General features: G+C 56.8%; 50 protein-coding genes and 1 pseudogene. 21 read left to right on the top strand and 30 right to left on the bottom strand.

Annotation, left to right across the window (positions count from 1 at the left end; translation table 11 throughout):
• The 3 genes and pseudogenes from WCG50_RS04670 to WCG50_RS04660 all read right to left on the bottom strand — a co-directional run.
• Positions 1-539, bottom strand: a pseudogene (locus tag WCG50_RS04670) (amino acid ABC transporter permease); the annotation flags it as partial.
• 14 nt (positions 540-553) lie between these two features.
• Positions 554-1,729 carry an ABC transporter permease subunit gene (locus WCG50_RS04665; protein ID WP_336898407.1) on the bottom strand — a complete coding sequence of 392 codons (1,176 nt, stop codon included), beginning with the start codon at positions 1,727-1,729 and terminating at the stop codon, positions 554-556.
• A gap of 126 nt (positions 1,730-1,855) precedes the next feature.
• Positions 1,856-2,887, bottom strand: a complete 1,032-nt coding sequence (locus WCG50_RS04660) for an amino acid ABC transporter substrate-binding protein (protein ID WP_336898406.1) — start codon at positions 2,885-2,887, stop codon at positions 1,856-1,858.
• Between the two features lie 362 nt (positions 2,888-3,249).
• On the opposite strand from WCG50_RS04660, the gene WCG50_RS04655 reads away from it, so the two are divergent.
• Positions 3,250-4,461 carry a serine hydrolase domain-containing protein gene (locus WCG50_RS04655; RefSeq protein WP_336898405.1) on the top strand — a complete coding sequence of 404 codons (1,212 nt, stop codon included), beginning with the start codon at positions 3,250-3,252 and terminating at the stop codon, positions 4,459-4,461.
• 64 nt (positions 4,462-4,525) lie between these two features.
• On the opposite strand, the gene WCG50_RS04650 is transcribed toward WCG50_RS04655, so the two are convergent.
• Entirely contained in the window at positions 4,526-5,044 is a 519-nt protein-coding gene (locus WCG50_RS04650; RefSeq protein WP_336898404.1) for a hemerythrin domain-containing protein, read from the bottom strand.
• A gap of 128 nt (positions 5,045-5,172) precedes the next feature.
• Here WCG50_RS04650 and WCG50_RS04645 point away from each other — a divergent pair, with 128 nt between their 5' ends.
• Complete coding sequence (locus tag WCG50_RS04645) at positions 5,173-5,922, top strand: 2OG-Fe dioxygenase family protein (protein ID WP_336898403.1); 750 nt, start codon at positions 5,173-5,175, stop codon at positions 5,920-5,922.
• Positions 5,923-5,997: 75 nt separating this feature from the next.
• On the top strand, positions 5,998-6,435 hold the full coding sequence (locus tag WCG50_RS04640) for a universal stress protein (RefSeq protein WP_336898402.1): 438 nt from the start codon (positions 5,998-6,000) through the stop codon (positions 6,433-6,435).
• A gap of 82 nt (positions 6,436-6,517) precedes the next feature.
• On the opposite strand, the gene WCG50_RS04635 is transcribed toward WCG50_RS04640, so the two are convergent.
• From WCG50_RS04635 to WCG50_RS04620, 4 genes are all read right to left on the bottom strand, one after another.
• Positions 6,518-6,871, bottom strand: a complete 354-nt coding sequence (locus WCG50_RS04635) for a hypothetical protein (protein ID WP_336898401.1) — start codon at positions 6,869-6,871, stop codon at positions 6,518-6,520.
• Between the two features lie 255 nt (positions 6,872-7,126).
• Complete coding sequence (locus tag WCG50_RS04630; protein ID WP_336898400.1) at positions 7,127-7,462, bottom strand: hypothetical protein; 336 nt, start codon at positions 7,460-7,462, stop codon at positions 7,127-7,129.
• Positions 7,463-7,510: 48 nt separating this feature from the next.
• Positions 7,511-7,774 carry a TIGR02450 family Trp-rich protein gene (locus tag WCG50_RS04625; protein ID WP_336898399.1) on the bottom strand — a complete coding sequence of 88 codons (264 nt, stop codon included), beginning with the start codon at positions 7,772-7,774 and terminating at the stop codon, positions 7,511-7,513.
• A gap of 28 nt (positions 7,775-7,802) precedes the next feature.
• Positions 7,803-8,162, bottom strand: coding sequence for a DUF2237 domain-containing protein (locus WCG50_RS04620; protein WP_336898398.1), 360 nt, complete (start codon positions 8,160-8,162; stop codon positions 7,803-7,805).
• Between the two features lie 323 nt (positions 8,163-8,485).
• On the opposite strand from WCG50_RS04620, the gene WCG50_RS04615 reads away from it, so the two are divergent.
• The 3 genes from WCG50_RS04615 to WCG50_RS04605 are packed head-to-tail and all read left to right on the top strand — an operon-like array spanning position 8,486 to position 10,088.
• A complete protein-coding gene (locus tag WCG50_RS04615) occupies positions 8,486-9,163 on the top strand; it encodes a cupin domain-containing protein (protein ID WP_336898397.1) in 678 nt (225 codons plus the stop codon).
• Between the two features lie 3 nt (positions 9,164-9,166).
• The gene (locus WCG50_RS04610) at positions 9,167-9,412 is read left to right on the top strand and encodes a hypothetical protein (protein ID WP_336898396.1); all 246 of its coding nucleotides are present in this window, start codon (positions 9,167-9,169) and stop codon (positions 9,410-9,412) included.
• A gap of 43 nt (positions 9,413-9,455) precedes the next feature.
• A complete protein-coding gene (locus WCG50_RS04605) occupies positions 9,456-10,088 on the top strand; it encodes a heme-binding protein (protein ID WP_336898395.1) in 633 nt (210 codons plus the stop codon).
• Between the two features lie 65 nt (positions 10,089-10,153).
• Here WCG50_RS04605 and WCG50_RS04600 read toward each other — a convergent pair whose 3' ends face one another.
• On the bottom strand, positions 10,154-10,624 hold the full coding sequence (locus WCG50_RS04600) for a pyridoxamine 5'-phosphate oxidase family protein (RefSeq protein ID WP_336898394.1): 471 nt from the start codon (positions 10,622-10,624) through the stop codon (positions 10,154-10,156).
• A 573-nt stretch (positions 10,625-11,197) separates the two neighbouring features.
• The gene (locus WCG50_RS04595; RefSeq protein ID WP_336898393.1) at positions 11,198-14,101 is read right to left on the bottom strand and encodes an adenosylcobalamin-dependent ribonucleoside-diphosphate reductase; all 2,904 of its coding nucleotides are present in this window, start codon (positions 14,099-14,101) and stop codon (positions 11,198-11,200) included.
• Positions 14,102-14,438: 337 nt separating this feature from the next.
• Here WCG50_RS04595 and WCG50_RS04590 point away from each other — a divergent pair, with 337 nt between their 5' ends.
• From WCG50_RS04590 to WCG50_RS04575, 4 genes are all read left to right on the top strand, one after another.
• Complete coding sequence (locus WCG50_RS04590; protein ID WP_336898392.1) at positions 14,439-15,092, top strand: c-type cytochrome; 654 nt, start codon at positions 14,439-14,441, stop codon at positions 15,090-15,092.
• Between the two features lie 110 nt (positions 15,093-15,202).
• Complete coding sequence (locus tag WCG50_RS04585; protein WP_336898391.1) at positions 15,203-15,658, top strand: DUF411 domain-containing protein; 456 nt, start codon at positions 15,203-15,205, stop codon at positions 15,656-15,658.
• 179 nt (positions 15,659-15,837) lie between these two features.
• Entirely contained in the window at positions 15,838-16,344 is a 507-nt protein-coding gene (locus WCG50_RS04580; RefSeq protein WP_336898390.1) for an ankyrin repeat domain-containing protein, read from the top strand.
• Positions 16,344-16,883, top strand: coding sequence for a DUF411 domain-containing protein (locus WCG50_RS04575; RefSeq protein WP_336898389.1), 540 nt, complete (start codon positions 16,344-16,346; stop codon positions 16,881-16,883). Before WCG50_RS04580 ends, WCG50_RS04575 begins: the two co-directional genes overlap by 1 nt.
• A 15-nt stretch (positions 16,884-16,898) precedes the next feature.
• Here the strand turns inward: WCG50_RS04575 and WCG50_RS04570 are convergent, their stop codons facing one another.
• From WCG50_RS04570 to nosZ, 18 genes are all read right to left on the bottom strand, one after another.
• A complete protein-coding gene (locus WCG50_RS04570) occupies positions 16,899-18,197 on the bottom strand; it encodes an FAD-dependent oxidoreductase (protein WP_336898388.1) in 1,299 nt (432 codons plus the stop codon).
• The gene (locus WCG50_RS04565; protein WP_336898387.1) at positions 18,194-18,844 is read right to left on the bottom strand and encodes an SCO family protein; all 651 of its coding nucleotides are present in this window, start codon (positions 18,842-18,844) and stop codon (positions 18,194-18,196) included. The genes WCG50_RS04570 and WCG50_RS04565 overlap by 4 nt, the downstream gene beginning before the upstream one ends.
• A gap of 1 nt (position 18,845) precedes the next feature.
• Complete coding sequence (locus WCG50_RS04560) at positions 18,846-19,235, bottom strand: hypothetical protein (RefSeq protein ID WP_336898386.1); 390 nt, start codon at positions 19,233-19,235, stop codon at positions 18,846-18,848.
• Positions 19,236-19,259: 24 nt separating this feature from the next.
• Positions 19,260-20,471, bottom strand: coding sequence for a nitrous oxide reductase family maturation protein NosD (nosD, locus tag WCG50_RS04555; protein ID WP_336898385.1), 1,212 nt, complete (start codon positions 20,469-20,471; stop codon positions 19,260-19,262).
• A complete protein-coding gene (locus WCG50_RS04550) occupies positions 20,471-21,361 on the bottom strand; it encodes a bile acid:sodium symporter family protein (RefSeq protein ID WP_336898384.1) in 891 nt (296 codons plus the stop codon). The genes nosD (WCG50_RS04555) and WCG50_RS04550 overlap by 1 nt, the downstream gene beginning before the upstream one ends.
• The gene (locus tag WCG50_RS04545; protein WP_336898383.1) at positions 21,358-22,245 is read right to left on the bottom strand and encodes a 1,4-dihydroxy-2-naphthoate polyprenyltransferase; all 888 of its coding nucleotides are present in this window, start codon (positions 22,243-22,245) and stop codon (positions 21,358-21,360) included. The genes WCG50_RS04550 and WCG50_RS04545 overlap by 4 nt, the downstream gene beginning before the upstream one ends.
• A 16-nt stretch (positions 22,246-22,261) precedes the next feature.
• Entirely contained in the window at positions 22,262-22,999 is a 738-nt protein-coding gene (locus WCG50_RS04540) for a class I SAM-dependent methyltransferase (RefSeq protein WP_336898382.1), read from the bottom strand.
• A 4-nt stretch (positions 23,000-23,003) separates the two neighbouring features.
• Positions 23,004-23,546 (bottom strand): TlpA disulfide reductase family protein, encoded by a 543-nt coding sequence (locus tag WCG50_RS04535; RefSeq protein WP_336898381.1) that lies wholly within the window; start codon positions 23,544-23,546, stop codon positions 23,004-23,006.
• The gene (locus WCG50_RS04530) at positions 23,546-24,373 is read right to left on the bottom strand and encodes an ABC transporter permease subunit (RefSeq protein WP_336898380.1); all 828 of its coding nucleotides are present in this window, start codon (positions 24,371-24,373) and stop codon (positions 23,546-23,548) included. The genes WCG50_RS04535 and WCG50_RS04530 overlap by 1 nt, the downstream gene beginning before the upstream one ends.
• 13 nt (positions 24,374-24,386) lie before the next feature.
• Positions 24,387-24,893, bottom strand: a complete 507-nt coding sequence (locus WCG50_RS04525; RefSeq protein WP_336898379.1) for a nitrous oxide reductase accessory protein NosL — start codon at positions 24,891-24,893, stop codon at positions 24,387-24,389.
• On the bottom strand, positions 24,890-25,750 hold the full coding sequence (locus WCG50_RS04520) for an ABC transporter ATP-binding protein (protein ID WP_336898378.1): 861 nt from the start codon (positions 25,748-25,750) through the stop codon (positions 24,890-24,892). Before WCG50_RS04520 ends, WCG50_RS04525 begins: the two co-directional genes overlap by 4 nt.
• A gap of 51 nt (positions 25,751-25,801) precedes the next feature.
• Entirely contained in the window at positions 25,802-26,791 is a 990-nt protein-coding gene (locus WCG50_RS04515) for a NapH/MauN family ferredoxin-type protein (RefSeq protein ID WP_336898377.1), read from the bottom strand.
• Entirely contained in the window at positions 26,788-27,642 is an 855-nt protein-coding gene (locus tag WCG50_RS04510) for a 4Fe-4S dicluster domain-containing protein (RefSeq protein ID WP_336898376.1), read from the bottom strand. The genes WCG50_RS04515 and WCG50_RS04510 overlap by 4 nt, the downstream gene beginning before the upstream one ends.
• Entirely contained in the window at positions 27,639-29,015 is a 1,377-nt protein-coding gene (nosD, locus tag WCG50_RS04505) for a nitrous oxide reductase family maturation protein NosD (RefSeq protein ID WP_336898375.1), read from the bottom strand. The genes WCG50_RS04510 and nosD (WCG50_RS04505) overlap by 4 nt, the downstream gene beginning before the upstream one ends.
• Positions 29,016-29,020: 5 nt before the next feature.
• Positions 29,021-30,004 carry a hypothetical protein gene (locus WCG50_RS04500; RefSeq protein WP_336898374.1) on the bottom strand — a complete coding sequence of 328 codons (984 nt, stop codon included), beginning with the start codon at positions 30,002-30,004 and terminating at the stop codon, positions 29,021-29,023.
• 2 nt (positions 30,005-30,006) lie between these two features.
• Entirely contained in the window at positions 30,007-30,756 is a 750-nt protein-coding gene (locus WCG50_RS04495; RefSeq protein WP_336898373.1) for a c-type cytochrome, read from the bottom strand.
• A 37-nt stretch (positions 30,757-30,793) separates the two neighbouring features.
• The gene (locus WCG50_RS04490; RefSeq protein WP_336898372.1) at positions 30,794-31,123 is read right to left on the bottom strand and encodes a c-type cytochrome; all 330 of its coding nucleotides are present in this window, start codon (positions 31,121-31,123) and stop codon (positions 30,794-30,796) included.
• A gap of 75 nt (positions 31,124-31,198) precedes the next feature.
• Complete coding sequence (gene nosZ, locus WCG50_RS04485; RefSeq protein ID WP_336898371.1) at positions 31,199-33,487, bottom strand: Sec-dependent nitrous-oxide reductase; 2,289 nt, start codon at positions 33,485-33,487, stop codon at positions 31,199-31,201.
• A 379-nt stretch (positions 33,488-33,866) separates the two neighbouring features.
• On the opposite strand from nosZ, the gene WCG50_RS04480 reads away from it, so the two are divergent.
• From WCG50_RS04480 to WCG50_RS04470, 3 genes are all read left to right on the top strand, one after another.
• Entirely contained in the window at positions 33,867-35,504 is a 1,638-nt protein-coding gene (locus tag WCG50_RS04480; protein ID WP_336898409.1) for a cytochrome D1 domain-containing protein, read from the top strand.
• Positions 35,505-35,568: 64 nt separating this feature from the next.
• Positions 35,569-36,153 carry a NapC/NirT family cytochrome c gene (locus WCG50_RS04475; protein WP_336898370.1) on the top strand — a complete coding sequence of 195 codons (585 nt, stop codon included), beginning with the start codon at positions 35,569-35,571 and terminating at the stop codon, positions 36,151-36,153.
• A 36-nt stretch (positions 36,154-36,189) separates the two neighbouring features.
• Positions 36,190-37,017 carry an ethylbenzene dehydrogenase-related protein gene (locus WCG50_RS04470; RefSeq protein WP_336898369.1) on the top strand — a complete coding sequence of 276 codons (828 nt, stop codon included), beginning with the start codon at positions 36,190-36,192 and terminating at the stop codon, positions 37,015-37,017.
• A gap of 91 nt (positions 37,018-37,108) precedes the next feature.
• On the opposite strand, the gene cobA is transcribed toward WCG50_RS04470, so the two are convergent.
• The gene (gene cobA, locus WCG50_RS04465) at positions 37,109-37,912 is read right to left on the bottom strand and encodes a uroporphyrinogen-III C-methyltransferase (RefSeq protein WP_336898368.1); all 804 of its coding nucleotides are present in this window, start codon (positions 37,910-37,912) and stop codon (positions 37,109-37,111) included.
• A 219-nt stretch (positions 37,913-38,131) separates the two neighbouring features.
• Here cobA and WCG50_RS04460 point away from each other — a divergent pair, with 219 nt between their 5' ends.
• The 8 genes from WCG50_RS04460 (at position 38,132) to WCG50_RS04425 (ending at position 45,093) form a co-directional block, all read left to right on the top strand.
• A complete protein-coding gene (locus tag WCG50_RS04460; RefSeq protein ID WP_336898367.1) occupies positions 38,132-38,509 on the top strand; it encodes a cytochrome c in 378 nt (125 codons plus the stop codon).
• Complete coding sequence (locus WCG50_RS04455) at positions 38,496-39,680, top strand: cytochrome D1 domain-containing protein (protein WP_336898366.1); 1,185 nt, start codon at positions 38,496-38,498, stop codon at positions 39,678-39,680. The genes WCG50_RS04460 and WCG50_RS04455 overlap by 14 nt, the downstream gene beginning before the upstream one ends.
• Complete coding sequence (locus WCG50_RS04450) at positions 39,586-40,713, top strand: Lrp/AsnC family transcriptional regulator (RefSeq protein ID WP_336898365.1); 1,128 nt, start codon at positions 39,586-39,588, stop codon at positions 40,711-40,713. The genes WCG50_RS04455 and WCG50_RS04450 overlap by 95 nt, the downstream gene beginning before the upstream one ends.
• On the top strand, positions 40,700-41,143 hold the full coding sequence (locus WCG50_RS04445; protein ID WP_336898364.1) for an Lrp/AsnC family transcriptional regulator: 444 nt from the start codon (positions 40,700-40,702) through the stop codon (positions 41,141-41,143). The genes WCG50_RS04450 and WCG50_RS04445 overlap by 14 nt, the downstream gene beginning before the upstream one ends.
• Complete coding sequence (locus WCG50_RS04440; protein WP_336898363.1) at positions 41,140-41,649, top strand: Lrp/AsnC family transcriptional regulator; 510 nt, start codon at positions 41,140-41,142, stop codon at positions 41,647-41,649. Before WCG50_RS04445 ends, WCG50_RS04440 begins: the two co-directional genes overlap by 4 nt.
• A 10-nt stretch (positions 41,650-41,659) precedes the next feature.
• Positions 41,660-42,868, top strand: coding sequence for a heme d1 biosynthesis radical SAM protein NirJ (gene nirJ, locus WCG50_RS04435; RefSeq protein ID WP_336898362.1), 1,209 nt, complete (start codon positions 41,660-41,662; stop codon positions 42,866-42,868).
• The gene (locus WCG50_RS04430) at positions 42,865-44,448 is read left to right on the top strand and encodes a cytochrome D1 domain-containing protein (protein WP_336898361.1); all 1,584 of its coding nucleotides are present in this window, start codon (positions 42,865-42,867) and stop codon (positions 44,446-44,448) included. The genes nirJ and WCG50_RS04430 overlap by 4 nt, the downstream gene beginning before the upstream one ends.
• A gap of 225 nt (positions 44,449-44,673) precedes the next feature.
• The gene (locus tag WCG50_RS04425) at positions 44,674-45,093 is read left to right on the top strand and encodes a BLUF domain-containing protein (protein ID WP_336898360.1); all 420 of its coding nucleotides are present in this window, start codon (positions 44,674-44,676) and stop codon (positions 45,091-45,093) included.
• A 123-nt stretch (positions 45,094-45,216) separates the two neighbouring features.
• Here WCG50_RS04425 and WCG50_RS04420 read toward each other — a convergent pair whose 3' ends face one another.
• A complete protein-coding gene (locus tag WCG50_RS04420) occupies positions 45,217-45,840 on the bottom strand; it encodes an FMN-binding negative transcriptional regulator (RefSeq protein WP_336898408.1) in 624 nt (207 codons plus the stop codon).
• Positions 45,841-45,850: the final 10 nt, after the last annotated feature.

The raw sequence follows: 45,850 nt of genomic DNA, 5'->3' as shown, positions 1-45,850 counted from the left end.
ACCACCAGTGCAATCGGAAACGCCATGATCATTGACAGGGACGCCAGCAAAATCGTCAGCGGCAAACCGCCCCAGCGGTCGGTTTCGATCTTGCTCAAGCCCAGCACAGTGCCATACATCAGCATGAACACCGCGTACAGCACGACCACCCACAGCAGGGCCAGCCAGGGCCGCCAGAAGGCGCGGGTGCAACTCGACACCAGCAGCGCCAACATCAGGCCGGTAGCAACCAGCGGTCGCCATTGTTCCTCGAAAGGATAGCGGCCGAACAGGATGATGCGGTATTTTTCGGCCACAACGCCCCAGCAGGCGCCTACGCCTTCAACCCGGCAGGCATCGAAATTGGGTAACCAGGCGGCCCGGAAGAGGGCCCAGCTGAGAAATTGGGGGATCGTGTAGAGCAGGAATCCGCCAATCATCAGCGTCATCAACGACGTCATCAGGTCGCCAAAAAGATTGGTGCGGATCCAGGCCACCAGGCCCGACGTTTGTGTCGGGGCCGGGCGTGCAGCGATAGGTTTGAAGGTTTGTGCTGTCATGGGTGATGCTCGGGTCAGCGTTCTTGAATGGCAGAACGGGTGTTGTACCAATTCATCAGCAAGGAGGTGGTGAGTGAGGTGCTCAGGTACACCAGCATGACGATGGCAATGCATTCCACCGCCCGCCCGGTTTGGTTCAGGGCTGTGTTGGCAATCGACACCACGTCAGGGTAACCAATGGCCACTGCCAGCGATGAGTTTTTAGTCAGGTTTAAAAACTGGTTGGTCATGGGCGGGATGATGACCCGAAGTGCCTGCGGGAGCATCACCAGTCGCATCGACTGGCCTGGGTTCAGGCCCAGCGCGGCGGCGGCTTCGCCCTGACCACGCGCGACGGATTGGATGCCGGAGCGCACCACCTCGGCCACAAAAGCGGCGGTGTAGATGGTGAGACCCAACAGCACCGAAAGAAATTCCGGTGTCAGTGAACCGCCTTTTTCGATCGCAAACTCGCCCTTGATGGGGGAGTCAAACGCCATCGGCGCGCCGCCAGACACCCAACCCAACAGGCTGCCTCCCAGACAGATGGCTACGGGGACCCAAAACATGCTTTGGAGTTTGCCGGTGGCTTCAAATTTCCGGCGCGCCCATTTGAGGTAAAAAATATTAAAGACAATGGCTAAACCCAATCCGATGAGTGCCCAGAGTTGGCCCGTAGCCCACACCGGAATCGGGAAACTCAGGCCGCCCTTGCTCAGAAAAATAGGCCCCAGCGTCCAGGCATCAGAGGCCGCGGGCAATACCTCTGTGAACAGCAAGTACCACATGAGCAATTGCAGCAATACCGGCACGTTTCTGAAAAACTCGACATAGGCATAACACACGCCACGCACCAAAGCGTTGCGCGAGAACCGGCCGACGCCCAAAAGAGTGCCCAAAATGGTCGTCAAAATGATGCCAAGGATGGCAATGCGCAAGGTGTTCGTCACGCCCACCAGAAAAGCCTGCCAGTAGGGCTGGGCTGAATCAAAGGCGTAAAGGCTCTCGCCGATATCAAAGCCGGCAGGGCTGGTTAAAAAATCAAATCCGCTCTGGATGCCGCGGATCTTCATGTTGTAGAGCGTGTTGTGCGCAATAAACCAGACGAAGGCCGCAATCAGCCCGATGGCAATGATCTGGTAGATCAAGCCTCTGAAGGCCTGACTTCGCCAGGACCAGCTTTTCTTTTGTGGGGGCAACTGTGTGGACATGGGCGGGGTGCTTTCAGGGGGCATTTCAACGCCGTGAGCGAAGACTGGGGATTAAAAAAAGCTGCTGCAAGTACAAGGTATTTGTACCGGCAGCAACTTCTTCATCGTAGCGTGATCAGTGGGTGATCAGCGGACCGGGTAGGCGTACATCAGGCCGCCCTTGTTCCAGAGGTTGTTCAGACCGCGTGGCAGACCCAGAGCCGACTTGGGTCCGACATTGCGCTCGAAACTTTCACCGTAGTTGCCGGTGGCCTTGATGGCGCGCGCCAGCCAGGCTTTGTCGAGGCCGAGCAGTTTGCCCGTGTCTTCATTGCCGCCGCCCAGCAGGCGTTGGATCACCGGGTCGGTGCTGGCTTTCATTTGCTCCACATTGGCTTGTGTCACACCATATTCTTCGGCTTCCAGCAGGCCGTACATGACCCACTTGACGACTGCAAACCACTCGTCATCACCCCGTCGAACCATTGGGCCCAGCGGTTCTTTGGAGATCAGGTCGGCCAGGATGACGTGTTCTTTGGGGTCTTTGGCTACCTTGCCGCGGGTGGAGGCCAGGCCGGACGCGTCGGTGGTGTAGGCCACGCAACGGCCCGTGAAGTAGGCGTTCTCGGCAGCTTCCAGTTTCTCAAACACCACGGGTTTGATGCCCAGGCCATTGGCTTTGGAGTAGTCGGTCAGATTCTTTTCGGTGGTGGTGCCGGACTGCACGCAAACGGTTTGCCCCTTGAGTTGTTTGGCGCTCTTGATCTTGCTCTTGACCGTCACCATGAAGCCTTGGCCGTCGTAGTAGTTGGTCACGGTGTCGTGCATGCCAAGCGATGCGTCGCGGGTCAACGTAAACGTGGTGTTGCGCGCCAGAATATCGACTTCACCAGATTGCAGGGCTGTAAAGCGTTGTTGTGCATTCAGGGGCACGTATTTGACTTTTTCCGGATCGCTCAAAGTTGCGGCTGCCAAGGCGCGGCAAACGTCCACATCCAGTCCGGACCACTTGCCTGCGGAGTCCGCAGCTGCAAACCCGGCCAAGCCAGTGTTCACGCCACAAACAACCTGGCCACGGGCTTTGATGCCGTCCAGTGTTTTACCGGCATGCGCAGGGGCTACCAGGGCCGCGCCCATGGCGGCGACGAGGGCCAGGGTTTTGAGTGATTTCAGGGTCATTTGTAAAGCTCCATTTAAAAAGTTGGATAGAAACGATCACGGTTTGTGGCTGTGCTCATTCAGGCTGCAAACTTTAGCAGCGACATCATGTGCCCCATATCGGGGTTTACGCTTGAAGATCATGCTGAAATTGCATAACTTGTTCGATTGTGTGATGCACTGATAAAAGTTAGAGCATTATTTGTGCCACAGTTTTTAAGTTGTTTGTCGCAAATAAAGCGATATTTGCACACAATGGGTGCGCAGGGTGAAACCCAGTGAGTGCTGTTCCCAAGGGTAGGATCAGCGACGGGTATTTTTCTGTATTTCTTTATATTTTTGGAGTTGATTTTGTTTCTAAAAACTTGCACGGGAGTCGCGTCATGACCCGTATGTCAACTTCTACTGCGCTACCTGCTGGCTCGCCTGAGAGCGCGGGTCTGTGCCCGCTTCGCACAGCACGGCTGATGGCGGTTATGCAATCCGAGGTTGATCGCCAGCGCTTGCCCGGTGCCGTGGCCCTGATTGCCCGGCACGGCAAAGTGGTGTTGTTTGAGAGCTTGGGTGCGCTCGACCCCGCCACCGGTGTCCCGATGGGCAAGGATGCTATTTTTCGCATTTACTCCATGACCAAGCCGATCGTGTCGGTGGCGGTGATGATGTTGATGGAGCAAGGCAAGTTGCTCTTGAGCGACCCGGTGGCCAAGCACTTGCCTGAGTTCAGTGCCCAAAAAGTGTCGCGCATGGTCGACGGCGCTGTTCAACTGCAGGCGGTGAAGCAAGCTGCCACGGTGCAGGATTTGCTGCGCCACACGGCGGGCATGACCTATGAATTCATGGGCAGTGCGCCGGTGCAGCGTCAATATGCCCAGACCCGCATTGGCTCCCGCGAGCGCAACAACGCCGAGTTTTCGCATGAGATGGCGGGGTTGCCGCTGATGTTCGAGCCGGGCACCGCGTGGGAATACGGCCGCGCCACCGATGTGCTGGGGCGACTGGTGGAGGTGGTCAGCGGACAAACGCTGGGCGCTTATTTGCATCAATACATTTTTGCGCCACTGGGCATGACCGAGACCTGGTTCAGTGTGCCGCCCGAGCACCACGCCCGCATTGCTGAACCCTTTGCCCGCGACCCCGAAGGCGGCGTGCCGATGCGCGTGATCGACGTGCGCGAGGTGGGCAAGCTTGAATCCGGGGGCGGTGGCCTGGCCAGCACCACTGCGGATTACGCGCGGTTTTTACAGTTCATGTTGAACAAGGGCGAGCTCAACGGCGTTCGCCTGCTGGGCCCCAAAACGGTCGAGTTCATGACCGCCGACCACTTGGGCGATATTCCCGTGAACAGCACCGCCTCGCGTGCGCTGCTACCGCTGGGGCATGGCTTTGGCTTGGGTTTTGCGGTGCGCCGGGATTTGGGTGTGGCCACTGTGCCGGGCTCGGTGGGCACCTATTTTTGGGGCGGCATGGCGGGCACCACGTTCTTTGTGGACCCCGCCGAAGGCCTGTTTGCGATGCTGATGCTTCAAGCGCCGAATCAGCGCGAGTATTACCGGATGCTGTTTCGGGATTTGGTGTACGCGGCGCTACTGACCTGAATTACCAATATTTATAAGAAATCGGCTTCTAGCCCCCGTCCTACTTGCGTAGATAGCTATAAATTCAGGAGTAGCTAAGGTCAGCGGTCGTTTGTTCTGCAAGCTCTGCCTTGGGGGAACAGCTTTCGCCAGCGCAGCCATGAATCTCTTCGTGCGGCAGGGCTTGCGGCGCGTGCACAACGCCGGTGACTGCGTCATAGCCAACACTGCGCAGGTGCAAGGCGAGGGCGGCGTCCATGCTTTGCGCATGTTGCGGGAACCAGATGCCGAGCTCGCTGGCCATTTGCCGAACCACATCGAGTTCACCGGCTTTGCCACGAACGTCCCCTTCGCGCATCACTTGCAAAATGACCTTGTGCTGCATGGTGTGGCAGTTGCTGGACGAGAAACGGGTGTTGAGCATCCACTGGTCTTCCCGCTCAAAATGCTCGTGGGTGTGGTCGATCAAGATCTTCCAGGCTGGCAGAAGGTCGGTGTCTGAGGCGGTCACGACGATAGCCAGCAAGTCGACAAACTCACGGTGCGTGTCGTCCATGAAAGGCAAATCAAGTGAGAGCGAATCAGACCATTGCAGTGTTGACATGTGCGTATTTCCCCAAAAAAGTGACGACAGCATACGGAAAAGCAGATTTTAAAACTTGACCAATGTCATGGAATAGGCAATTGCAACTTTCCAGCACGCGCCCTCCTTAGGCGCTAAGCTTGCGGCCCATGACTACTTTGTTTACGCCTCCTTCGCTCTCTGAGCCCAGCCAACTCGTCAACGTTCTCAGGCAGCAGGGCTTTGCTGTGCTGGATGCCCACAGCGTTAGCGACCTGAGCACTTGCCCGCTGGCATCGTTGCTTCAACTGAACCCCTTCTGGGGCGATTTGCCACCCGATGCTTTCCTTAAAGATGGAGGCCGTTACCGGCGTCGGCGTCACGCCAGCTTTGTAGTTAAAAACGATGAAGTCACGCTGGTTGCGCACCGGGCCCACTGGCAACCGCTGGAGTACAACGCCTTGCATGGCGGCATGGAGCGTTTGTTTGAGCCGATCTTGCCCACGCTACTGGTGCAACCGGTGTGGCGCCAATTGCTGCTCTGGTTAGGCGATGTGTGCTCGGAGCTGAAAGGCACTAAACCCTGGTTTGTCGAGGCGCACCAGTTCCGAATTGACACGACCGACGGCATCGGGCGCCCGACCCCGGAAGGCGCGCACCGCGATGGGGTGGACCTGGTGGCGGTTTTTCTGGTGAACCGGGAAGGCGTCAAGGGTGGGGAGACCCGTGTTTTTGAGGCTGCGGGGCCTAATGGCCAGCGCTTCACGCTGTCGGAGCCCTGGTCAGTTTTGCTGCTTGACGATGCCCGCGTGATACATGAATCAACGCCGATTCAGCCGCTTCAGTCCGGCGCACAGGGTGGCCACCGTGACACGCTGGTGGTGACCTTGCGCGCTGGGGGCTTTCAGGAAGTTGGTTGATAATTTGATTTTGGTCAAGGTTAAAACCGAGATGCAATCCGACACTTCATACTGTTAATACAAGGAGATTCCAGCATGTTCAATCATATTCTCGTGCCCGTAGATGGTTCTTCAACCGCTCAGTTGGCGGTTGACAAGGCCATCGGCATGGCCAAGGCTTTTGGCAGCAAGGTCACGGCAATTTTTGTCATCGATCCGTACCCGTTCACCGGTGTCGGCACTGACTTTGCTTACGGTCAAGCCGAGTACCTGAGTGCGGCAACCGCTGAAGCCAATGCCGCAGTCAAGGCGGCCAAATCCTTGTTTGAGAATGCAGGTGTTACGGTTGATACCTCGGTGATTGAGGCGCATGCTGCTTGGCGCGGTGTGGTTCAAGCTGCTGAATCGCTTGAAGCTGACCTGATCGTCATGGGCTCTCATGGCCGCAGTGGCTTGGAAAAACTGGTGCTCGGCAGCGTCACGCAGGCCGTTTTGTCGCACACCAAACTGCCGGTGTTGGTGGTGCGGGATTGAATCAGCTACAAATTTAGTAGCTGCTCACGCTTATTAAACGGGGTCTGCAGGCCTAAAAGACCGCAGATTCAAATCCAGCCACTTATCTTTTCGAGGCGATCCAGCCATCGCTGCCTTTTACAAAGCGGATGGGTGCAATTCCTTTATTGGTGTTTCCCTGTCGTGTAACTTCGAGCTCAACATCGCATTTGTAGGCCTTCTCGCCATCCTCTTTGCAGCCAATCTTCTTGACGCTCTTGATCTCTGGCAGCATATCTTTGAACATATCCGTGCCTAGTTTGCCGCCCATTTGTGCCATTGCCTTTGCGTCCGCTCCCATTTGCTTTTCAATAGCTGTCTTAATTTCTCCTTCAGACGGAGCACCTCCACATGCCGTAAGAAGAAGCAAAGCGCCAGACGCGAAAAAAATCTGAAATGGTTTAGTTGTGAAATGCATAAATTCCTTGTAGTGCCATTGAACGTGTTCGCCTCCCCAGGCTACATCGCTTAATAAGCCATCGAATTCTCAATGAGTGGACAGGCATAAACGCCTAGTTAATTGAGATAAAAATGACTTAGATCATGAAAATATCAACTAGATATTGACTTGCGACAAACACCACATGGTGAATTCAAAGGAATTTTGAAAAATGTAAAACTTGGCGCGACCATGGATCGGTTGCCTATTTGCTTTGCATAAGGCCTGTCGCACTCAACTTAAAAGCTCCAGCACCGTTTGACAGTTAAGCTGCGGGCGCTTCGGGAAGCCCACTGACATATATGGGTCAGGAGTCATTGGGTTTTTGGCCATGAATGTTTTCAGAAGCCCGCTGCCGCCGTTCACGACAGTCAGCTTACGGGTTGCCCAATTCATCGCCCGTAACAAGCCGTTCGTGGCGGACTTCAATGTGACCAAAGCGGTCGTCGATCCGTTGAGAAACCAGTCATTCGTGGATGTGGACTCGGATACGTGATTGGACATCCACTTATAGCCACTGAATTTGAAGCTTTGTTGAACCAACGAACAACCGGTGCTGGCCAAAATCATGATTCCGAAGCCCTAGCAATAGTCACAAGTTGCCTTTATGGACCGGGTCTATTGGATGACCAGCGCCGGATCAATTACCAGTGATGGACTGCGTCCTGCGCTATGCCAACCTCTGCGCCAAAGTGTCTCATCTTGCAACTGCCGCCAGTGGATGCGCGTCACGGCTTTTGAATACACCGCCTCCAATTCAACCCATTCAATTGCCAGTTCCGGTGACTCGGGCTCTATCACCCGCGACACAAGAAAATGCTTGTTTTTGGCTATGGGCTGTACAGCGGTCCATTTGGTCAGCAACAGCTTTTTGGGATGCAAGGGCGTCATATGGCGTGGTCACCTCAGTTTAAAGCGCGTGCAGCTTCAACTGCTCTAGTGACACTACTTCCAGCGCCTTGGCGTGGGTTGCTTCCAGATGCACTGGTGGCGCAACACCCGCCGACAAGGCCTCTTTCCAGCGCACTGCGCACAGGCACCACCGGTCGCCTGCGTGGAGTCCCGCAAACCGGTATTCGGGTCGGGGCGTTATCAAGTCGTTTCCGTGCGCCAGTGAATACGCCAGAAAATCACTGGTGATTCTGGCGCAAACCACATGGGTACCATGGTCGTTTTCATCCGTATGGCAGCAACCATCCCGAAAAAAACCGGATAACGGCGCATAGGAGCATGCCAACAGCGTGCCTCCAAGAACGTTCAATGCTGTCATGTCGATTCAATATCCTCAGGCCAGTGGGCGAAATTCGAAAGATGGCAGAATTGCCGCAAGAGATGGATGCTGCCACACTGCCCTTATCTGGTGGGATTTTGCGGGCATTCATGCACAACTACTTATCGAGTTATATCCATGCAAGATGATGAGCGCTGCTGTGGTGTCGGAACCTGCATCATTAACGCCCACGGCCTGTGTTGGTGCGGGCAGCAATGGGATGGAGAAAAAATGTTCCGTCCGACTACAGATGCGACACCACATTCCAGCTTTGAACCTGATTTGGCGATGCCTGCGGGCAGTGCAGACCCAGAATGAGTCCGATGGACAACACACAACTCCATACAGACTTTAGCCAGCGCTGCGTCGTGGACAGCAATGCGTTAACCTGGCATGCCTCGCCTTCGCCATTGGTGCACCGTCGTTTGCTGGCACGCGACGGTGCCGAGGTCGCAACGGCTACGTCCATTGTTCGCTACGCTGCCGGAGCGAGTTTTGAATCGCACAGCCATGAATTGGGTGAAGAGATTTTGGTGCTCGATGGGACCCTCAGTGATGAAGCTGGTGACTATGGGCCAGGCACCTACCTGAAAAATCCGCCAGGTTCCTGGCATGCACCGTTTTCAAAGAATGGCTGCCTGTTGTTTGTAAAGCTCCGTCATATCGACCCGGCAGATACCGACCGGCGTCTGGTGGATACCCGCCGGTCGCGTTGGTCTCAGGGGCTGGTGGAAGGCTTGACGGTTTTGCCACTGGCCGAATTTGGCACTCAACACACGGCCATGGTGCGCTGGGCACCCGGAACATTTTTCAACCCGCATCGCCACTATGGCGGTGAAGAAATATTCGTGGTTGACGGCGTCTTTTCTGACGAGTACGGAAGCTACCCCCAAGGGAGTTGGATTCGCAGTCCCCATCTCAGCCAGCACCAACCTTTTAGTCGAGAGGGCTGCCTGATTCTGGTGAAGACTGGACACCTGCCTGTCTTCAACAAGCCGTAAGCCTTGAAGAATCTGGCTAACCAATCGCACAGTGATGCGGATGTGGAGATGAGATTGCCAGACTCCGATCAATCAATCACTTATGTTGGCACGATGGTCCATTGGCGCCGCAAACAAAACGATACGCCGCTGGGTGTTGAAATTCCGGCAGCAAACCTCCAAGAACCGTTCACCACTGGAAAAGAACCGGCTCTAGATGAGTCATTATTCGCAGACGATGCGCACAGCCCTCGTGAAACACACCATTAAATTGACCATTTCGTTGACTCTCGGGGTATTTGGAACTACAACTATGGCCACTGAAGAACCCAAATTTGAACTGTTGTCCAAGCATGGACACATCGAATTGCGGCGCTACCCATCCTTTATCGTGGCCGAAACCCTTGTCGATGGCGACATGGATGCTGCTTCCGGCAAGGGGTTTCGCATCATTGCAGATTACATATTTGGAAACAATGTGTCTTCGGGTTCGACGCTAAAACAGGGATCGGAGAAGATTTCCATGACCGCACCTGTGACCATGGAGCCCGTTAAGCCAGCTTCGCAAAGAGACGCCATGACTGCGCCTGTAGCCCTGCAGCCCTTGCCAAATTCGGGACAGGTCAGCCAGAAGCCACAAGCCATGCAAGGCGCCAATCGATGGCGGGTGCATTTTGTGATGCCCAGCGCTTACACACTGAACACTCTGCCCAAACCCAACAATCCAGCCGTGCAGTTGCGCGAAGTGCCCTCCAAGACCTGGGCGGTGTTGAGCTATACAGGTTTCAACACCGAAACCGGAATCCAGCAACGCACCGATGAATTGGTGGCTTGGCTAGCTGCACAAAAAATTGAAACGACCGGTAGCCCGCAGTTGGCCCGCTACAACCCACCCTGGACTTTGCCGATGTTTCGCCGAAACGAAATCATGCTGGAGACTAAGTAACCAAGTGGCTTTTCGCTTTCACTGGCACTTACAAGTTTCTGTTGATTACTCTGAGTTAACTTTTCTCAGAGGGGCATTTTCAAGTCGTCGACGCGCCACCAAGTGACATCGTCTATGCCGTGCACCACTTGGTAGGCCTCCACCACCACCTCAAGCAGCACACAGTCTGGCGCTTGAGTGAACGTCGTGAGGTCTGGATGCTTTTCCAAGTGAGCACCCAGCAGGTCGGGGTGCGCTGCTACATTGATTTCTTGCACCCGCCCTACTGCACTCAGAACAAGACCGGTAGTTGTGCCGTCTTGGCTATGGCGCCGACTGCCATCCATTAGCACAGACACCCGCTGGTTTTGCATCAGGTTGGTGAATTTTTGGGTGTTACGGTAAGTGGCGAAAACTAGCCGTTGCCCGGCGTCGATTGGTGTAATGGCAATCAAACTGGTGTGTGGTTGTCCCGCATTTTCAGTGGCAAGTACGGCATGCCCTATGGTGTTCAGCAACTGCTGAATGCTGCCCCTGATGGAGTTGGAAGATGTCATTGAAGACCAAGTTGGCGGGCTGGCTAAAGCTAACCCGCGACGTTGAAAGCTTGCAGTCTACTCAAACCACTGATGCCCGGTAGCCATCTGAACGGACTAACACCTCCGTCGCATTGACTTTACGCGGCAGTCCTTCGCCCACGAGGGCCATGACCTGCTTTCGCTGCGCCTCAAACCATCACTGGCCTTGAGAGATTGGACTGCCAGCAAGCAACCTGTCGCGAACGACGGGACTCGCTGCACAACCGAAATCCAGCGGAGAAACATTGGCGGCGCCGTCCAACGACAGCTATCTGGAAATCATGGAAGTCCGCTGTCAGCTATAGGCGTACTACCTCGACCGACGGCAGTTGGTCGGTGGCGGGCGCCCACTTTGACGAAATGATAGCCACAAAGCCGCCGGTCGATCTCAGGTTGCCAGCGGCTGCCATGGAACAGGTAGATCTCAAATCTCTAAGACCGAAACGCACAACCGAAGTCACGTACACATGGCAGTGCACAGCTCCCTGCAGCGGCGATAAAAAAAGCCGGACCTCTTTCGAGGGCCGGCTTTTTCAGGTCACAGTTGAGCCCTTAGCCGCACTGTCCCACGTAACCGCACGCCGTGCAGAAATCACAACCATCTTTGTGAATAACGGTGGGGTTGCCGCATTCGGGGCAGACCTTGCCAGCCATGGTGGTGGGGGCTTCCTGGTTGTTTGGCGTGTCGAGCACACCCATGTCGCGCAGCGGGAAACCTTCTTCGTCCAGCACACCCAGCATGGCGTAGCGGTGAATGATCAGGCGCGCAATGTAGGCCACGGTGGAAGGCCAGGTTTGCTGGCGACGCTCGCCGTGCGGCAAGCCCGGCACGAAGGCCATGAAATGACCCAAAGGCTCGGCGTAGTTGAGCAACTTGCGCAGCTTCATGCCGATCCAGGCGGGGTCAATCACGCGCATGTCGAGTGACAGCAAGCGGGCCAAGCCGTCCAGCGCACGTGGGTAGTTGCCAGAGAAGCCCACCGAACAGGGCCGGGTCACGATGCCGCCATCGTGGCCTTGCAGGTTGACTTCTTTCAGCGTGACGGTGAAGGCTTCACCGGTGGCCGGGTTGTCCACGTCGACCGACCAGGCCAGCGTGCCAGAAGGTCCGGTTTGTGGCTCGTTGCGGCTGAACATGGCGTCCATCACGGGGGTGGGTGCCTTGGTATCTTCGGTGTCGATGGCTTTGAGTTGGTCGCAGCGCCAGCGAATGACCGCTGCCGTCGCCGCCACCACGCCGGGGAACAGGCGCATTTCGCCATGGGGCGGGAAGGGCATCTCAAATGAGTGTTCTTCGGCAACGGTGGCCAGGGCGTCGAGTTTGAGTTTCAGCCAGGCGGGGTCGTTGGCGCGCAAGTCCATTGACAGTGTCTTGGACAAAGCGCCCAAACCACGCGGCTGGTCGGTGCCGTTGACCCAGACTTCGAAAGGTTTGGGCGCGCCGCCTTCTTCGGGGGCCAGTTCGCCCACAAACAAGGCAAAGTCGCCAAACGGGTGGTGCACCATGAAGGTCCAGGCCGGGTTGCCCGCAGGCAACTCAGGGCGGCTCGGCCAGCGCAGGGATGACAGCACCGGCACCGGCAGGCGCTCCAGTGACAGGCGATGGTTGGCGCCGTCGATGTGCAAGGGCGCAGCGGCAGTGGCGACTGTGGCGGCCGTAGGCGTCAGGCTCAACACCGACCCCAGCACCGAGTTGGGCCGGTAGGTGGCCAGGCCTTTGAGGCCGGACTGCCAGGCTTCCATGTACAGATGCTGGAAGTCGGCATACGGATAGTCAGCCGGGACGTTCACGGTTTTGGAGATGGCGGTGTCGATGTACGGTGCCACGGCAGCCACCATGGCTTCATGGGACTGGGCGCTCATCTCCAGCGCGGTCACAAAGGCGGAAGTGAGCGCTGCGTTTTCTCCGCGCAGGTGGCGGTACAGGCGCCAGGCGTGGTCTTCAACCGCGTATTCCTTGAAGCTGCCATCGACCATGCGTTTTTTGCGGGTGTAGCTCCAGCTGAACGGCGGCTCAATGCCATTGCTGGCGTTGTCTGCAAACGCCAGACTGATGGTGCCGGTGGGAGCAATCGACAGCAGGTGCGAATTGCGCAGGCCGTGGGCACGCACACGCTCTTTCAGGGCGGGCGACAAGCGTGAGGCAAAGGTTTGGCCACTCAGGTACAGGTCGGCATTGAACAACGGAAAGGCACCGCGTTCGATGGCGAGTTCAACCGAGGCGTCATAAGCCGTGTCGCGCATCAGTACAGAAATCTCGGTGGCCATGTCGCGCGCTGCTTGCGTGTCGTAGCGCAAGTTCAGCATCACCAGCGCATCGCCCAAGCCGGTAAAACCCAGACCGACGCGGCGTTTGCTGCGCGCTTCTTCTTGCTGCTGCGGCAGCGGCCAGACGGTAACGTCGAGCACGTTGTCGAGCATGCGGGTGGCCACGCGGGCTACATCGGCAAAGGCGGCGCTGTCGAAGCTGGCATCGGCTTCAAACGGGTTGGTGATGAAGCGGGTCAGGTCAATCGAGCCCAGGCAGCAGCAGCCATAAGGGGGCAACGGTTGCTCGGCGCAGGGGTTGGTGCTGGCGATGGTTTCGCAGTACGACAGGTTGTTGTCGCGGTTGATGTGGTCCAGAAACAGCACGCCGGGTTCGGCGTGGTCGTAGGTGGAGCGCATGATCTGGTCCCACAGCTCGCGGGCCTGCAGTTTGCGGTAGATCCACAAGCCGCTTTCTTTGACCTGGTAGGCGCCAGCAGCTTTTTGGGCGGTGCCGGGCTCAGCGCGGTGAATCAGGGTGAACTCGCCGTCATCCTGCACGGCTTTCATGAATTCGTCGCTGATGCCAACCGAAATATTGAAGTTTTTCAGATCGCCGGTGTCTTTGGCGTGGATGAATTCTTCGATGTCGGGGTGGTCGCAGCGCAACACGCCCATTTGCGCGCCACGGCGGGCGCCAGCGGATTCGACGGTTTCGCATGAGCGGTCGAACACGCGCATATAGCTGACCGGGCCTGAGGCGCTGCTTTGGGTGCTGCCAACCCAGGCGCCACGGGGGCGAATGCGCGAGAAGTCATAACCCACACCACCGCCGCGACGCATGGTTTCAGCCGCTTCAGTCAACGCGGTGTAAATGCCAGGGTGGCCGTCTTCAATGTGGGAGATCGAATCACCCACGGGCTGCACAAAGCAGTTGATCAGCGTGGCAGCCAGGTCGGTGCCAGCGGCGGACTGGATGCGTCCGGCGGGCAAAAAGCCGTTTTGCAGGGCTTGCAAAAACTTGGCTTCCCATTGTTTTTTGTGCTCGGGGGCTTCGACTTCGGCCAAGGCGCGGGCGACGCGTTTGTTGACGTCAAGAATGGTTTTTTCACCGTTTTTACTGTACTTTTCAATCAGCACTTCTTCGCTGATTTGCTGCGGCGCGAGGGCGGCTACGGTTTTTTTCCGTTCAGGTGTTTTTTGTGACATGACATGTTTCCTTGGGTAGAAGGTAAAAGTGGGTGGTGCAGACCGCCGAGACGCGCCGTGCATTCAAGCTTTGCCCCAAATACGGGGCATTAGTGCTGAGCAGGGCTTAAATCATTGATATCGAGCAAGCCGGATATGAAAAATTTTTGGCGGTGAGGCACTACGGGTAGTGATCATAGTCCAATATAAACACTACCGGTAGTGTCTAAAGTATCTTTTTGTAGTCGATTGAGCTTTTGCCCAATGAAACTAAGACGGATCAATTCAATAAATGGCGAAGCACGGCAAAATGCGATTTTGGCCCTTAATACGGGCCTTGCCAACCCCAAGAGTCCCCATGAAAGCACTGTTTGTCCTGTTATTTTTGCTAGGTTTGAGTTCAGCCGGCCAGGCTCAAAACCTGGAACATGGCAAAGAAATCAACGCCACCTGTGCCGGTTGCCACGGTGAATTTGGCCAGGGCGGCAAACGCGGTGAATACCCGCGCATCGCCGGCCAGCGCGAGGCCCACATCAAGGATCAGTTGCGCGCTTTTCGGGCCCGCACCCGCCTGAATCTGCCGATGTTTCCGTACACCCAGGAGCGTGAACTGTCTGAGGCGGACATTGAGGATGTCGCGGCGTATTTGGCCTCGGTGGAGTTGCCCACGTTGTGGCCTGTGTTCAAGGATGACGACGATGCACTGACCCGACTGACGGCCGTAGAAAAGGTAATGATCATTCCGCGTTCGCCGGGCAATCTGGACAACGGCCAAACCATTTACAAAAAAGAATGTGTCACCTGCCATGCCCGCGACGGCATGGGGCGCGGCAAGTTTCCGCGCTTGGTGGGGCAGTACACCAGCTACCTGAGAAAACAGATGGATGCCTTCCTCAAGGGCGAGCGCGCGCACGACGAGGTGGAAATGGTTGGGGTTCTCAATCAGTACAAGGAGCAGGACCTCAACGATGTGCTGGCTTACCTGACCTCGATCCAGGCCAGTCAACCTTGACCTGACATTAAATTTATAAGAAATAGGGCTCTAGCCCAGGTGCTATAGGCGTAAGCAGCTAGTATTTTTATAGCAAATTAAGTCCACTGATGCTTCAAGGAAATTCCCGCATGAACCCTGTATTTCGGCCCGCCATTAAGTTTTTTTCGCTTGCTTTGGGATTGGTGCTTCAAACCGCCTGGGCTGCGACACCGTCTGCCACCCCTTTGCCCCCGGTCGAGTTGTACGCGCCAAGCTCGTGCCCGCCCTGTGCTGGCTGGATCCAACAACTGCGCCAACGCGGTTTTGTGGTTACCCAGGAAGAAAAGTCGGCGGACGGCATGCGCCGGATCAAGCATTGGGTCAACGTGCCGTCTGCGCTGGAGTCGGTTCAAACCGCGCGTGTGGGCGGCTACTTTATTGAAGGTAGCGTGCCGGTGGAGGACATCCTTCGCTTGCTCAAGGAAAAACCAATGGCGCGCGGCTTGGCCCTGTCGGTTTTGCCGGGAGGTGGTCTGGCACGCGAAAAATACAACACGGTGTTCGTCGGCGCTGACGGGCAAACCAGCATTTACGTGCGTCATTAAGCCGGGCCTGCTGGCTTGGGGTGGGCTAGTCCGATTCAAGAGTCATACCGATATTTATAAGAAATACGGTTGTAGCCCCCGTCTTATAAGCGTGAACAGCTATTTTTTATATAGCAAGAAACATTTTCAATTTGCTTTGATAATTCGCCTTCCACCCGATTACTAATGGAGCATCCCGCATGAAACCAAGCACCGTGTCGCGCGCCGCCTTCCTGGGGTTGGCGCTTTGTCTGGCGCTCCAGACGGCGTGGGCTGATGAGCCACCCGCCACTCAGGGTATGAGTGAGTTGCCGATTCATGATGCCGCGCGCATGGGCACGCAGGCTGAGGTGTCGCAACTGCTGCGTGCTGCCCCGCAAAACCGGGATGCCCGCACGGCTTTGGGTGCCACACCGCTGCACTACGCGGCCATGAACCAGGACAGCGGACCGCTGAAGGCGCTGGTCACCGCCGGTGCCAACCCGAATGCGCGTGACAGCGAAGGCCGCACGCCGCTGCACATGGCCGCCTTTGCCACACGCACCGAGCACGTCAAGCTACTGCTGCAAGCCGGGGCCGACCCGCTGTTGAAAACCGAAGCCGGGCGCGATGTGCTGAGCATGGCGCGCAAGGTGCGTGCGGATGAAGCCGCCGGCGAAATTTCGCTCTGGATTCTCAAGGGCTGCAAGCCGGGGCGGCCTTGCTGATGCGCTACCCCCGTTTTCCTCAGGGTGTGTTGCTGGCGCTGGTCACCGTTGTGGGCTTGGTTCGACCTTTGAATGCGGCGCAGGCGGTGGCGGTCGAGGTCGCGCTGCCACCGGTGGTGGTGTACGCGCCGAGTCCGTGCTTGTCTTGTATTGATTGGGCCGAGCACCTGCGCCAAAACGGCTTTGTCGTGACGCTGGAGGAACAGCTGATCGCTGAGATGCCGAACATTAAACGCAGGCTCAAAGTGCCGCAGCCACTGGAGTCAGTCCACACGGCACGGGTAGCGGGCTACTTTATTGAAGGGCATGTGCCAGCCGAAGATATTCTGATGTTGCTCAAGGAAAAACCCAAGGCGCGCGGATTGGCGGTGCCGGGCTTGCCGGGTGGTGCGCCCGGGCGCGAGAGCTACAACCCGATATGCGACACCGCTTGCACCATTTTGGACAACGCGGGCCAAGAGCGCGATGTGCGGCGCGAAGCCTTCAACACCCTTCTGGTTGGGCCGACCGGTCGCACCAGCATTTACGCCCGTCACTGAAGGGCGCTTGCCGGCTTAAGAAGCGGGCACGCCCAGGCTTTCGGCATACAGCGATCGCGCCCATTGCAAGTCTTCGTCGCGGGGTTGTGGGTTGTCGTGCTGGCGCACCGCTTGCGTGATGAGTCCATCGCCACGCTGGCGGTATTGGGCGTCAATGATCAGTTGCTCAGCGGGGTCGGCATCGAGCCAGACATGGCAAATACTTTGCGGCAACGCCACGGGAGAGGGCGACTCGCCCCGGCTGTGTGCGGCGATTTGCAAAGCGGCAGCTGTACCCAGACGGGTGGCCACATGCGCCGTTTTGGGGTAGTAGCCAAACAGTGGCGACACCGTATCGATCAGGTCACCGACCAGGTACACCCGCTCATCCACGGGGGAGCGCAGACGCAGCGGATCAACACCGGCCCAACGGGTGGACTGACCTTGTGCGTTGGTGCCCAGCAGGCCGGTCTGCGCCACCAGTTTGCTGGCCTGCATCGGCGGCAACAATATCGCGTGTTTGAAGTGAATCTCGCCTTCGTCGGTGCTGAGCTTGCGCGCAAAGGGATCGATGGACAGTCCGTCTGAATGAGGTCGGTGCACGATCTGGTCGGCGTAGCGCTCGGCAAACAGATGGTTAAAACGGGGAATGCCGGCGCCAGCGTCAATCACCGTCAGCTTGCCCGGTAGGCGCTTGGTTTTCAGCCACCAGCCAATCAGCATGGCCCGTTCATAGGGCGCAGGCGGGCAGCGGTAGGGTGGCGGGGGGATGGTCATGACCAGATCGCCACCGCGAAAGTTGTCGAGTTGGCGCTTGAGCAGGTCGAGTTCGCTGGCCATAAACCCGGCCGGAAACTGTTCGCGTGTCTGCGCTGTGGCGCGGGTGTCATCGCCAAACCAGGCGGTGTAGTCGTAGTCAATGCCCGCAGCCAGCACCAACCAGTCGTAGTCAAATCGGCCTTGTGCCGTATGCACCTGGCGCAATGTGCGGTCAATAGTCTGGACGTCAGCGGCTACAAACCGGTAGCCGAGAACCTGTGCCAAGGCGGCCAAGTCGACCCGCGCCAGTCGCTCTGGCGTGCGGCCCACCAGCCAGGGGCTGCTCAGGGGCAAGGAGCGCAACTGAGGGTCGCGGTCAATCAGTAACACCTGCAGTTCGGGCGCGCTTTGGCGCAGCACACGCGCCGCACTCAGCCCGGCCCAGCCACCCCCGATGATCACGACTCGCTGACCCGCAGGACGCGTAGAGGCGCCGATGTTGCTGTCAGACGCGGCCAAGCCGTGCCAGGCCAACCCGGCGCTCCCTAGTGCGCCCAGCAGGGTGCGACGCTTCATTGCTTGGGCAGGTTCTCGTTCATGTCCAGCCAGCGCTGAATTTCTGTGACCATGTCTTTGACCGGCGCACCGTAGGCAAACTTGGTGATGCGTTGGCCGTCAGGTCCGATCAGAAACATGCCAGCGGTGTGGTCCATGGTGTAAATGTTGGCCGCCGCGCCAGGTTCGCGCACTTTTTCAAACTGCACCTTGAAGTTGTTGGCGGCCCAGCGCACCAGCTCCGGGCTTCCGGTCAGGCCCAGAATGCGCGCATCGAAGTTGTGGGTGTAGGCGTCAATCACAGGGCCGGTGTCGCGCTCCGGGTCGACGGTGATGAAGATCGGTTGCACCATTCGGGCGCGCTCGCCCAAGGCGGCCATGACTTGTTGCATCTCCACCATGGTGGTCGGGCAGACGTCAGGGCAGCCGGTGAATCCGAAGGTGACGAGTTGAAAACGGTCATGAAAATCTTCTGACATCACGGCCCGGCCGGTGCCGTTTTGCAACAGGTAGCGTGGCGCCGAACGGGGTGCGTCAGGCGCGGGCGCTGCTTCTGCGGCTTCGTCCATGATTTTGTGGCCGGTGTGGGCCAGGGCAGATCCGGTTGCGCCGGTGAGGGTGGCCAGCAACAGGGTCAGCAGACTGCGGCGAAGGTGAGTTGTGTTCATGTTATTGGGTTCCAGTGGGGGTGGTAGACGCTGCACCCGGTGTGGTGGCGGGCAGGCTTATTTTCAATTGTTGGGCGAGCATATCGAGTTTCGCCGTTAGCGCGGCGCTGCTGGGGCAGTCCGCCGAGCCGCCGATTTGCGCGGTGTAGCTTTGCTGGGTGCCTACCTCATAGGCGTTGCCAAAGCGCGCCGTTTTGGGGGCGTGCGCAATCATCAGGTTTTTGGCGCGACTCGCTACTTGCAGTTCTTGGCAAGCCAGCGCCTGGCCATTGACGAGCGCGAGGTCGCTGATGATTTTCAGGCCGCCGTCGTCGGCTGTTTGCGCCTGGGCGGGCGCCAGCAGGGCGCCGGCCAGTCCCAAGGCGAGGGCTAAGTGCTTAAGGTTTTTCATGGTCATATCTCCTGTAGGGGGTGCTCACATTCGGGGACGTGGGTCTTGCAGCACACGGTGCGGTGTAGAAAATGGGGCCAGTCGTTCAAGAAAGTCGAGCAATTCAAAGGCCGGTGTGTTCCTGAAAAAAGTGGCTTTCGGTGTTTCCATCCAGATTCTGTCAGCGTACAACAGTATTTCGTGGGGTGTGTCGCCAATTTGGTCATGATTTCGATCGAACCCCAGGTACTCATCCCAGCGGTTGTCGCTCCAACGGTTGGCGCTGCCGGTGCCGGGGGCGCTGATGGCCACTGTGGTCAGGTTGCTGTCAAAGCGGTTGTTGGTGAACTGGTGCCCACCCGCCTCACCATAAAAAAACAAACCGACGATGTTGTGGGCGAAGTGGTTGCCGCGAACGATCAACTGCCCACCGCCCTCAACCGGCGCATCCATCTTCATGCCGACCGAACAATGGAGGATGCTGTTGTTCTCAATCAGGCTGTCGTCGCTTTCCCGAATCACGATGCCACCTCCGCCATCGGTCAGCGCGTGGGCCACAAAGTTGCGTCGCAGCGTGATGTGTGGCGAATACAGGACCACGATGCCGGTGCCGGTGTAGGTCAAGCGGTTGTCTTCAATCAGCAAGCGGGGCGAAAAAATCAAGTGCATGCCGTAACGGCCATCGGTAAAGTGGTTGCGCAGCAGTTGGTTGTCGGGCGAGTTGATCAGGGTCAGGTCACGGCCCTGGGTGAAACGGTTGTCTTCAATGCGGTTGTGGTGGCTGTACCAAAGTCGCAAGGCGTCGCCGCGCAAACCGGTTGAAAAGGGCTTGCCCGTCACCCGGTTGCCTTTGATCAGAGTACGGTTGGATGCCTTGAGGTGGATGCCAAACAGCACATCTTCGAGGTCGTTGTTTTCGACCCGGTGCTCGTCACCTTGCAGCAAAATTCCGGCGTCAATGCGGTCGTGCGAGTCGCCGCTGCCACGCACGCGCAGACCACGCAAGGTCACGCCGTTGGCGTTCACGCTCAAAACGGTGCTGCGACCATCACCTTGAATCACAGCCTGGCCTGAGCCCTCAAGGGTCATCGTCCGGGTGATGCTGGCGGGGCCGGTGTAAACACCCGGCGCCAATTGCAGCGTGCCACCTGTGGGGGTGGCGTCAATCAAGGGTTGCAGGGCCTGCGCGGCGGCCAGTGCCAGCGGCATCCACAGTGCCCACAGGCAACCCAAGGCAATGGCGGCCAGTGTTTTCATCAAGAGCGGGCTGGGGGCGTGTTAAAGCCGCGAACACCAAAGGGCGCACGCATCAGCAAAACAAAAATCAACGCCCCACCGTTCATCAGCAAGGCGTACACCACGCTGGGCACGCTCATGGCAGGCGAGTGCAGCAATTGCACGCAGACAAAAATGCCCAAGGCCGAATTTTGCAAGCCGCATTCGGTCACCACGGCGATGCGGTCACGTCCGCTTAGTTTGAATTGACGGCTCAAAACCCAGGCACCCGTCAGGATCAAGCCATTGAGCAACAGGCTCGCCGGGCCAACGCTGGGCAGGTAATCCATCAGCACCTGGCGCTGGTCCCAGAAGGTACTGAAGACGATCAGCACAAACAAAGCGGTGGCCAGGCGCCCGGCCAGGGTTTCAAGGCGCGCGACCCGACCCGGTTGCCAGGCGCGCAAGGCCATGCCGGTGAGCACGGGCACGGTGGTCAGTAAAAAGATACTGCGCACCATGCTGCCCAAGGGGAATTCGACGCCCATCCCGCTGGCCATAAATAAGCGCATGGAAGCGTCCACCACCAGCGGCAAGGTCAATACGGCGGCCACGCTGGTCACGGCGGTGAGCGAGATAGACAGTGCCACATCACCGCGCGCCAAGTGAGTCAAAAGTCCCGAGCTGACGCCGCCGGGGCATGCCGCCAGCACCATCAAGCCGACCGCCATCACCGGGTCCAGTTGGAGCGACCACGCCACCCCCAAGCCCAACAAGGGCACCATGATCAATTGACCGATCAACCCTGCCAGCAAGGCGCGAGGACGCAATAAGACACGTTTGAAATCGTTCAGTTGCAGGGTCATGCCCAAATACAGCATGATGAACGCCAAGGCCAGTGGCAACAACTGCGACACCGTGGGCAAGGTCACAAAAACACCCCGATCGCCAGCAGCAGCGCCAGAATTAGCCCGACCTTGGCCGTGGCAGCGAGCAAGGCATTTAGCGATGCCGCCGAAGCGTCAGGGCGCAGGCGTTGCGTTAATTGAACGCTGTGCGGTAAGGCCAGCAACGACAGTAAAGCGCCGAGGTGACCCCGCGCCGCCAGCAGCACCGCCAGGGCATAAGGCGCCAGCATCATGGCGAGGTAGGCGCTGCGGGCAAGTGGCCGGCCCAACCGGGCTGCCAATGTGCGGCGGCCACTGCGCAAGTCGCCTTCTAGATCGCGGTAGTTGTTGACAAGCAGCACGGCCGCGGCGGGCAGGCCGAGCGCGGCCCCGCACAGCAAAGCGTTGAGCGATGGCGCACCACTTTGCAACCAATGGCTGCCCGAGACCGCGACCAAGCCAAAAAATACCAGCACAAACAACTCGCCCAAGGCCGTGTGCGACACCGGGCGCGATCCGCCTGAGTAAGACCAGCCCGCCAGCAAGGACGACACGCCGGCCAGCAAGATCGGCCAGCCGCCCAGATTCACCAGGTAGCAACCAATGACCACCGCCAAGCCGTAGCTCCACGCCGTGGCGCGGTGCATGGTGCTGGCGCTGACCCAGCCGGCAGCGGTCACGCGCAGCGGGCCCACGCGGTCGGGGCAGTCGTTGCCGCGCTCAAAATCAATCACATCGTTATGCAAGTTGGTGCCGATCTGGATCAGCAGCGCGCAAGCCAGCGCAGCCAGCAGTGCGGGCCAATGCCGCACGCTGCCATCCGCCCAGGCCAGCGCGGTGCCGAGCAGCACCGGAGCCACCGCAATGCTCAGGGTGCGTGGACGAATGGCGGTCCACCAGACTCGCCGCCCGGAGATGGAAAGGTTCATGGACGCGGAGTGAGATTCAAACGGCATGGGGTCGCGTTCCAAAATGCAGGCAGGCAATGCCAAACGACACGTTTTCCCAATGCACCTCCGTCAAGCCGGCTTGTTGCATCAGTGTGGCAAAACCAGTTTGATCCGGAAAGAGCCGGATCGACTCGATCAGGTACTGGTATGCCTGCGGCTCACCCGCCACCGCCGCACCGAGGCGGGGAATGACAAAGAAAGAATACAAGTCATAAAACGGGGCCAGCCAGCGGGCCGGTCTAGAAAATTCCAGGCAGACAAAGCGCCCACCGGGTTTGAGAACGCGCACAACTTCCGCCAGGGCCGTTGATAAATGGGTGGCATTGCGCAGCCCGAACGAGACCGTGAGCAAGTCCACGCTGGCGTCCGGCAGCGGCAGGTTTTCAGCTTCACCGGTGAGCCACGCCAAACCCTCGCTGCCGGGGCGCTGGCGCCCGACCTGCATCATGGCCAGACAAGGGTCGCAGACGGTGACTTCCCGACCCTGGCCTAACAGCAAGCGCGCTACATCGCCCGTGCCGCCGGCCAAATCCACCACCCGACCGAGCACGCCCGCCATGCGCTTGGCCAATTTGCGTTTCCAGAGGCGGTGAATGCCCATACTCATCAGGTCATTCATCAGGTCATAGCGCGGCGCCACGGCATCGAAAACCAGTCGAATGCGGGCTCGGCGTTCATCGCTGCTGACGGATTGATTGCCGAAGCTCTGGTCGATAGAGGCGTCGTTCTGCATGGGTCTATTTCAGGGCGAGTTCAACGGCCGCGTCGAGTTGGCTGCGCGTCATGGCGCCCATTCGGCTGGCCACCACCGCGCCTTGTTTGTTCAACACCACGGTAAAGGGCAGGCCCGCCTGGACGTTACCCAGCGAGCGCATCAGGTCTATGCCGGGCGAACGGGTCAGGAAAACCGGGTAGTTGATGTCGTAGGCACGGCCAAAATCCCGCACCGGTTCCGGGTTGGTTTCGATGTTCATGCCGATGACCTCGACACCGGTTTTTCGCAACTGCAGGGAGACCAGTTCCGGAATTTCTACCCGGCAAGGGGGACACCAGCGGGCCCAGAAATTGAGAATCATGGGCCGACCACGGTGGCTTTTGAAGGGGACGGGCTGGTTGTCCAGGTCGTACAGCGTGGCCGCAAAAAGGTCGGCGGGGTTGATGTGACCCGGTGCTTCGATTGTTAAGCCACCTTGAACGTTGGGCTGGTCTTGCGCGAGCGTGAGTGTGCTGGCGCACACCAGACCCAGCGCCAACAGGCCAGCGCCCCAAGCGTTTTGCATCAGGGAAGGTCTCCGCGGCGAAACAGCAGGAACCCGGTGAAGGCCGCACCAATGCCCAGCACCAGCGGGTAGACCAGCGCAAAAATCTTGTAACCCAAAGCGCCAAACAGATCCAGGATCACGTAGGCCGAGGGGCCGAGCACGATCAGTTGCGGGTCGAACATGGCCAGCGCGGCAGTGCGAAACACCTGCAGCGGGTTGGCCAGTGCCAGCGTGACGGCCAACTCCGGCGAGATCTTGCCTTGAATCATCACGCCCAGCAAGATCAGGTCCAGGAACAGCAGGAACGTGAGCCAGACCAGAAAAGCGGCACCCTGCGCCATGTCGGTGGTGCGCGCCAGCGATGAGATCAGCATGCCAATGCCGAGAAAGCAGGCCGCCATCACCGCCAGCAGTGCGGTGTAGTAACCAAAAATGCCCCAAGGCACCTCAATGCCCTGAATCAACGCAATCAACACGGCCAGCACCATGGCGCCAAACACAGGCAAGAAAATGACGATGTAGCGCCCCAAAATTTTGCCCCAGAACCAGGCCGCCAATGACACCGGCAAGGACAGCAAGTACTCATAGACACCGGCTTCGCGGTCGCCCGCCACAGAGCGCACAGTAGTAATCAAAACAAAAATGGGCAGGATCGCCATGGTCAACTGGATGTAGGTGACGAGCAAGCGTGACAGGCCAATGAAGCCCAGCACGCGCGATTCGGTCAGGCCGAATAAAAACAGCAGCGCCACGATGCCACCAAAGACCAGGGTGTAGATCAGGAACCAGCGCGCACGCAGGGATTCAACGATATCGAGTTTGGCGGTGAGCCAGAGTTGTTTCATGAGACGTATCTTGTTATTTGGGGAGGTCAGCGGGGCGGGCGCCCGGCTGGCAGTCGGCCGGCCACATGCCGGAAGTTTTTTGGCACATCGCCTCGAAAGCAACGGTGCCTGTCTGTGCTTGTGCAAAGGCCGCGTAGTTGTAGCCCATGGGCGAGGTTTTTCCTGCGAGGTAGTAGGCGCTGCGCGCATCCAGCCACTTCTCGCCTTGACTGTCAAAGTCGGCGACCCAGAAGCGGGTAGCCGCCTCTGTCATCCAGGGAAATTCTTTGAGTTTTTCGGCGCGCCAAGTGGTGGCGCAGCCGATGTCGTCAAACTTGAAAGCCATATTTTTGGGCCCACCGCGAAGCTGCACGGCAAAGCGGTGATCCGAAATGCTCATCTTGCAGCGGGTGCAGTTGTCGCGGTCCCACTTGAAGGGGACCATGCCTTCAGGCCAGTGGCCTTCGTCGCCGCAAGCAGTCAGCAAGGTTGCCAGCGGCGTCAACAAGAAACCATGGGCCAGCAGGTCGCGTCGCCTCATGGATTGATCTCGGTCAGCGAGACATGGCTGACGACCGCCACGTAGCGCGACACCATGCCCAGGAAGCGCAGGCGGTCAGGGCCGGGAATCTCGCCGACCCACTCGGTACCGGCGTCGTCCAGCGTGCGAAAGTTCCACAGCGCCAGCGCCTTGGCCAGGGCGGGCTCCGGATTCCGGGAAACGACGCGTCCGGTCAGCATGCCGGTCAGCGACACGTCTTCGGCAATGCTCTCATCGAGCACCACCTTGCCCATGTCGAGTTCCACCACGCGGTTGACCAGGGCCGAGACTTCGTTGATGCGGTGGCTGGAGATCAGCATGGTGGCGTTCTCGGCACGCTCTGCCAGCAACTCAAAGAAAATCTTGCGTGCTTGCGGGTCAAGGTTGGCGGCGGGCTCGTCCATGACCAGCACCTTGGCGTCTCGGCCCAGGGCAATGGCGATCAGCAGCTTTTGCTTCATGCCGCCCGATAGTTTGTTGAAGGGCCGCGCCAGGATGCTGTCGACCTCCAACCCCAACCGGATGGCGATGTCTAGCATGCGTTGGGGTTCGGTGTTGCACAGCGCCGCCGAGAAGTTAATCAACTGTCCTACGGGCATCTTGAGCGGGGGTGGCAGTTGCGGTACAAAGCCAATCAGGCCCAGCACTTGCGTGCGCTCAAGACGTGGGTTACGGCCCTGAATGAGCACTTCGCCATCGTGCGTGTATTCGCCCAGCAGGCAGCGGATCAGCGTGGTTTTACCCGCGCCGTTGGAGCCAATCAAGGCCACCCGTTCGCCGAGGCCGACTTGTAGTTCGATGCCGTCAAGAATGCGGGCGCGTCGAAAAGATTTACTGACTTGGTTAAATTTGATCACTGTGTTCGCCTGAGCGTAAAAATACCTGAGTGGCCCGGTCGAGCCACCCGATCATAGTAATTTGGAAAGGCCTTTGATGTCGAAATTAAGCGACCCTGTTGGGCAGACGTCAACGCACAGACCGCAGCGTGTGCAGTCAGGCCCGAGCGACACTTCGGTGTCCACAGCGCGGCCTTTGATCACGGTCTCCAGCACGTGCGGTACAAGACACACTTTTTTGCAATCGCCTTCGTGAAAGCAGCCATCCAGCGTGTACTTGATGCGCACTGGCGACAAGATGCCGACAACACCATAGGTCAACCCGATCGGACAGGCGTAGCGGCACCAGGCGCGCCGCGAGATGGCGACTTCAAACAAGAGCAGCGCAAACACCCACAGCAAGGCGAGACCCGGGCCGTAGATCAGTGCGCGTGACAAAATACCGGTGGGTGAAATGGCCTCAAAAACGGTATAGCCCGTACTTAGGGCTGCCAACGCAAATACGACCCAGAAGTAGGTGCGTAAACCACGACTCATGGCTTGGTCAGACACCAGTTTTTTGCTTGCCATCCAGAGGTGCAACTTCTCGGCCCATTCGGCCAGCAAGTGGTAGGGGCAAACCCAGGAACAAAAGGTGCGCCCGCCCAGCAGCATCCAGAGCGCCATGATGGTGAGGGTGCCAATCACCAGATTCACGATGATGTGCTTGTGTGCCAGCATGACCTGCAACGCTGAGTTCAGGTCGATCATGTGAAAACCGATAAAGCGCGATGCGGTGAGGGCACCTTCCAGAATCTGGATGTCAAAGCCGAACGACACGGCAAACAACAAGTTGGCCGCCACCAACACCGCCCAGCGCCGGTTGCGCCAGGTGTGGCCATGCGGTTTCTCGTGTGCTGCCATGATGGCGGCGCGCACCTCGACCTTGTTGGCCATGCGTTTGAGTTCATGCACCTTTTGCGCCCGCTCGGTGATCGCCGTGGGGCGTTTGGGTTCGCGCCCGAACATGATCGCGATTTGATCAAAAAAGCGCTGCCGCTTGACTGCTTTCTCGTCGTTCATAGCTTCCAGACCTCCCGGGATTCGATCACGATGCAGGCTTGTTCCGTCGGGCAAACCATCTCGCACACACCACAACCTACGCAGGGTTCATGCACCACCGGTTGACGTCGGATTTTGCCTTCCGATGTGGTCAATGTTTCAATAGAAATAGCACCACCCACCGGGCACTCACTCACGCAAAGATTGCATTCCTTGACATCGTAAGGATGGTCTGCCACCTTGATGGGTTTCCAGCGATTGACGTCCATGTAACGCATGCGCCCCTTGAAGTCTGCACCCTGCGCCTGGCCCTTAAACCCCTTGCCTTGCGAGGCAAGACAGGCTTCGGGTCGTGACAGGCGTGCAACACCCATGCGTTCTTTCAAGTTGAGCGTAGGTTCCGGGTCTTTTTCCTTGGCCTTAAGGATGGGTTTGGCTGCTAGAGCGGCACCCGCACGCACCAGTAAAAATCCTGGTTTTTCGTAGGCCAGCGAGCCGGTAGGGCAGGCCAGAATGCACTGAACTGCATCGCATGAAAAGTCACAAGCCTGCTGGCGCGGGTCGATGTAAGGCACGCCCACACCAAAGCCATCCACCAGATCGGCCAGCTTGATGGCTTGCACCGGGCACACTTGCACGCACTGGCCGCACTTGATGCACGAGCCGAGCAGGTCTTTTTCATCCAGCGCACCGGGGGGGCGCAGGCGTTTTCGTTGGGCATAGGCCAGCGGCAAGTAACCCGAAAGCGCCGCACCGAGCACACCGCCAGCGAGCAGCGCCGTGCGTAACCAGCGGCGGCGGTCCTGACGCGTCAAACGCGATTTGGTCTTGGGTTTGGCAGGCGGTTTTTCATCCGGTGCGGTATCAGTCATCCCTTGACTCCTTGGGGTTTGATGAAGCGCGGTTGTGTGTCCTTAAGCGTCAGTTCTGGCGTAGAGAAGGGTGCCAGTCGCTCCAGAAAATCAAGCAGTTCGAGCACCAGTGCGGTTTTGAAAAAACGCGCAGCGGGCAACTCGATCCAGATTTGATCAGCATAAGAATACAACTCGTAGGGGGTGTCGCCCATGCCATCATGGTTGCGGTCAAAACCCTGGTAGTCGTCCCAGTAATTGCCCCGCCATTCATTCAACCCCGTATTGCCTCGGCCCGCCTGCACTGCATTGGTCAGGTTGCCTTCAAAAATGTTGTCGGTCATGATGTTGCCGCCCAGTTCACTCAAGAGCTGTATGGCAATGCCATTAAAAGCAAAACGGTTGTTTTTGACCCATATTTTGCTGTCAGGCTCGAATGGTGACATGTCAGAGCCAATGCCTATGGCGCAGTAAACAATTTCGTTGTTGTCTATCAGAATATTGCTGGCTTCCTTGAAGCCAATGGCCATGCCGGTGGCGCCGGTGGCATGCGAGATCAGGTTATGTCGCACGGTTCCGCCATCGCCATACATGAAATAAATGCCCACCGCGTTGTCGATGAAACGGTTGTCCTCCACCAGGTTGTTTTTGGCAAACATGAAATGGATGGAGTAACGACTGCGCATGCCCAGGTTGTGGCGATAAACGTTGTCATTGGAATACCAGGCGACCATGTCACGGGAGTCGGTAACTTCATTACCCTCAATCAGGTTTCGGTGGCTGTACCACAGGCGAAGTCCGTCACCGCGCAAACCCAGTGAGAACGGTTTGGATTTGACCTTGTTGTTCTTGATGAGGTTGTCGTTGGCTTGCTTGAGGTCAATGCCATTCAGGCAGTTGTCGATAACGAGGTTCTCAATGGTGTTGCGGTGCCCCCGTACATCCAGACACGAATCGTCGGTGTCGTGTGAATCACCTGAGCCCGTCAGGTGCAAGCCACGTAGCGTGACACCATCGGTTTGCAATGAAATGACCGTGCCCTTGTCGCCAGCATCAATGGTGACCTTCCCGGCGCCTTCAATGGTCAATGGCTTGGTCAGTTCAACCGGCCCGGCGTAGTTGCCGGGTGGTGGGCGCAAAACCGAACCGGCTGGCGCCGCATCTACCAAGGCCTGGAAAGGCGCCAAACCATGAACGCGTGCGTGGCGCTCAGACAGGGCAAAGAAGGGTTTCGGTCGGTCAACGTTGACGCGAGGCGCCGTTGACATGTCCGCAGTGGCACCCGGTAGCCGCTGCTTGCCTGGCTCGTTGTCGGGCTCGGTGGTACGCGCCAGCAACAGCGACGACACCAGCAGCAAGGACGGTAACAGCGAGACCCAGCGTTTGTTTTTCATAGGCGTTAGAGTTCAGTGCCTTCACGCATCTGGCGGCGGCGCAACAGCAGGGCCAACATCAGGCAAGCAAAAGTCACGACCAACAAGCCATAGCCCCAATAGGGATAGGAGTAGGTCGAAAACTGCGCTACCTTGCCTTCACCAAACACCGTGGGCATAAAGGGCTTGACCGTGAACGCGCCCCAGGGGTGCATGTTGTGGCCAAAGAACCAGAGCCAACCCGCGTATTCGATCACGAAGTAGACCGGCAGCAAGCCGGGAACCAGGGCGAGCATCAGGGAGAATTTGGGGAACTTGGCGACAGCGGCCACCACCACGGCCATCGCGGCGATCAAGCCGCCGATGGCGACTTTGCTGAATAAAGTGACGTTGTCACCCCAAACCTGAATACGGGCGGGTTCATTAAAAAAAGTAGCGGCATCGGTCATGTAGCTTTTGACATGGGTGGCCAGATGGTCCATGACAAACTGATCCACCAGTACCCAGGCAGCCACCGCCGTGAAGCCACCCGACAGCACCATCAATCGACGTTTGCCTTTGGGTGCGACGAAGCCCAGCAACATCACGGTAAAGAAGCCGAAGAAGAACTTGGCCAAGGGTTTCTCGACCGGCGCACCCGTGGAGATCGGAAACATGCCCACATAGTGGTTGATCGTGTTCATCTCATGCACGCAATCCAAGCCGGCAGCGTCTTTGTTAACGTCCTTCTTGGCGTCCAGAATCGGGTTGTAGCGCTCAGAATCCGGGCCCATGTCAGCTTGCATGGTCTCGGAACCCATGCGTGTGTTGTTGCCCACCGCACTGCAGCCGTTTTGCACACCATCAAAATGGAAATGGATGCGGATGCCATCCGGGAACGCATCTTTGGGGTAGTTGGGCGCGGTGAGCGAGACCCACCATATCGGGGCGAAAAAGGCCGCAATCATGGCCGCCATGGCGACCATGGTGAGTACCGTGATCCATCGATTCTGTTGGGTCTGCGCTTTCATATTCAGGATTTCTTTTTAGTAGCTTTGGCTGCAGGACCGGCCTTGCAGGTTGAACCGGGCATGCTCAGGCTGGACTGGTAAGCTGAAATGGCAACGAGTTGAGCGTTGTCGTATTTCTTGATGATCTTCACCATGTCAGGGTTGGCATTGCGGCGTTTGCCGTCACGAATGTCGGTCATCTGGCGCAGCAGGTACTTGTAGTGTTGACCAGCCAGCACGGGGTAGAACTTGTCCTTGACGCCTTCGCCGTTGGCTTTGTGGCATTCAATACATTCTTTTTCGTACATGGCTTTCCCATCGGCCACCTGCTTGACGGCATCGGCACCTTCATACTTGCCATGGTCAATAGGAATGCACAGGCTCTCGATGTAGGCCGAGACGTTGGCGAGTTCCTGGGCGTCAGTCAATTCCTTGGCAAACGGGTACATCGTCGGGTTGTCACGCAGACCGGCGCGAATGTCGGCCATCTGCTTGATCAGCACGGTGGTGTGTTGACCCGCGAGTTGCGGGAAGGTGCCATCGGAGCGACCCGCGCCGGAAGGCAGGTGGCAGGCGCCGCAGACTTCGTAGCCCTCTTTGCCGGCCTTGACGTTGCCTTTGAGCGTGAGGGCTTCAATTTTTTCACCTTCCTGGGCATTCCATTTGTAGTCCTTGGACTCAATACCTGCTTGAGTTGCAGGAGGTGGGCCACCGGCAAAACTGATCGCGGGTGCGAAGGCCAGTGCCAGGGTCAGTGCAATAATTTTTTTCATGTTAACGACTCCAGATATATATATGTTTGGTTAAACGTTAAGGCTTCAGCTTGGAGAGGTAGGCTGCCAGCTCTTTGATGTCAGCATCTGATACCAGTAGATCACCTTCAGGGTTGACCATGACGCCTTTCATGGCTGCGCTGCTGCTGTTGCTGCGAGCACCGCTTCTGATATCGAGCATTTGTTGTGCTATGTAGGCGGCGTTTTGTCCAGCAAGTTTGGGAAATGTCGGAAGCATCGGCTTCTTACCCTCTTTGCCGTGGCAAGCAACGCAAGTCTTTTCTGCGTACAGTGCAGCACCATCAGCCCAAACCATATTGGAGGCAAGGGTGGTGAGGGCTGCGATAAGAAACAATTTTGTCTTCATGGTTTTTCAATTTTCCAAATAAGGACGGGGAGCCGAACAAGTCGACTCCCCGGCTTTAGGGTTAATTACACTAAATTATTTGACTTTCTTGGCACCGTTTTGCTCAAGGAAAGTCTTGGCCCGCAGACCGAGGTCAGCAGTTTTAACTTGGTATTGCCAGACTTGTTCAGCCCATAGGTTGGCGTTTTCCCAGTCTTTCTTGGCTGCAGCGGCTTCGTGCTTGATCTTGATGTCCTTGGTCTTGCCCAATTGGTCAAACGCATCTTCCACCATGGCCACGACTTCAGGGAAGTCTTTGTAGTTCACGCTGGTGATATACGCCACCACGGAGTCGATGATGGCTTGGGTGTCAGCCACTTTCTTCACAGTTGCCTTGTAGTCGGCTTCGGTGTAGTTCTGAGCTGCCAATGTAGCCTTGGTGGCTTTCCAGCCCTTTGGCTTGACCAGCAAGTAGCCTTGCATTTCAAGGTGAAGTGCCGAGCAGAATTCAGTGCAGTAGTAAGGGTAGACGCCTTCCTTGTCAGCCTTGAACTTCACAGCAACGGTTTTACCTGGCTCAACCGAAGCATGCACATTGAAGGTGCTTACCGTGAATCCGTGGGTCTCGTCCTGAGCGCGCTCAAGGTTGGTCAGGTTGATCGTGACATCGTCGCCAACTTCAACTTCAATGGTTTCAGGTGTGATGTGCGAACGGATCAGGGTGCCGAACACTTCGACCTTGTTGCCCTTCTTCACAACACGTTCCTCACCGGCCTTGGCTGCACCAGGATGTGGCTGGTCAGTACGGCTGTCAGTGCCGACTTTGTAGCGCACAGCGGGTTTCAGTTTCTTGGCTTCAATGGCAACCACATAATGAGGCTCACCCAAGGGTACGGGCATGTCATACAACAACTGCATCTTGTCGCCACTGATGTCAATCAGTTGGTGATTTTGAGGGTGCAATGGGCCCACGGGCACAAAGCGGTCAATCGCCAACTTGTTCAAGGCAACCAGGTACTTGCCCTTTGGTTTGGTGGAGTCACCTTCCATGGTCATCAGGTGACCAATGTTGTAGTGCACGCTCAGCTTGTCAAGCACTTTGCCTTCGCAGTAGTTCCACTTGGCTACTTGCGAGTCCACATACAACGATGTGTAGGCAATACAGTTCTTGCTGTCGTACTGGGTGTGCAATGGGCCAAGACCCAATGACACTTGCGTGTGAAGCACGTCTTTCATGGCGATCACAGGAATGCCGTACGGATCTTTGGACTCAAACTTGCCAGCTTTGATGGCGGCCTGGATTTTCTCGAAGCTGTAAACCGACACATGGGTGTCAAGTTTGCCGGCCACGATGATCTTGGTGCCGTCCGGTGTCACGTCAACGCCGTGAGGAGATTTTGGCTCAGGAATCAGGAACAGGATGCCTTCCTTGATGGCAGTTTCCATCATCAGCACATTGTGACCGTTGATCTTCTTGCCCTTGCCGGCAGCGACGAGTTCTGCCGCCTTTTTCCAGTTGATCACGTGCATGTAATCGGTGTCTTTGGCAGAGCAGCCTGCCTCATAAGGAGGGCGACCTTTTTCGATACCACCGACATAACGCTCTGAGCAGAACGAGTTGGTGAACGACCAGCCTTCAGACGCGCCTTTACCGGCATCAGACAAATCCTGTGAGTAAGGAGGGAGTTCCAGCGAGAATGATTTCTCGGGTTGGATACGGCCTTCCTTGCGGTCAAACTTCCAGTAAGTGATACCGCCGCGGTATTTCTCGTTGAATTCTTCCAGAGGGTAGAACTTCTTGTTTTCCAGTGGCGTAGCGTACTGGGCCGCTTCGATCACGTATTCTGTGTTGGTGGTGACGAAAGCGCCGCCGTGTTCCGATTTGAAAATCGGATTAACCACGATTTGTTTGGTTTCGAAGTCGCGCAAGTCAATCACGGCAATGCGGGGGTTGGCCTTGTCGTTGATGAAAACGAACTGACCGTCGTATTCGCCATTGGTTTCCGACATGGCGGGGTGGTGTGTGTCGCCCCAAGTAATGTCTTTGCCGTCAATGCGGCCTTGTGCGAGCACTTTCTTGGAGCTCTCATCAAAGCCATAGCCTTGCCATGGTTCTGGTGTGAACACGCCGATGTACTTCAAAATGCGCATTGAAGGAATGGCATAAACAATCACTTGGCCTGATTGACCGCCCGAGCTGAAGGCGACAAATTCGTCGCGCTTGCCGGTTGGCACGTAGGTCTTGGCGGCCGCCAGCAAATCTTGCTGGCTCAGTCCGCGTTCTTTCATGACGTCTTGCAACGAATCAGCCGACCATGCCGCTGAAGTGGCCAGGCCCATGCCCGCAGCCATCAGCGCAACAGCCAGTTTGCTTAATCTCTTCATTCGTACTTCTCCTGTTTGGTTAAGTTAATGCCACGCAATTCGCGGTCGGCGGATAACTCACATATTCTAGGAATACGAATTAAAAATCAACTTAATCTGCATTAGGTTTGAAGGGGGAAATGTGACTTTTTGCGAAATATCAATTGGCATTGATGTTTGAAATTTGCGGAGGCAGCGATCTTTCTTCCGCCCTTAAGTTAAGTTAAGGACAAGTGCAGGTACCCGGTTAGACAATTCGGTCGCTCGAATCGAATAGTTGCAGCCATCGACGAGCAATGATGTTCACCCAGTAGGTGATTTGGCTGCGATACATAACAGAGTACAAAACATGAAGATTCCACGTCTCACCAGCATTGCGGCAGTCGTACTTTTGTCCGGCATGTCCATTCATGCCGTTGCGCAAGACACGGCTCCTGTGGCCCCGACCATGACGGCCGTCGAAAAAGATGCCGCCAAAAAGATTTATTTCGAGCGTTGCGCTGGTTGTCATGGTGTGTTGCGCAAAGGCGCTACCGGCAAGAACCTGGAACCCCATTGGTCCAAGACCGATAAGGATGGCAAGAAGACCGAAGGCGGTACGCTTACGTTGGGACAGTCACGTCTGGAGAAGATCATTGGTTACGGTACCGACGGCGGCATGGTCAACTTTGACGACATCCTGACCAAGGAAGAGTTGTCCCTGATGGCGAAATACATCCAGAACACACCGGATGTACCCCCTGAGTACAGCTTCAAGGACACGATGGATTCCTGGAAGGTCATGGTTGCTGTGAAGGACCGTCCTACCAAGCAAATGAATAAGTTCAACCTGAAGAACATGTTCTCGGTGACTCTGCGTGACGCAGGTGAGGTTGCTCTGATTGATGGCGATACCAAAGAAATTCGCAGCATCATTAAAACTGGGTATGCCGTGCACATTTCCCGTATGTCCAAATCGGGCCGCTATGTGTACGTGATCGGTCGCGATGGCCGTTTGTCCCTGATCGATCTCTGGATGGAAAAACCAGGTGTCGTGGCTGAGGTCAAGATCGGCTTTGATGCCCGCTCGGTGGATACGTCCAAGTTCAAGGGCTTTGAGGATCTGTACGCTATCGCTGGTTCTTACTGGCCTCCACAGTACGTCATCATGGACGGCGACACGCTCAAGCCACGCAAAGTGGTGAGCACCCGTGGCATGACGGTTGATGGTGAGTACCACCCAGAGCCACGCGTAGCTTCCATCAGTGCCTCTGAAGTCAAGCCTGAGTGGGTGGTCAACATCAAGGAAACTGGCCAGATTCTGTTAGTGGATTATTCGGATATTGATAATCTGAAAACCACCACCATTGGCTCTGCCAAGTTCTTGCATGACGGTGGTTTTGATGCCACCAAACGTTATTTCCTGGTGGCCGCCAATGCGTCCAACAAGATTGCTGCAGTCGATTTGAAAGCCGGAAAACTGGCCGCCCTGATTGACGTCGCGAAACTGCCACACCCTGGCCGTGGTGCCAACTTTGTGCACCCTACCTTTGGTCCGGTCTGGGCCACCGGTCACCTTGGTGCTGACGTGCTAACCCTCATCAGCACGCCTTCTGAAGATGCCAAGTACGCGAAGTACAAAGGCTTCAACTGGAAAGTGGTTCAGGAAGTCAAGCACGTTCCCGGCAACTTGTTCGTCAAGACCCACCCAACGTCCAAGCACCTGTGGGCTGACTCGCCCCAAAATTCAGACAAGGAACTGGCTGAAACGGTTTCTATCTGGAACCTGTCGGACCTGTCCAAACCCGTGAAGACGATCAATGTGTTCAAGGACTCCGGTTTGGTTGAAACCAAGGCCACCCGCCGTGCGGTTCACCCTGAGTTCAGTGCCGACGGTACAGAAGTCTGGATCTCTCTGTGGGGCGGCAAGACCGACCAGTCGGCCATCGTGGTGTATGACGACAAGACCATGACCTTGAAGAAAGTGATTACTGATCCGAAGATGATCACACCCACTGGCAAGTTCAACGTTTACAACACCCAGCACGACATTTATTGATCGGCAAATCTGACCTGGGGTGAACGCCTCAGGTCAGCGTTTTTATGAAGTTTGGAGAGAATTAATGGCGTCAAAAATTGCGGGCTTCATGGCCCTACTGAGAAAACCCAGTACCAAGTACTCGCTGGTAGCTTTGCTATCGGTTGGGTTCTTGTCAGGTATTCTTTTCTGGGGTGGTTTCAATACCGCGATGGAGGCGACCAATACACTGGATTTCTGCATTTCTTGCCACGAGATGCGTGACAACGTCTATGTGGAATACAAGAAAACCATTCACTACACCAACCGCACCGGTGTCCGTGCTGTCTGTTCGGATTGCCATGTGCCCAAGGATTGGTCGCACAAGATGATGCGAAAGATCAAGGCAAGTGGCGAAGTGTGGGGCAAGATTGTTGGAACCATTGACACCAAGGAAAAGTTTGAAGCCAACCGTCTGCGTCTGGCTGAAAACGAATGGGCCCGCATGAAGGCCAGCGATTCCCGCGAATGCCGCAACTGCCATAGCTTTGACAGCATGGACACGGAACGCCAAAAACTGCGCGGCGCCAAGATGCACAAGATCGCTCAGGATGAGAAAAAAACCTGCATCGATTGCCACAAAGGTATCGCTCACCAGAAGCCCAAGGGCATGAAGGAAGACGAAGAGTAATTGCTCAGCCTCATACTAATTAAAGGACTATTTCAAATGAAAAAAACAACTATTTCAACGCTCGTTCTCGGAACGCTATTGACCATGGGCACCCAGTTTGCCTTCGCTGCACCCGACTGGACCAAGGTCCCCAAGCGCGACGTCAGTGTGTTTCACCCCGGTGTGACACCGATCGAATGGGTCGGCAAGAAATCTGACCACAGCGGCACAGCGGGCCTCAAAAAAGGCGAAACCTGCGTCGGTTGCCATGAAGAAAAAGGCACTTTAAATTTCAATTTCAAACGCCTGGCAGACAAAGAGTTGGAGCCTAAAGGTGCTCCTGCCACCATGATTTACCCCGTGGCGGTGCAGGCGTCCTACGATGCCGCCAATCTCTACATCCGTTTGACCTTCAAGGCGCCTGCAGGCGGTGCAGACAAGGGCGACAAAGACAATGAAGTCAAGGCCACCGTGATGTTCCCGGACTCCAAAGTGACGCAAGCTGAGCAGGTCGGTTGCTGGGCTGCTTGCCACATTGATGCACGCACCATGCCCGGTGCTGATGAAAAGAAGACCAAGTACACCAAAGACGGCTCTTATGAGTTGATGCAGTGGCGCAGTGCCAAGGGCGCCAAGGTCGGTGACGGCAAAGTGACGACCGAGCGCAAGATGGACGGCGGTACCTTGGGTGCCAAAGCTGAAGGCGCCAAGGCTGGCGATATTTACACCGTGACCTTCACCCGCAAGAACCCTGGCGAAGGCAAGACCATTCCCTTTGGTCTCGCTATCCATGGTGACCATGCTACGGGCCGCTTCCACCACGTGTCTCTCGGTTACACCCTGGGCATTGGTGCTGCCGGTGACGTGAAAGCCGTCAAGCAGTAATGCAAACTGGTGCAGAGAACGTAGCGTTCTCTGTGCTATTTAATCAGGAGCTACTTGCGCAAGTAGCACTTAGGCTAGAGGCTGATTTGGCTTAAACTTTCGGGTGGTGGTCGGTCTGTATCGACGCGGTGCCCGTGAACCAGTTCAGGCGCGTGTGGAGTCCCACCACATGGCCCACGATGATGAGAGACGGTGACTGAAGTCCCGCCTCTTTCACCAGCTCAGGCAGCGTTCCTAGCGTGCCTGCAAACACGCGTTGCGCGGGTGTAGTGCCTTTTTCAATGATGGCCACAGGGGTCGAAGCGGCCATATTGTGCTGGATCAGTTGGCGGCAAATCTCGGTCAGCGCGCCCAAACCCATGTAGATCACCACTGTCTGGTTGGGCCGGGATAGCGTCTGCCAGTCCAGGTCCAGCGTGCCGTCTTTGAGGTGGCCGGTGGTGAAGACGCACGATTGGGCATGATCCCGGTGCGTCAGGGGTATGCCGGCGTAGCAAGAAATGCCACTGGCCGCCGTGATGCCGGGCACCACTTCAAACGCAATGCCCTGGTCCGCCAGAATTTCAAGTTCTTCGCCGCCTCGTCCAAAAATAAATGGATCGCCACCTTTGAGTCGCACCACATTTTTTCCTTCCCGGGCCAGCTTCACCAAGAGCAGATTGATTTCGTCCTGGGGCAGGGTGTGGCGGTTGGTTTGCTTGCCCACGTAGATTTTTTCAACCTCAGCGGGGATCATACTGATGACGCCTGCGCTCACCAGATTGTCATAAACCACAACATCGGCTTGTTGCAGCAGGCGGGCTGCTTTGAGTGTCAATAATTCTGGGTCGCCCGGGCCAGCGCCGACCAGATAGACCATGCCAGTTTCAGGCTTTTGAGGCACTTGATGATTCACGATATTTCCAGCTATTTTTAGGGGTTGTCACTGCAGTTAGTGCCAAATTATGCTGTTTTCTTTCGCTGGAAATGACAACATTTGTGCCTTCGGACCTTCTATTCTTAAACTGTCTTAAGCCCTCAGTAGAAACCCGAGTAATTCAGGGAAATCGCTCGATATAAAAGCCTGAAAGCCGGATAATTTCCTCTTTCATTCCCCCTGATTCACTTGAGAAAGATGCATTTACGTACCACTTTATTCATGGGTTTTAAAGCCTTGTTGCTATGCTGTTCGATGTCGGCCTATGCCACATCTGAGACAGATGCAGTGACCGACGCTGGTGCTTTGACAATTGACAAAAAACGACAAGCCGAACTGGTTCAACTGGTGCGCCAGGATTGTGGCTCGTGCCATGGGTTGACGCTCAAAGGCGGCTTGGGTTCTCCCTTGTTGCCTGAGGCGCTCAAGGACAAAGCGCCGGAGTACCTCAAAGCCGCTATTTTGTACGGTCTGGCCCCTGCCGCAATGCCCCCCTGGAAGCGATTTTTGAGTGAGGCTGACGCTGAGTGGATCGTCGTTAATTTAAAAAAAGGATTTCCGGGTGTTTACCAATAAATTTCAGGCGCTGCTGATCGCCGCCGCCACGCTCTTGCTGGCGGGTTGTGCGGCGCCCGTACTGCGCGGTACCGGTGACTTGGGCGTGGTGATTGAACGCGCTACTGGCAGTGTGCAAATTGTGGACACCAGTCAACTCGTCAGTCTTTCCAGCGTCAAGGGGCTGGGCGATTTGTCGCACGCCTCGCTGGTTTATTCGCGTGATGGGCGCTACGCCTATGTGTTTGGGCGTGATGGCGGCTTGACCAAGGTTGACTTGCTGCGCGGTGTCATCGCACTAAGGGTGATGCAGGCGGGCAACAGCATTGGCGGCGCCATCTCACAGGACGGCAAACTGATCGCCGCCCAAAACTACACGCCTGGTGGCGTCAAGGTGTTTTCAGCCGAGACCCTGGAACTGGTGGCGGATGTTCCTTCCGGCTATGGCGATGCAGGCTTGCGCGCCAAGGTGGTGGGTCTGGCTGACGCGCCGGGCAACCGCTTTGTCTGGAGCCTGTTCGAGGCTGGTGAAATTTGGGTCGGTGATTTTTCCAACCCGGCAAAGCCCGCCATCCAGAAGTTTAAAAACATCGGTAACCAACCCTATGACGGCCTGATCACCCCGGATGGACGCTACTACTTGGCGGGCCTGTTTGGCGAAGACGGCATGGCGCTGGTCGACTTGTGGCACCCGGAACAGGGCGCCCGTCGCATTTTGAATGGCTACGGCAAAGGGGAAGAAAAACTGCCGGTTTTTAAAATGCCGCATCTGCGCGGCTGGGCGGTGGCGGGGCGCTATGCCTATGTTCCCGCCATTGGCCGCCATGAAGTGCTGGTGCTTGACATGCAAACCTGGCTCGAAGCCGGTCGCATCAAGGTCGCGGGCCAGCCGGTGTTTGTAATTGCCCGCCCGGATGGTCGGCAGGTGTGGGTGAACTTTGCTTTTCCGGACAATGCCAACGTGGACGTGATCGATGTAGAGCAACGTGCCGTGGTGAAACAACTGGCCCCTGGCAAAGCCGTGTTGCACATGGAGTTCACGCCGCGCGGCGAGTCGGTCTGGATTTCAGCGCGGGACGACAACCGTGTGGTGGTGTATGACACCGCTAGTTTTGCGCAACGCGCTGTGCTGCCTGCTGAATCGCCCAGTGGTATTTTCTTCACCCACCGCGCTGCGCGTACCGGATTCTGAGGCCGCCATGGGTGATACGCTGAGTGAACTTGAATTCAAATTGTTGAACGACTACCAGCGCGACTTTCCGCTGGTGGCGCATCCGTTTGCCGAATTGGCGCGGCGATTGAGCGTGGATGAAGCGACGGTGCTGGCCCACTTGAAGTCCCTGCAAAAACGCGGGCTCGTGAGCCGAATCGGCGCTGTGTTTCGGCCCAATGTGGTGGGGGTGAGCGCGCTGGCCGCACTGGCCGTGCCGGGGGATCGGCTGGAAGAAGTGGCGGCGCGGGTGAGTTCCTATTGCGAGGTCAATCACAACTACCAGCGCGAGCATGATTTCAATCTCTGGTTTGTCGCGACCACGTCGACAGCAGAAAAACTGGCGGCCTTGTTTCAAGACATTGAGGCCGCGTGCGGCTGTGGCCCGGTACTTGTTTTGCCCTTGCTGGAACAGTTTCACATTGATTTGGGGTTCTCGCTGGCCCCGGCTACACCCCATCATTTTCAATCGCACAGTGCTGCCCCACAAGAAGTAGCTGCAGTTGAATTGAGTGCGTCCGAGCGTGCCTTGATGGCGGTCTTGCAGAAGGGCTTGCCCTTGGTCTCGCAACCCTTCGCAACCCTGGGCTGGGCCGAGGCAGATGCCTTGGCGTTGCTCACGCGCTGGACGGCCACCGGGGTTATCAAGCGCTTTGGTGTGGTGGTGCGCCACCATGAACTGGGCTTCACCGCCAATGCGATGGTGGTGTGGAACGTGCCCGATGCGTTGGTCAGCGCGGTGGGGCAGTGTGTGGCAGCCTCCCAGCGGGTCAGCCTGTGTTACCGGCGTCCCCGTGTATTGCCGCACTGGCCCTACAACCTTTTTTGCATGATTCATGGCAAAGACCGGGCCGATGTGGAACAGCGCATTGCGATCCTGGCGCAGTCCTGTGGATTAGCGGCCTACCGGCACGAGATATTGTTCAGTTGCAGGCGTTTCAAGCAATGCGGTGCGCGCTACGTCGCCCCCGTGAATGATGATGCTTTATTGGAGTTGGCTTGTGGATCAGATTGACCGCGACATCATCAACGGCCTGCATGGTGGTCTTGCTATTTGTGAGCGCCCCTATCTGGAAGCTGCGCAGCGCCTCGGGCTGCAAGAGGATGAATTAATCGAACGACTGGCTCGTTTGTTAAATGACGGGGTGCTGACCCGCGTCGGCCCGCTCTACCAGATAGAGCGCATGGGCGGCGCTTTTACGCTGGCCGCTTTACACGCACCTGAAGACCAGTTCGAGCGGGTGGCGCAATGCGTGAACGCCCTGCCGCAAGTGGCTCACAACTACCAACGCGAACACGAATTAAATATGTGGTTTGTCATCGCCACCGAGACACCGTATGAGATTGAAGAAGTTATCCGCACGATTGAGCAAGAGACCGGTTGTGATGTGTACAACTTTCCCAAGTCGCGCGAGTATTTTGTGGAGTTGAAGCTAAAAGCATGAGCACCCCATTACACGCTCTGGAGCCCCTTGACCGCGCCATCATCGTGGCCACGCAAGGCGGCCTGCCGCTGGTGGCGCGGCCCTACCATGCCATTGCTGAGCGCTTGCAGATAGACCCTGAAGACCTCATGGCCCGCATGCGGCGCCTGCAAGCCGTGGGCGTTATTCGTCGCCTGGGTGTGGTGCCCAACCACTATGCCATTGGCTACAAGGCCAACGGCATGTCGGTCTGGGACGTGCCCGATGAGTTGGTGGACGAACTGGGCGAAGCCGTGGGTGGCTTCGAGTTTGTCAGCCATTGTTATTGCCGCCCACGGCGCTTGCCGCAGTGGCCCTACAACTTGTTTGCCATGGTGCATGGCAAGAATCGCCACGAAGTCGAGCAGCAAGTCGCTGAAATTGCTGCCTTTTTGGGCGAGCATGCACGCAGCCACACCGTGCTCTACAGCACCCGAATATTGAAGAAAACAGGGCTGCGCCTGGCCGGCCAGAAGTCGCCCGAATAGAGAAAGAACCATGTTTCGAATTACCCAATACATGCGAGAAATCGCCGAGCCCACCCCGTTGGGCCCCAAACGCAATCCGCCCGGCCCGGTGGTCATCTGGAACCTGATCCGGCGCTGCAACCTGACCTGCAAACATTGCTACTCCATCTCCGCCGACAAGGATTTTGCCGGTGAATTGAATACCTCGGAGGTCTACGGCGTGATGGATGACTTGCGCGCCTTTGGTGTGCCGGTGCTAATTTTGTCGGGCGGGGAGCCCCTCTTGCGCGAGGATATTTATGACATTGCCCGTCGCGCCAAAGAGAAAGGTTTCTATGTGGGGCTGTCTACCAACGGCACGCTGATTGATGAGTCCAACATTGAGCGCATCGCCGCCATTGGGTTTGATTACGTCGGCATCAGTCTGGACGGTATTCGTGAAACGCACGATACCTTCCGGCGCAAGGTCGGCGCGTTTGACGCTTCCTTGCACGGCGTCAAGTTGTGCCGCGACGCGGGTATCAAGATCGGCGTGCGCTTCACGCTCACGCAGGACAACGCACATGACTTGCCGGCCTTGTTGAAACTGGTGGACGACGAAGGCATCGACAAGTTTTACCTGTCGCACCTCAACTACGCCGGGCGAGGCAACACCAACCGGGGGCGTGATGCGTTTCTTGACACCACTCGAGCCGCGATGGATTTGCTGTTTGACACCTGCTGGAAGCACATCGAGACAGGCGTGCACAAGGAATTTGTCACCGGCAACAACGATGCCGATGGCGTCTATTTGCTGCACTGGGTGCGCCGCCATTTCCCTGAGAAAGAAGCGGCCTTGCGCGCCAAACTGGCGCAGTGGGGTGGCAACTCGTCGGGCGTCAATGTGGCCAACATCGACAACCTGGGCAATGTGCACCCCGACACCTTCTGGTGGCACCACAACCTGGGCAATGTGCGCGAGCGCGCCTTCTCTGACATCTGGCAAGACACAACCGACCCGCTGATGGCCGGACTCAAAGCGGTACCGCGCAGCATCAAGGGGCGTTGTGGCGACTGCACCTATTTCGACGTCTGCGGTGGTAACACCCGGGTGCGGGCGCTGCAGTTAACGGGCGACGCCTGGCAGGAAGACCCGGCCTGCTACTTGTCGGATGAAGAAATTGGATTGGTGGGCGAGCGCGAGCGGGTGCAGATGAAACCCTACATTGGTATTCGCCAGGCGAGGGAGGCCGCTCAATGAAGATCCGGATGCAACGTGCGGTTCTCTTGTTGGTCGCTGCACTCGTCGGTGCTGTATCGCCTGCGGTGTCAGCGCCGGGCGAGGCGAGACAGTTGTACCAGGCTCACTGTGTAGCTTGCCACGGGGCTGATCGCTTGGGCGTTACCGGGCCGGCGCTGTTACCGGAGAGCCTGGCGCGGCTGCGAAAGCCCGAGGCAGTCAAAACTATCACCGAAGGCCGTGTAGCGACCCAAATGGCAGGCTTTGCGGACCGGTTGAGCAAAGCCGAAATTGACGAACTGGTGAAGTACATCTACTCTGAGACCGAGCATCCACCGGTTTTCTCAGAGGCTGATATCCGTGCTTCACGGATCGTGAGTTTTGCGACTGGCAGTCTGCCAAATAAACCCGTGGCCGCCTTCAACGGGGTGGACATGATGAATTTGTTCATCGTGGTTGAGACCGGCGACCACCATGTCACGGTGTTGGATGGCGACAAGCTGGAACCTATTTTCCGTTTCCCAAGTCGTTACGCCTTGCATGGCGGCCCCAAATTTACCCCCGATGGCCGCTACGTGTTCTTTGCCTCGCGCGATGGCTGGGTCAGCAAGTTCGACCTCTGGAACCTGAAGGTGGTGGCCGAGATTCGTGCCGGTATCAACACCCGCAACGTCGCGGTGTCGGGTGATGGCAAGTTCCTGGCGGTGGCCAACTACTTGCCGCAAACCCTGGTGCTGCTGGATGCCGACCTGAATTTGCTCAAGGTGCACACCGTGAAAGACAAGGACGGCAAAAATGGTTCACGCGTGTCTGCGGTGTATGACGCCTCGCCTCGGCAGAGTTTTATCGCAGCCCTGAAGGACGTGCCAGAAGTTTGGGAGATCAGCTACAACCCCAAGGCCGATGACGTGCCGGTGGGCATGATTCACGATTTTCAGTACAAGGAAGGGGCGTTTATTCCCGGGTTTTTGAACCCGCGGCGCACCACTTTGTCTGAGCCACTCGATGATTTTTTCTTTAACCAGAGTTACGACGAAGTGATGGGCACCAGTCGCGAGGCCGGCAAAGGGCAGGTGGTGAATCTGGATGCGCGCAAAAAAGTGGCCGACCTCAGCCTGCCCGGCATGCCACACCTGGGTTCTGGCATCACTTGGGGCTGGCAGGGCAAGACGGTGATGGCGACGCCGAATCTGAAAGATGGGTTGATCACCATCATCAACATGACCGATTGGAAGACGATCAAATCATTGCCTACGCCCGGACCCGGCTTCTTCATGCGTTCGCATGAAAACACACCCTACGCCTGGGCCGATTCGATGATGAGCAAGTCCAAAGACACCTTACAGATCATCGACAAACGTACGCTTGAAATCGTCACCCAGATCAAGACTGATCCCGGCAAGACACTCGCACACATTGAGTTCACCCGCGACGGAAAGTACGCGCTGGCCAGTTTGTGGGAGCGCAAGGCCGACGGTGGCGCCTTGATCGTTTTTGATGCCACCACATTCAAGGAGCTCAAGCGCATACCGATGGACAAACCGGTGGGCAAGTACAACCTGTTTAACAAAATTTCCCGCTCGGAGGGCACCAGTCATTGAGTGGGTGTAATTGCTATATAAATAATAGCTCCTTGCGCATGTAAAACGAGGGCTGCAGCCCTATATTGCATATAATTTTTGTTTTGCCTTCTGGAATGGCGGCACAGCGATTGGGCGCACAAAAAACCTGATTCATGTCAATATCACCCATTTGGGGGATAGTCAAAGGGCGGACGATCCCGTAAATTGAGACTAATAATTTCAATTTCTTGCGGGAGTGTTCAAGTGGCTCTAATCCAACTAATTTTCGAGAGCTCACTTATTAAAAATAATGAGCAAAGCCTGGCGAGTATTTTCAATACCAGTCGCCGTCGCAATAGGGAAAATCAGATTAGCGGGGCGGTCATTTTGTCGGGCACTGACTTCATCGAAGTACTCGAAGGTGAGTCTGATGTTGTTCAAGATACCTTGCAGCGCATCAAGGACGATCGCCGCCATACCCTCAAGCGGGTATGGGATGAGCAAGCTATTCCTGAGCGAAATTTCTCCAGATGGAACTCGGGTTATCGCAGATCAAATGCCATCAACGATGAAAAACTAAGCCTGTCTGAGTACTATTTCTTCGATGGAGTAGACATGACTTTCATTTGGGAAAAACCAAGCCGGGCTTTGGAGGCGCTGCTGAATTTCAGAGCTTGCCATTAGGGCTATTTGCATTAGGAACTTGGGTAGTGAGTAATCCGCACTTTAAGAAATTGGTGGCATGGGTTGGTATTTTCTTCCCAAGCGCACCGCTTCAAAATGCGCCGTTCACGACCGGCAGAGGGCTTATCCCGCCTTGCGCATGGCCAGGGCGGTTGCGGTGTGTCCGCGCGCATCCAGAGTGTCGGCGGCGTTGAGTCGATCTCGTACTTCCCTGTTTTGGCTGAGCTTGACCTTTCCAACCAGCGATGTGATGGCGATTTCAATGCCCACAATGTTACGAAGCATGCTATTGATGAACTCTGGTTCGGAATCCCCCATCTTCCAGGGCTTGGGCTCGGTGGTCTCGTGTCGCCGTGTGAGTTGTGCAACAACGCGGCGGGTAAAGCGTTCGTCATCATGTACGGTGATCGTGCCGTGCGCATGCACCACTTCGTAATTCCAGGTCGGAACCTGGCGATGCGTCTCATGCTTGCTGGGGTACCAGTTTGGTGAGATATAGGCGTCTGTCCCGCGAAACACGATCATCACCTGCGTGCCTGTTGGACAACGCTGCCAAAGCGTATTAGCGCGGGCCACATGCCCTATGAGGGTGCCATGTGTACCAACATCTGGATCTAATTCCAGCGGAATGTGATCGGCATCCAGTCCGGTACTTCCGTGGTTCACCAGCATCCCCAGTGGGTACTCGCGGATGATGCGGTGCAATTCCTCGGGGCGGATTTCTGCAAAGTGAGCAGGGATGTACATCGTGGGCCTT

The sequence above is a fragment of the Rhodoferax sp. genome (genome assembly GCF_037143375.1).
Classification (GTDB): Bacteria; Pseudomonadota; Gammaproteobacteria; order Burkholderiales; family Burkholderiaceae_C; genus Rhodoferax.
Note: the sequence above shows the minus strand (reverse complement) of the source record. Positions and strands in the feature narration are given on the sequence as shown.

Excerpts from the sequence above, each read along its gene's own strand:
- WCG50_RS04665 (WP_336898407.1), bottom strand. The coding sequence starts at position 1,729 with ATGTCCACACAGTTGCCCCCACAAAAGAAAAGCTGGTCCTGGCGAAGT.
- WCG50_RS04660 (WP_336898406.1), bottom strand. The coding sequence starts at position 2,887 with ATGACCCTGAAATCACTCAAAACCCTGGCCCTCGTCGCCGCCATGGGC.
- WCG50_RS04655 (WP_336898405.1), top strand. The coding sequence starts at position 3,250 with ATGACCCGTATGTCAACTTCTACTGCGCTACCTGCTGGCTCGCCTGAG.
- WCG50_RS04650 (WP_336898404.1), bottom strand. The coding sequence starts at position 5,044 with ATGTCAACACTGCAATGGTCTGATTCGCTCTCACTTGATTTGCCTTTC.
- WCG50_RS04645 (WP_336898403.1), top strand. The coding sequence starts at position 5,173 with ATGACTACTTTGTTTACGCCTCCTTCGCTCTCTGAGCCCAGCCAACTC.
- WCG50_RS04640 (WP_336898402.1), top strand. The coding sequence starts at position 5,998 with ATGTTCAATCATATTCTCGTGCCCGTAGATGGTTCTTCAACCGCTCAG.
- WCG50_RS04635 (WP_336898401.1), bottom strand. The coding sequence starts at position 6,871 with ATGCATTTCACAACTAAACCATTTCAGATTTTTTTCGCGTCTGGCGCT.
- WCG50_RS04630 (WP_336898400.1), bottom strand. The coding sequence starts at position 7,462 with ATGATTTTGGCCAGCACCGGTTGTTCGTTGGTTCAACAAAGCTTCAAA.
- WCG50_RS04620 (WP_336898398.1), bottom strand. The coding sequence starts at position 8,162 with ATGACAGCATTGAACGTTCTTGGAGGCACGCTGTTGGCATGCTCCTAT.
- WCG50_RS04615 (WP_336898397.1), top strand. The coding sequence starts at position 8,486 with ATGGACAACACACAACTCCATACAGACTTTAGCCAGCGCTGCGTCGTG.
- WCG50_RS04605 (WP_336898395.1), top strand. The coding sequence starts at position 9,456 with ATGGCCACTGAAGAACCCAAATTTGAACTGTTGTCCAAGCATGGACAC.
- WCG50_RS04600 (WP_336898394.1), bottom strand. The coding sequence starts at position 10,624 with ATGACATCTTCCAACTCCATCAGGGGCAGCATTCAGCAGTTGCTGAAC.
- WCG50_RS04595 (WP_336898393.1), bottom strand. The coding sequence starts at position 14,101 with ATGTCACAAAAAACACCTGAACGGAAAAAAACCGTAGCCGCCCTCGCG.
- WCG50_RS04590 (WP_336898392.1), top strand. The coding sequence starts at position 14,439 with ATGAAAGCACTGTTTGTCCTGTTATTTTTGCTAGGTTTGAGTTCAGCC.
- WCG50_RS04585 (WP_336898391.1), top strand. The coding sequence starts at position 15,203 with ATGAACCCTGTATTTCGGCCCGCCATTAAGTTTTTTTCGCTTGCTTTG.
- WCG50_RS04580 (WP_336898390.1), top strand. The coding sequence starts at position 15,838 with ATGAAACCAAGCACCGTGTCGCGCGCCGCCTTCCTGGGGTTGGCGCTT.
- WCG50_RS04575 (WP_336898389.1), top strand. The coding sequence starts at position 16,344 with ATGCGCTACCCCCGTTTTCCTCAGGGTGTGTTGCTGGCGCTGGTCACC.
- WCG50_RS04570 (WP_336898388.1), bottom strand. The coding sequence starts at position 18,197 with ATGAAGCGTCGCACCCTGCTGGGCGCACTAGGGAGCGCCGGGTTGGCC.
- WCG50_RS04565 (WP_336898387.1), bottom strand. The coding sequence starts at position 18,844 with ATGAACACAACTCACCTTCGCCGCAGTCTGCTGACCCTGTTGCTGGCC.
- WCG50_RS04560 (WP_336898386.1), bottom strand. The coding sequence starts at position 19,235 with ATGAAAAACCTTAAGCACTTAGCCCTCGCCTTGGGACTGGCCGGCGCC.
- nosD (WP_336898385.1), bottom strand. The coding sequence starts at position 20,471 with ATGAAAACACTGGCCGCCATTGCCTTGGGTTGCCTGTGGGCACTGTGG.
- WCG50_RS04545 (WP_336898383.1), bottom strand. The coding sequence starts at position 22,245 with ATGAACCTTTCCATCTCCGGGCGGCGAGTCTGGTGGACCGCCATTCGT.
- WCG50_RS04540 (WP_336898382.1), bottom strand. The coding sequence starts at position 22,999 with ATGCAGAACGACGCCTCTATCGACCAGAGCTTCGGCAATCAATCCGTC.
- WCG50_RS04535 (WP_336898381.1), bottom strand. The coding sequence starts at position 23,546 with ATGCAAAACGCTTGGGGCGCTGGCCTGTTGGCGCTGGGTCTGGTGTGC.
- WCG50_RS04530 (WP_336898380.1), bottom strand. The coding sequence starts at position 24,373 with ATGAAACAACTCTGGCTCACCGCCAAACTCGATATCGTTGAATCCCTG.
- WCG50_RS04525 (WP_336898379.1), bottom strand. The coding sequence starts at position 24,893 with ATGAGGCGACGCGACCTGCTGGCCCATGGTTTCTTGTTGACGCCGCTG.
- WCG50_RS04515 (WP_336898377.1), bottom strand. The coding sequence starts at position 26,791 with ATGAACGACGAGAAAGCAGTCAAGCGGCAGCGCTTTTTTGATCAAATC.
- WCG50_RS04510 (WP_336898376.1), bottom strand. The coding sequence starts at position 27,642 with ATGACTGATACCGCACCGGATGAAAAACCGCCTGCCAAACCCAAGACC.
- nosD (WP_336898375.1), bottom strand. The coding sequence starts at position 29,015 with ATGAAAAACAAACGCTGGGTCTCGCTGTTACCGTCCTTGCTGCTGGTG.
- WCG50_RS04500 (WP_336898374.1), bottom strand. The coding sequence starts at position 30,004 with ATGAAAGCGCAGACCCAACAGAATCGATGGATCACGGTACTCACCATG.
- WCG50_RS04495 (WP_336898373.1), bottom strand. The coding sequence starts at position 30,756 with ATGAAAAAAATTATTGCACTGACCCTGGCACTGGCCTTCGCACCCGCG.
- WCG50_RS04490 (WP_336898372.1), bottom strand. The coding sequence starts at position 31,123 with ATGAAGACAAAATTGTTTCTTATCGCAGCCCTCACCACCCTTGCCTCC.
- nosZ (WP_336898371.1), bottom strand. The coding sequence starts at position 33,487 with ATGAAGAGATTAAGCAAACTGGCTGTTGCGCTGATGGCTGCGGGCATG.
- WCG50_RS04480 (WP_336898409.1), top strand. The coding sequence starts at position 33,867 with ATGTCCATTCATGCCGTTGCGCAAGACACGGCTCCTGTGGCCCCGACC.
- WCG50_RS04475 (WP_336898370.1), top strand. The coding sequence starts at position 35,569 with ATGGCGTCAAAAATTGCGGGCTTCATGGCCCTACTGAGAAAACCCAGT.
- WCG50_RS04470 (WP_336898369.1), top strand. The coding sequence starts at position 36,190 with ATGAAAAAAACAACTATTTCAACGCTCGTTCTCGGAACGCTATTGACC.
- WCG50_RS04460 (WP_336898367.1), top strand. The coding sequence starts at position 38,132 with ATGCATTTACGTACCACTTTATTCATGGGTTTTAAAGCCTTGTTGCTA.
- WCG50_RS04450 (WP_336898365.1), top strand. The coding sequence starts at position 39,586 with ATGACACCGCTAGTTTTGCGCAACGCGCTGTGCTGCCTGCTGAATCGC.
- WCG50_RS04440 (WP_336898363.1), top strand. The coding sequence starts at position 41,140 with ATGAGCACCCCATTACACGCTCTGGAGCCCCTTGACCGCGCCATCATC.
- nirJ (WP_336898362.1), top strand. The coding sequence starts at position 41,660 with ATGTTTCGAATTACCCAATACATGCGAGAAATCGCCGAGCCCACCCCG.
- WCG50_RS04430 (WP_336898361.1), top strand. The coding sequence starts at position 42,865 with ATGAAGATCCGGATGCAACGTGCGGTTCTCTTGTTGGTCGCTGCACTC.
- WCG50_RS04420 (WP_336898408.1), bottom strand. The coding sequence starts at position 45,840 with ATGTACATCCCTGCTCACTTTGCAGAAATCCGCCCCGAGGAATTGCAC.